Annotated in this window: 55 protein-coding genes (1 of these 55 only partly in view); 20 read left to right on the top strand and 35 right to left on the bottom strand. The window is 38.4% G+C overall.

All coding sequences use genetic code 11. The annotated features are described in order from the left end of the window. Nucleotides 1-44 precede the first annotated feature (44 nt). Nucleotides 45-1433, top strand: coding sequence for an MATE family efflux transporter (locus COCH_RS08885; protein WP_015782815.1), 1389 nt, complete (start codon nt 45-47; stop codon nt 1431-1433). Between the two features lie 95 nt (nt 1434-1528). On the opposite strand, the gene COCH_RS08880 is transcribed toward COCH_RS08885, so the two are convergent. From COCH_RS08880 to dnaN, 15 genes are all read right to left on the bottom strand, one after another. After that, nucleotides 1529-2137: a hypothetical protein gene (locus COCH_RS08880; RefSeq protein WP_015782814.1), complete on the bottom strand. Its 609-nt coding sequence runs from the start codon at nt 2135-2137 to the stop codon at nt 1529-1531. A 140-nt stretch (nt 2138-2277) separates the two neighbouring features. Beyond that, a complete protein-coding gene (locus COCH_RS08875) occupies nt 2278-2646 on the bottom strand; it encodes a hotdog family protein (RefSeq protein ID WP_015782813.1) in 369 nt (122 codons plus the stop codon). A gap of 16 nt (nt 2647-2662) precedes the next feature. Further along, nucleotides 2663-3274: a DUF3261 domain-containing protein gene (locus COCH_RS08870; RefSeq protein ID WP_015782812.1), complete on the bottom strand. Its 612-nt coding sequence runs from the start codon at nt 3272-3274 to the stop codon at nt 2663-2665. After that, the gene (locus COCH_RS08865) at nt 3252-3866 is read right to left on the bottom strand and encodes a LolA family protein (protein ID WP_015782811.1); all 615 of its coding nucleotides are present in this window, start codon (nt 3864-3866) and stop codon (nt 3252-3254) included. Before COCH_RS08865 ends, COCH_RS08870 begins: the two co-directional genes overlap by 23 nt. After that, complete coding sequence (locus tag COCH_RS08860; protein WP_015782810.1) at nt 3863-4594, bottom strand: polysaccharide deacetylase family protein; 732 nt, start codon at nt 4592-4594, stop codon at nt 3863-3865. Before COCH_RS08860 ends, COCH_RS08865 begins: the two co-directional genes overlap by 4 nt. A gap of 365 nt (nt 4595-4959) precedes the next feature. Further along, nucleotides 4960-5922: a beta-ketoacyl synthase chain length factor gene (locus COCH_RS08855; RefSeq protein WP_015782809.1), complete on the bottom strand. Its 963-nt coding sequence runs from the start codon at nt 5920-5922 to the stop codon at nt 4960-4962. A gap of 88 nt (nt 5923-6010) precedes the next feature. Then, nucleotides 6011-8680, bottom strand: coding sequence for a cytochrome c biogenesis protein CcsA (gene ccsA / locus COCH_RS08850; protein WP_015782808.1), 2670 nt, complete (start codon nt 8678-8680; stop codon nt 6011-6013). Between the two features lie 382 nt (nt 8681-9062). Then, nucleotides 9063-9980 carry a UDP-3-O-(3-hydroxymyristoyl)glucosamine N-acyltransferase gene (locus COCH_RS08845; RefSeq protein ID WP_015782807.1) on the bottom strand — a complete coding sequence of 306 codons (918 nt, stop codon included), beginning with the start codon at nt 9978-9980 and terminating at the stop codon, nt 9063-9065. 2 nt (nt 9981-9982) lie between these two features. Further along, a complete protein-coding gene (efp, locus tag COCH_RS08840; protein ID WP_015782806.1) occupies nt 9983-10549 on the bottom strand; it encodes an elongation factor P in 567 nt (188 codons plus the stop codon). A gap of 39 nt (nt 10550-10588) precedes the next feature. Further along, nucleotides 10589-11383, bottom strand: a complete 795-nt coding sequence (gene lpxA, locus COCH_RS08835; protein WP_002671575.1) for an acyl-ACP--UDP-N-acetylglucosamine O-acyltransferase — start codon at nt 11381-11383, stop codon at nt 10589-10591. 6 nt (nt 11384-11389) lie between these two features. Next, on the bottom strand, nt 11390-12778 hold the full coding sequence (locus COCH_RS08830; protein WP_015782805.1) for a bifunctional UDP-3-O-[3-hydroxymyristoyl] N-acetylglucosamine deacetylase/3-hydroxyacyl-ACP dehydratase: 1389 nt from the start codon (nt 12776-12778) through the stop codon (nt 11390-11392). A 7-nt stretch (nt 12779-12785) separates the two neighbouring features. Continuing rightward, nucleotides 12786-13805, bottom strand: a complete 1020-nt coding sequence (lpxD, locus tag COCH_RS08825; protein WP_015782804.1) for a UDP-3-O-(3-hydroxymyristoyl)glucosamine N-acyltransferase — start codon at nt 13803-13805, stop codon at nt 12786-12788. A gap of 158 nt (nt 13806-13963) precedes the next feature. Then, nucleotides 13964-15181, bottom strand: coding sequence for an HD domain-containing protein (locus COCH_RS08820; protein ID WP_015782803.1), 1218 nt, complete (start codon nt 15179-15181; stop codon nt 13964-13966). Continuing rightward, the gene (locus COCH_RS08815) at nt 15165-17255 is read right to left on the bottom strand and encodes an LTA synthase family protein (RefSeq protein ID WP_015782802.1); all 2091 of its coding nucleotides are present in this window, start codon (nt 17253-17255) and stop codon (nt 15165-15167) included. Before COCH_RS08815 ends, COCH_RS08820 begins: the two co-directional genes overlap by 17 nt. 108 nt (nt 17256-17363) lie before the next feature. Further along, on the bottom strand, nt 17364-18488 hold the full coding sequence (gene dnaN / locus COCH_RS08810) for a DNA polymerase III subunit beta (RefSeq protein WP_015782801.1): 1125 nt from the start codon (nt 18486-18488) through the stop codon (nt 17364-17366). Nucleotides 18489-19046: 558 nt separating this feature from the next. On the opposite strand from dnaN, the gene COCH_RS08805 reads away from it, so the two are divergent. Beyond that, a complete protein-coding gene (locus COCH_RS08805; protein WP_015782800.1) occupies nt 19047-19343 on the top strand; it encodes a thioredoxin family protein in 297 nt (98 codons plus the stop codon). A gap of 41 nt (nt 19344-19384) precedes the next feature. On the opposite strand, the gene COCH_RS08800 is transcribed toward COCH_RS08805, so the two are convergent. The 6 genes from COCH_RS08800 to COCH_RS08775 all read right to left on the bottom strand — a co-directional run bounded on the left by COCH_RS08800 (nt 19385) and on the right by COCH_RS08775 (nt 24417). After that, nucleotides 19385-20440 (bottom strand): DUF3810 domain-containing protein, encoded by a 1056-nt coding sequence (locus tag COCH_RS08800; protein ID WP_015782799.1) that lies wholly within the window; start codon nt 20438-20440, stop codon nt 19385-19387. After that, a complete protein-coding gene (locus tag COCH_RS08795; RefSeq protein WP_002671558.1) occupies nt 20440-21051 on the bottom strand; it encodes a DUF2911 domain-containing protein in 612 nt (203 codons plus the stop codon). The genes COCH_RS08800 and COCH_RS08795 overlap by 1 nt, the downstream gene beginning before the upstream one ends. Before the next feature lies 1 nt (nt 21052). Further along, entirely contained in the window at nt 21053-21775 is a 723-nt protein-coding gene (porT, locus tag COCH_RS08790; RefSeq protein ID WP_009411358.1) for a type IX secretion/gliding motility protein PorT/SprT, read from the bottom strand. A gap of 17 nt (nt 21776-21792) precedes the next feature. Then, complete coding sequence (gene ubiE, locus COCH_RS08785; RefSeq protein ID WP_015782798.1) at nt 21793-22527, bottom strand: bifunctional demethylmenaquinone methyltransferase/2-methoxy-6-polyprenyl-1,4-benzoquinol methylase UbiE; 735 nt, start codon at nt 22525-22527, stop codon at nt 21793-21795. A 106-nt stretch (nt 22528-22633) separates the two neighbouring features. After that, nucleotides 22634-23452 (bottom strand): 5'-nucleotidase, lipoprotein e(P4) family, encoded by an 819-nt coding sequence (locus COCH_RS08780; protein WP_015782797.1) that lies wholly within the window; start codon nt 23450-23452, stop codon nt 22634-22636. A 14-nt stretch (nt 23453-23466) separates the two neighbouring features. After that, the gene (locus COCH_RS08775) at nt 23467-24417 is read right to left on the bottom strand and encodes a 2-hydroxyacid dehydrogenase (RefSeq protein ID WP_015782796.1); all 951 of its coding nucleotides are present in this window, start codon (nt 24415-24417) and stop codon (nt 23467-23469) included. 179 nt (nt 24418-24596) lie between these two features. Between COCH_RS08775 and COCH_RS08770 the strand changes: the two genes are divergently transcribed. Beyond that, nucleotides 24597-25715, top strand: coding sequence for a formimidoylglutamase (locus COCH_RS08770; RefSeq protein ID WP_015782795.1), 1119 nt, complete (start codon nt 24597-24599; stop codon nt 25713-25715). Between the two features lie 1224 nt (nt 25716-26939). Continuing rightward, a complete protein-coding gene (gene glmM, locus COCH_RS08765) occupies nt 26940-28334 on the top strand; it encodes a phosphoglucosamine mutase (protein WP_015782793.1) in 1395 nt (464 codons plus the stop codon). Nucleotides 28335-28419: 85 nt separating this feature from the next. On the opposite strand, the gene odhB is transcribed toward glmM, so the two are convergent. From odhB to COCH_RS08745, 4 genes are all read right to left on the bottom strand, one after another. Beyond that, entirely contained in the window at nt 28420-29658 is a 1239-nt protein-coding gene (gene odhB, locus COCH_RS08760) for a 2-oxoglutarate dehydrogenase complex dihydrolipoyllysine-residue succinyltransferase (RefSeq protein ID WP_015782792.1), read from the bottom strand. Between the two features lie 29 nt (nt 29659-29687). Then, complete coding sequence (locus COCH_RS08755; protein WP_015782791.1) at nt 29688-30644, bottom strand: DUF4299 domain-containing protein; 957 nt, start codon at nt 30642-30644, stop codon at nt 29688-29690. Nucleotides 30645-30727: 83 nt separating this feature from the next. Next, entirely contained in the window at nt 30728-31276 is a 549-nt protein-coding gene (locus COCH_RS08750) for a TonB-dependent receptor plug domain-containing protein (protein ID WP_015782790.1), read from the bottom strand. Nucleotides 31277-31301: 25 nt separating this feature from the next. Next, nucleotides 31302-34073 carry a 2-oxoglutarate dehydrogenase E1 component gene (locus COCH_RS08745; protein WP_015782789.1) on the bottom strand — a complete coding sequence of 924 codons (2772 nt, stop codon included), beginning with the start codon at nt 34071-34073 and terminating at the stop codon, nt 31302-31304. A 690-nt stretch (nt 34074-34763) separates the two neighbouring features. On the opposite strand from COCH_RS08745, the gene COCH_RS08740 reads away from it, so the two are divergent. Further along, the gene (locus COCH_RS08740; RefSeq protein WP_009411346.1) at nt 34764-35252 is read left to right on the top strand and encodes a thioredoxin family protein; all 489 of its coding nucleotides are present in this window, start codon (nt 34764-34766) and stop codon (nt 35250-35252) included. 37 nt (nt 35253-35289) lie between these two features. On the opposite strand, the gene COCH_RS08735 is transcribed toward COCH_RS08740, so the two are convergent. Together COCH_RS08735 and COCH_RS08730 are read right to left on the bottom strand one after the other, a co-directional pair. Next, complete coding sequence (locus COCH_RS08735) at nt 35290-36291, bottom strand: Gfo/Idh/MocA family protein (protein ID WP_015782788.1); 1002 nt, start codon at nt 36289-36291, stop codon at nt 35290-35292. 11 nt (nt 36292-36302) lie between these two features. After that, the gene (locus tag COCH_RS08730; protein WP_002671504.1) at nt 36303-36893 is read right to left on the bottom strand and encodes a hypothetical protein; all 591 of its coding nucleotides are present in this window, start codon (nt 36891-36893) and stop codon (nt 36303-36305) included. 137 nt (nt 36894-37030) lie between these two features. Between COCH_RS08730 and COCH_RS08725 the strand changes: the two genes are divergently transcribed. Both COCH_RS08725 and COCH_RS08720 read left to right on the top strand, forming a co-directional pair. Next, nucleotides 37031-37681, top strand: coding sequence for a protein-L-isoaspartate(D-aspartate) O-methyltransferase (locus COCH_RS08725; RefSeq protein WP_002671501.1), 651 nt, complete (start codon nt 37031-37033; stop codon nt 37679-37681). Nucleotides 37682-37728: 47 nt separating this feature from the next. Continuing rightward, a complete protein-coding gene (locus COCH_RS08720; protein ID WP_015782787.1) occupies nt 37729-38289 on the top strand; it encodes a hypothetical protein in 561 nt (186 codons plus the stop codon). Nucleotides 38290-38394: 105 nt separating this feature from the next. Here the strand turns inward: COCH_RS08720 and COCH_RS08715 are convergent, their stop codons facing one another. The 4 genes from COCH_RS08715 to COCH_RS08700 form a co-directional block, all read right to left on the bottom strand. Continuing rightward, the gene (locus tag COCH_RS08715) at nt 38395-38868 is read right to left on the bottom strand and encodes a lipocalin-like domain-containing protein (RefSeq protein WP_015782786.1); all 474 of its coding nucleotides are present in this window, start codon (nt 38866-38868) and stop codon (nt 38395-38397) included. 512 nt (nt 38869-39380) lie between these two features. After that, a complete protein-coding gene (gene metE / locus COCH_RS08710) occupies nt 39381-41681 on the bottom strand; it encodes a 5-methyltetrahydropteroyltriglutamate--homocysteine S-methyltransferase (protein ID WP_015782785.1) in 2301 nt (766 codons plus the stop codon). Nucleotides 41682-41835: 154 nt separating this feature from the next. Beyond that, nucleotides 41836-43029, bottom strand: a complete 1194-nt coding sequence (gene sucC, locus COCH_RS08705) for an ADP-forming succinate--CoA ligase subunit beta (protein WP_015782784.1) — start codon at nt 43027-43029, stop codon at nt 41836-41838. Between the two features lie 88 nt (nt 43030-43117). Then, nucleotides 43118-44296 (bottom strand): C1 family peptidase, encoded by a 1179-nt coding sequence (locus tag COCH_RS08700; RefSeq protein WP_015782783.1) that lies wholly within the window; start codon nt 44294-44296, stop codon nt 43118-43120. A 99-nt stretch (nt 44297-44395) separates the two neighbouring features. On the opposite strand from COCH_RS08700, the gene COCH_RS08695 reads away from it, so the two are divergent. Beyond that, a complete protein-coding gene (locus tag COCH_RS08695; protein ID WP_015782782.1) occupies nt 44396-45040 on the top strand; it encodes a hypothetical protein in 645 nt (214 codons plus the stop codon). Between the two features lie 92 nt (nt 45041-45132). Here the strand turns inward: COCH_RS08695 and COCH_RS08690 are convergent, their stop codons facing one another. Next, nucleotides 45133-45915, bottom strand: coding sequence for a class I SAM-dependent methyltransferase (locus COCH_RS08690; protein ID WP_015782781.1), 783 nt, complete (start codon nt 45913-45915; stop codon nt 45133-45135). A gap of 78 nt (nt 45916-45993) precedes the next feature. Then, complete coding sequence (gene tsaD / locus COCH_RS08685; RefSeq protein WP_015782780.1) at nt 45994-47010, bottom strand: tRNA (adenosine(37)-N6)-threonylcarbamoyltransferase complex transferase subunit TsaD; 1017 nt, start codon at nt 47008-47010, stop codon at nt 45994-45996. 159 nt (nt 47011-47169) lie between these two features. Between tsaD and COCH_RS08680 the strand changes: the two genes are divergently transcribed. From COCH_RS08680 to COCH_RS08670, 3 genes are all read left to right on the top strand, one after another. After that, nucleotides 47170-47877 carry a metal-dependent hydrolase gene (locus tag COCH_RS08680; RefSeq protein ID WP_015782779.1) on the top strand — a complete coding sequence of 236 codons (708 nt, stop codon included), beginning with the start codon at nt 47170-47172 and terminating at the stop codon, nt 47875-47877. A gap of 183 nt (nt 47878-48060) precedes the next feature. Then, entirely contained in the window at nt 48061-49770 is a 1710-nt protein-coding gene (locus COCH_RS08675) for a M23 family metallopeptidase (RefSeq protein ID WP_015782778.1), read from the top strand. Between the two features lie 21 nt (nt 49771-49791). Next, nucleotides 49792-50169, top strand: coding sequence for a RidA family protein (locus tag COCH_RS08670; protein WP_015782777.1), 378 nt, complete (start codon nt 49792-49794; stop codon nt 50167-50169). A gap of 86 nt (nt 50170-50255) precedes the next feature. Here COCH_RS08670 and COCH_RS08665 read toward each other — a convergent pair whose 3' ends face one another. Together COCH_RS08665 and COCH_RS08660 are read right to left on the bottom strand one after the other, a co-directional pair. Next, on the bottom strand, nt 50256-51155 hold the full coding sequence (locus COCH_RS08665) for a hypothetical protein (protein ID WP_015782776.1): 900 nt from the start codon (nt 51153-51155) through the stop codon (nt 50256-50258). A 12-nt stretch (nt 51156-51167) separates the two neighbouring features. Beyond that, nucleotides 51168-51875, bottom strand: coding sequence for a hypothetical protein (locus COCH_RS08660; RefSeq protein ID WP_015782775.1), 708 nt, complete (start codon nt 51873-51875; stop codon nt 51168-51170). Nucleotides 51876-52341: 466 nt separating this feature from the next. Between COCH_RS08660 and COCH_RS12600 the strand changes: the two genes are divergently transcribed. The 9 genes from COCH_RS12600 to COCH_RS08620 all read left to right on the top strand — a co-directional run. Next, nucleotides 52342-52470 carry a hypothetical protein gene (locus COCH_RS12600; RefSeq protein WP_262481552.1) on the top strand — a complete coding sequence of 43 codons (129 nt, stop codon included), beginning with the start codon at nt 52342-52344 and terminating at the stop codon, nt 52468-52470. 158 nt (nt 52471-52628) lie between these two features. Then, nucleotides 52629-53561: a citrulline utilization hydrolase CtlX gene (gene ctlX / locus COCH_RS08655; RefSeq protein ID WP_009411912.1), complete on the top strand. Its 933-nt coding sequence runs from the start codon at nt 52629-52631 to the stop codon at nt 53559-53561. Between the two features lie 15 nt (nt 53562-53576). Then, a complete protein-coding gene (locus tag COCH_RS08650) occupies nt 53577-54095 on the top strand; it encodes an adenine phosphoribosyltransferase (RefSeq protein ID WP_009420067.1) in 519 nt (172 codons plus the stop codon). A gap of 162 nt (nt 54096-54257) precedes the next feature. Then, nucleotides 54258-55325 carry a F0F1 ATP synthase subunit A gene (gene atpB / locus COCH_RS08645; RefSeq protein WP_009420066.1) on the top strand — a complete coding sequence of 356 codons (1068 nt, stop codon included), beginning with the start codon at nt 54258-54260 and terminating at the stop codon, nt 55323-55325. 54 nt (nt 55326-55379) lie between these two features. Further along, a complete protein-coding gene (atpE, locus tag COCH_RS08640) occupies nt 55380-55580 on the top strand; it encodes an ATP synthase F0 subunit C (RefSeq protein ID WP_002671466.1) in 201 nt (66 codons plus the stop codon). Between the two features lie 154 nt (nt 55581-55734). After that, on the top strand, nt 55735-56226 hold the full coding sequence (locus COCH_RS08635) for a F0F1 ATP synthase subunit B (protein ID WP_002671464.1): 492 nt from the start codon (nt 55735-55737) through the stop codon (nt 56224-56226). A 7-nt stretch (nt 56227-56233) separates the two neighbouring features. Then, nucleotides 56234-56782: an ATP synthase F1 subunit delta gene (gene atpH, locus COCH_RS08630; protein WP_015782774.1), complete on the top strand. Its 549-nt coding sequence runs from the start codon at nt 56234-56236 to the stop codon at nt 56780-56782. Between the two features lie 15 nt (nt 56783-56797). Then, nucleotides 56798-57367 (top strand): Uma2 family endonuclease, encoded by a 570-nt coding sequence (locus tag COCH_RS08625; RefSeq protein ID WP_015782773.1) that lies wholly within the window; start codon nt 56798-56800, stop codon nt 57365-57367. 5 nt (nt 57368-57372) lie between these two features. Continuing rightward, nucleotides 57373-57671: the start of a hypothetical protein gene (locus COCH_RS08620; RefSeq protein WP_015782772.1), read on the top strand. The gene runs 577 nt beyond the window's last position; only the first 299 of its 876 coding nucleotides appear in the window; the start codon lies at nt 57373-57375; its stop codon lies beyond the right edge, outside the window.

The raw sequence follows: 57671 nt of genomic DNA, 5'->3' as shown, positions 1-57671 counted from the left end.
GTTAGGAGTTAGCATATAAGCTAATTCCTAACTCCTAAAATAGAATGAGCCTATCAAGTTATACAAAAGAATTCAAATACAACTTTAAAATTGCTTACCCCATCATATTAGGAATGCTCGGGCACACCCTTGTTGGGTTCGTAGATAATGTAATGGTAGGTAAAGTAGGTATTACCGAACTCGGAGCTGCTGCTCTGGGTAATACCGCTATATTCATTGCAATGTCGTTTGCCATTGGTTTTTCTGTTGCTAGTACTTCCTTAGTAGCAATGGCTGATGAAGCAGGTGATAAACCAACTGCTCAGTCTATTCTCAATCACGGAATGGTACTCAATGTAATATTAGGAGTAGTACTCTTCCTTTTATTGTTTTTTGTAGAACCTGTGATGCGCTATACAGGACAAAGCGAGAAAGTAATAGAGTTGGCAGTACCCTACACCCATTTGGTAGCTTTTTCGCTTATTCCATTGGGTGTTTTCACTACCTTCAAGCAGTTTGCCGATGGCTTATCAATGACCAAATATGCTATGTATGTTACTATCTTAGCAAACTTGCTAAACGTCTTTCTAAACTATCTTTTTATTTATGGTAATTGGGGTTGCCCGAAATTAGGAGTGTTAGGCGCTGGTATTGGCACCTTAGTATCACGAATTGTAATGCCTATAATGCTTTTCTTTATGCTGAAAAACTTAGAGAAGTCGCGTGAATATGTTATGAGTATCAGTTTTAAGAATATGCAACAAGCAATGTACAAAAAGATAACTGCTCTCGGACTCCCTACCGCTATGCAAATGATTTTTGAAACAGGTATCTTTACCGCAGCTATTTGGATAAGCGGTATGCTGGGCGAAAATCATTTATCAGCAAACCAAATTGCGCTCAACTTATCGAGTATGACTTTTATGGTTGCTAATGGCTTAGGAATTACCGCTATGATACGTGTAGGAAATCAATTAGGAGCGAGAAACTATGCTAATTTGCGTAGAGTAGCTATTTCGGTATTTCTGTTAGTACTCTGCACACAAGTATTTTTTGCCCTTCTTTTAGCGGTATTTCGCACTTGGTTACCGTCATTGTACTTAGAGATGGATAACATAGAAAAATTAGCTAATAATACTCTAGTAATAGGCGAAGCTACCAATCTCTTGCTCATTGCAGCTATTTTTCAAATATCCGATGGAATGCAAGTAACAGCTCTTGGTGCCTTACGTGGAGTACAAGATGCTAAAGTGCCTATGTACATCACTTTTGTAGCCTATTGGCTGATTGCCTTCCCTATTCTTTATGTGTTAGGCGTTCATACCAATTTAGGTACTATGGGTATTTGGATTGGCTTGCTCACCGGTCTCACAGTCGCTGCTGTTTGTCTTTTGTATAGGTTTAACCGTATCAGCTTACAACTGATAGCCAACAGACACCAATATACTTCTTAAAGTTTTTTGTAATTCATAAATAACAAAGGGCTGTTCAATGTACATTGAACAGCCCTTATATTTTTATTATAATAATATATAAGCTAATTTTAATCTTAATCTTCCTCTTCTCCATCCCAGTATTCCAGAAACTCCTTTATGAGCTTGGCAGGATTGGCTTTCTTTGTCCAAGAAATAGGTGTATCTTCAAAATCTCGCTGGTGAATAATGATAGGAATATTACGCCCAAATACCTTTTCTAACTCTCCGTCGTCCAACAATCGTTTGGCGAGGGCTATCACTTCTTTGATAAAGTCTTTACCAAACTTATCACCTTTTTTGAGAAGCTTATCGTAAAGATCTTCGTCTTCTTCTATGGCGCGGTCGTTTTCCTCATCAGAATAGAAATAAGGAGTTTTGGCGAACCACTGCTTGAGCAATTTGTCTTTTTTACCTCCTACGGTTTCCACTTCTGTTTGTAACCAATAATCAAAATTCCACTTGGCATCTTCTTTCGAAGTGGCGTTGTAACTCTCTTCTTTTACATTTGAAAGGGTATTATAGCCCAGTGTAATTTTAGGAAATCGCAAGTCATCATCGTCACACGTACAACAAAAAGAAAGTACGTAGACTTCTTTTTTATCCTCTTCATTTGCAATTTCTTGAATTGCATTTTTCAACTTCTCGTAACTCTTCTCTGTAAAGTTTTTTAGTTCCTTTTCCACTATAAAATATTGATGTTTTAGTTCTATTTGCTTTTAATGATTTTTTCAAAATGTCTGCAAAAGTAACTATTTTATTTTACATAGCGTAATTTTTGAGCTTTTTTTTTTCACTTCAGATAATGAATAAATAAACGAACTTTTTAAGATACTATTTTATACAAATTCGTAAGTTTTAGTGCTACCGTTTCATCAAAGGAAGTGGTATTTTTCACTTGTATATCGGCATCTTTATGCTGAATGGCGAGTGTAAGTTGCAAAATAGGGTGAGTAATGGGGTTGATAAGCGCCATAAACTTCACATTGGTAGTTTTGGCTAAAAAGAGTTTATGCCCTGTAATTTCCTCGGTAAGGTTCTTGATTATTTGCATCATACACACCCCTGGTGTAATAGGATTACCAGGAAAATGCCCTTTGAAGATAGCGTGTTGAGGGTTGAGGGTAAGAGTGCAGAGATAGTTTTCTGCGTCTTGCTTTTTTAAGCTATTGAGGGTATAAAATTCTTTTAACATCTTTGAGAATAAGCAATTAATGATTTATAATTAAGGGTTCTAAAACTATTTTAATAGTAAAAGAGTGATGTTCTATGGTTATGTTGTTGGTATTATAGGTAAAAGTAGTGTATAACTTCTTACCTTGCATATTGAGCTGTTTGAAGAGGTTGGTTCCTGAAGTAAACAAATAAACAGCATCATTCCCATCTTTGCTCTGTTGCACTTCGATAGTACCATTGGTGTATTTTTGAGTAACCTGCCAATGGGTTTTAAGAAGGTGCTTAAAGTCGGTGGTGAGGGTGCGGATTATTATTTTCTTATTCAAGCTGGGAATTACATAGTTAGTTTTTATCTTTCCTTTTTGGTTTTCAAAATCGAAAAGTGTATTCCCAAAATCAGTTGTAAGGGCTACTCGCCAAGTATTATCTGCTGCAATTTTAGCTGCTAAAAGTCCGCTAAAAGTATGTCCATAAGCGGTAATGGTAGCGCGATAGAGGTACTCCTCCCCTACCCTTATGTGAGGATTTGTAATAATTGTTTTATTTGTAGCAACTAACTGATATTCGGTAGGGAGCTTATAAGAAGGTGAGCAGCTGCTAAGGCTAAGCAATATAGCAAACAAACTACATTTTAAAATTTGCTTCATCAATTTTTGTATTTAGTTTTTTATTGCTGAATAAGATTTCGGCGTAGTCTTTCGAGGGTTCTATGAGTTTTACACGTTCCACGACACTATCAACATCAAAATACAGATGAATTTCACTCACGTATTTCAAAAGCGTCTTATCCTTGGGCAATAGTTTTACCAATATACTTTTGCCCGATTTGGCAAAGGTCATAGCAAATTCTTTCTCGTTGAACATATCGCCACTGATAGAACTCACAATGAGGTTATTTATTTTTTTGAAGACTTTATTATCGGCCTTCATCTGTGAGATATTACCTGCATCGTTTACTGTAATTTTATCTTTCTGAAAAACAATCCGATACTGGTAAGGTTTTGTATATTGCCAATTCAATTTATCTGGTTTAGCGAATGCCATTTTTCCAAAAGTCTCAATATCTTTACTCATAAAATCTAAGTGTTTTTTCTGAATAAAATCCGCTTGCATTGTTTGAATTACCTTGTTTTTAGCAATAGTTTGAGTTTTGAAGTCGCGTATTTGGACTTCGGTAAGGGCTTGGGCACTGATTGTTAAAGGTGCAACAGAAATAAGGAATATTAAGAGTTTTTTCATTCTAAATTGTTTGTAATTGTATAGTTATTTTCTTTGAGGTACTGCAATAAGCGTTCCAAAACGTTGAGGGTATGAGGCAGGCGGTCGTGCATTAAGATGATATTGCCATTGGTGAGCTTGCGAACGATGCGATGAAAGAGCTTATCCTCATTATGTATCACGGTGTCTAATGAACGTATATCCCAGCCTATAGTTTTTTTAGCTGTTGCCCTAATCGCTCTAGCAACCGGCGGTGAGGTGATTCCGTATGGAGGTCGGAAATATGGGGTAACGATATCCAAGTGCGCCAATGCTTCATCGGTATGGCGAATTTCGTTGGCAAAAGCTTTTGCGTGCAGAATATTTTTAGGCTGATGTGTAAAAGTATGGTTTGCCACTAAATGACCTTCTGCCTGCATACGTTTGACGACCTCTGGATACTTTTGTATTTGTTCGCCTACACAAAAAAAGACTGCTTTGGCATTGTATTGCTGCAAAAGGTCTAAGAATTGTGGTGTAAGTTCTGAGGGACCATCATCAAAAGTTAGTGCTATTGTTTTTGCTGGACGCCCCTTTAAGAAGTATTGTGTTTTAACAAAATAAGAGAGGCGGATATCGAATACGCCCCAAGAGGTAATGCCTAAAAACAACACTATTAATAACACATATACCCACCAAGGAGCATTTTGTATAAATGCTGTTACAAGAGTAGCTACAAATATTGCAATTATAAAAAGATGTTTGTTCAATGTTTAAATAATAAAATGTTGATACTTTGTCAAGGAAAATCTCGCACAGATTTCACAGTTTTTTTCTTTTTAATTATTCATTAATAGATATGATGTGGACAGATTAACAACTTCGTTGCTGGATTTACACAGACTGTAATACGAATACAATTGTAAAATAAAATATATTTCATATTGCTTTGAGTTACTTTTAGCGTGGCAAAAATAACATACATTTTACTTTCTTACAAATAATTTGAATTACTTTTTTCTCGAAATGTAAGAATACTGTTTTTATTAAGGGAATCTACTTTACCCAAGATTGTAGCACCAATAACATTTTTCAACTTTAGCAAAATATAGTGCCCCCTAAAAGTCGCTTTTTTTTATTTTTTTAACAGTACAAAACTGAAATCTTTGCCTCTATATGAATTTACTAATAAAATATGTTGTATGGGGGTAGGGAGGGCAAGCTCACAAATGGCGGGAAGGGTTTGCTTTTGTAGTACTTGGCAAGCAAACCAAAGTCCAAAGGCTGAAGCTGTGTAATACTCGCTACTCAGAGTTTTGTAATGCAAGGTAGGGCGTTGCCAAGAACGGTTTTCAACTTCACCAGTAAGTATCAAATCTATATTAGAAAGAGAAAGATGGTGGCGAGAAAGAAAGTCGTTAAGGGCTGTTTGTTGTTGCTCAGAGGTGAGTTCATTGTACAAAGCCACATCCACAAGTTCTCCATAGGTATTAGGAGTAGCCTCTGCTGATAAAGCAAAGAAACTTGCGCCTTCTCCCTTTTGGTCAAGCCCTACTAAATCATATAAATACAAAGTGTGCGGACTGTGTTCATCTACACCTCCTACCAAAGCAGTATTGATAGTATTTTGCTCCATTTGCATTTTAGCATCTAATAAAGCTGATTCAAATGATACAGCCCCATTTACATAGGTAAAGTTTTCTCCTTTGCAGTGTAACAAAAGGGCTATCTGACCGGCAACAGTATTGTGGGTAGATTGTATAAAAGCCGTGGGGGTAAGGTGTTCCTCGTTGTCGTTGATAAGCGCTCTAAGGAATTTTTCAGAATCTTGTAGGCACCCCATACCGGTACCCACCAAAATAGCATCGGGGGTAGTAATATGCGCTTCTTTTAGAGCTTCAGCAGCAGTAGCTATAGCCATTTTTACGCCTTTAGCCATACGACGACTGGCATTAGGGGCAATATATTCTTTATAAGAAGGTTCTTGAGCGTAACTCACTTCCTCTGGAGTAACTTTTAGGGCTTCATTGAGAAAATGAGGAGTTAAGAAAGTAGTTTGAGCCGAGATACAGGCTATTCCGTTGATATAAGACTTCATTCAATTAACAATTTACAATTAATAATTAACAATTTAGGAGTTAGAAATTAGGAATTAGGAATTAGTATTAAACTTTGTTGGTAAAAACTCATGATGTATTTTTCACTCTCAAATACGATACCAATCCTAACAACAGCACTATACCCACAGCATAATACACAAAAGTAGGGGTGATAATTTTATCGCCTGTAGCATAGCTGTGCATACCTGTAAGGTAAAAATTCACACCAAAATAAGTCATTAGGATACTGCCAAAGGCAATGATACTCAAAAAATTGAACGCCCATCGTCCGCGCCAATGGGGTATCAAGCGTAGGTGTATTACTAAGGCATAAACCATAATGCTAATCAATGCCCAAGTTTCTTTTGGATCCCACCCCCAATAACGTCCCCAACTTTCGTTTGCCCACATACCTCCTAAAAAGTTGCCTATAGTTAGCATCACAAGTCCCACTGTAAGAGCTAATTCGTTTACGATAGTGAGTTCTTGTTGTATAAGATTGATTTTATAAGCATTCTTGCGGGTAGTAACTATCATCAGTAGGAGGTTGATAACACCTAAGAGCATTCCTAAGGCAAAAGGTCCATAACTACCTACAATCACGGCAACGTGTAGCATCAGCCAATAGCTATTGAGTACGGGTTGGAGGGTTCCAATAGCAGGATCCATCCAATTCCAGTGAGCGATCATCAGTATCATAGCGGTTACAAAAGCGGTAGCAGCAACCGTGAGGGGGGAACGTCGCGAAAAGAAAAGTCCTACCCCAATAGCCGACCATCCTACATATATCATACTCTCATAAGCATCGCTAAAAGGTGCGTGACCTGAAAGATACCAACGAACAATAAGTCCCACAGTATGCAGGATAAAACAGAGCCACAGCAAGGCTATACCTATTTGGGTAAGTCTTCTAAAAAATTGTTTTGGCATAAAAATATGCCATAATAGTACTATAAATAACACTGTGCCAAGATACAAATATGCTTGAAAGAGTTGTTCAAAAATATTGATGCGATTGTACCACAATTCAGTTTGTACTTTGGCAGGTGAAGGCAATACCTCAGCCGAGTAAAACTCTTGTTGTAGTTTGATATTGTTGAGCACCTTGTCGGCTTTGCTATAATCGCCTGTTTCAGTGGCTTGTTGTAGCAAAATAAGGTAAGCTGGCAGTGCATTTTTTACAAATTGTTTGTAAAGTGGGTCGGTGATTTGTAGGGTGTCGTTTATGTAATCTAAGTGCGAAATCCACTTATAATTAGGGTCATTAGGCACAGGGAAGACCTTAAAGATATCGCCTTGTAACGCTCTGTTGAGCAAGCCAATACGTTGGTCTACTTCCTTAAAATCTTTTTGAAATTGGTTAGGAGTATTTGTGTTGTAAATATCTTTCAATAAAGGGGCGAGCTTGTACTGTCCTTTTGCATCAAAAAAATCTTTAGGCTTTACCCATTTGGTTCCTTCGGGAACTCCCAAAAAACGATGCAAACTGTCATTAGCTTTCTTCACATAGATAATGTCTGACTCATACCACGCTTGCGGACTGAGGAACATAGAAAGCAAGACTTGATCGGAAGTGAGCCCTTTATAAGTATCGTGTTTACTAAGTTTGCGTAAGAGTTCTGAAGAGAAGGTATTCACGGGCTTAAAACGCCCATCATCTTGAATGAGCATTGCACCAAACTTTTCAGCGTGCGCTTTGTTGGGTACTACCATAGGGGTTTGGGCAGTAGCCAAAGATCCAAAACATAATGCCAAAACGATTGCAAACCTTTTGGCTTGTAGGTCTTTAAGTTGCTGATTGAGTTTTCTAAATCGGGATTTGCCTACAAACATAAATGCCAGCAAACTGCCGAAGAGCAGTATATAACCTACGTAAGTGATAAGGGTACCCCAAAAGTCACGATTTACCGAGAGTATAGTACCTTGTTCATCGGGGTGAAAAGAAGATTGGAACAAGCGATAACCTTGATAATTGAGAATATGATTCATCTCAATATCATAAGGAAAGCTCTCCCCTCCCCCACTCACGGTTACTTTGCTTTTAAAGGAAGCGTAACTATTCTCGGTACCAGGGTATTTTTCGGCTATAAAATCGTTGAGGGTAAGACTAAAAGGCAATTTTTCTTCGCGTGCTCCATAGCTTAGGTGAAACTGCAAGCCGTTCAAATCTATAGAGGTAGGAGGGTGCTGTACGCCACGTTTGCCCATTACGATTACTTCCTTGCGCTGATTACCTGAAACAACCTCTAATACTAAGGCATTCATCTCCTTGCCTATGCGTTTAAATGATTTATACGTAATGCTAAAAGGTTTGCCTTTAAAGTCGGACGACCACTTGTAATGATTAGATGTATAAGGCGAGAAAAGCGCCTCTTTTTGTTTCTTTTTACGCAAGAGAGCTCCTTGATAATTGCCATCTACCATTGCAGTGATATAAGTGCGGTCGGAGAGGTAAGTATTTGTAGTTTCTCCTTCGCGTAGAGAAATCATACCTTCATTGCCAAAGTAGCGCGTAACCCCAGCCCCTATGATGATAAACACCCACGAGAGGTGCAACACCAGCACTGCCCAATTCTCTTTTTTGAGCAATCGATAGCGAGGGATATTCCCTATAAAATTTACCACAAAAAGCCCCATTATCGCCTCAAACCACCAAGTGTTATACACCCAAATACGGGCGGTATCGGTATCATAGCTATTTTCTACAAAAGTTCCTACTGCCATAGCTATAGCAAAAGCAATGAAGAGAATTGCCATCAGCTTGGTAGAATAGAAAAAAGAGATGAATCTGCGTAATTTCATAATTGGGGGCAAAGGTAGTGAGTAATTAACAAATTAGCAAATTCTTCAATTAACTAATGAAGAGAGCTGAAAATTCGGAAGAAAACAAAAAGGTTCGGAAGTAATTTTTGAGGTAAAAATAAAAGATAAGGAGTAAAATGGTTATAGTTAGCTTATACAAAGCTTATAGGAAGCTTGAACGAATCTTGGACGATTGGTATACAATAGCTATATAAAAAGTTGAGAATTAGCAGTTAAGAACTAAGAGAAAAAAGAGTTTTGATCGAAGGTAAAGTGATAAAAAACGAAAGGAACTACCTAAAAAAGCAGTTCCTTAATTGTATAACTATAAAATTACTTATTTACAATTGATAAGCTGTTTGAGTGCACTCATTTCTTTATATTTCTCACGAGCTTCACCAGCAGGATAACCAAAGTAAGTTTGTCCACCCTCTAAGGATTTAGAAATACCACTTTGGGCTAAAATTACTGCTTTCTCACCTATGGTGATACCGCTAGTCATCCCTACTTGTCCCCAAATGGTTACTTCATTTTCTATTACCACACAACCAGCAATTCCTGTTTGTGAAGCAATGAGGCACTTCTCTCCTACTACTGTATCATGACCTATATGCACTTGATTGTCTATCTTAGTTCCTTTTTTGATAGTGGTATCACCTGTTACTCCTCTATCAATAGTACAAAGAGCTCCTAAATCGACATTATCCTCAATTACTACACGACCACCGGACTTGAGCTTATCAAAACCTTCGGGACGTTTTTTGTAATAAAAAGCATCTGCTCCGAGCACTGTGCCGGCGTGAATAGTTACGTTATCACCTATCACACAATCGTCGTAGATACTCACATTAGAATGAATCCGGCAGTTGTTACCTATTACTACATTATTACCAACAAAAGCACCTGGCTGCACTACTGTATTTTCACCTATACGTGCTGAAGGAGCTATAAGTGCAGTTGCATTTTGAAAGGGTTTAAAAAAGTCAGTAAGTTTGTTGAAATCGCGAAAAGGGTCATCAGATATTAAAAGGGCCTTCCCTTCAGGGCACTCGACTTCTTTATTAATCAGTACAATAGTAGCCTTAGAATGTAATGCTTTCTCGTAATACTTAGGATGATCCACAAAGACTATATCACCTGCTTGTACCACGTGAATTTCGTTCATTCCAAGTACGGGAAAATCTTCTGCACCTACGTATTTCGCATTGATGATAGTAGCTATTTGTTTAAGGGTATAAGGCTGTGAGAAACGCATAATTAGTCTTTCATTCTTTCGACATAAGTACCTTTTTCAGTTTCTACCTTAATGCGGTCACCTTCGTTGATAAAAAGAGGTACATTCACGGTAGCTCCTGTTTCAACAGTAGCAGGTTTGGTAGCATTAGTAGCTGTATTACCTTTTACTCCTGGTTCTACGTGTGTAACGGTAAGGATGACATTGGCAGGCATTTCTACTGAAAGCGGTGTTTCGTCTTCGGCATTGAAGATCACCATCACGGTTTCTCCTTCTTTAAGCAAATCGGGGTAATCGAGCATATCTTTACGAATATGCACTTGGTTGAAGTCGTCGTTGTTCATAAATACGAACTCATCGCCTTCGGCATACAAATATTGGAAAGAACGAGTTTCGACACGTACATCTTCAATTTTGTGACCAGCAGAGAAAGTGTTGTCAAGAATTTTACCTGTGGTAACACTTTTGAGTTTAGTACGTACAAAAGCAGGCCCTTTACCTGGTTTTACGTGTAGAAATTCAATAATTTTGTAGATATCGTGATTGAAGCGAATGCATAATCCTTTTTTAATGTCTGCGGTTGTTGCCATTTATTCTATTTTAAGTTATTTGTTTTTAGTTTTAAGTTCTTACTCTTTTATTAATTCACCGTGATAGCCTTTCATAATACCGTGCTGTGAGCGACGCACGAATTGCAATATCTCATCGCGTTCTACAGTGGCTTCCATTTCAGCTTCTATATAGTCCAAAGCGTGAGAGGTACTGAGTTTCTTTTGGAAAAGTACACGGTAAATATCTTGTATCTCACGTATTTTCTCAGTAGTAAATCCACGACGATGTAACCCTATAGAATTCACCCCTACATAAGAAAGTGGGTTGCGCGCGGCCTTTACATAAGGGGGAACATCTTTACCTACGAGCGAACCTCCTGTTACAAAAGCATAACTCCCTATAGAACAAAACTGATAAACAGCAGTCATTCCTGCCATCACAGCACAATCACCTACAGTTACGTGTCCTGCAAGAGTAGTACCATTAGAGAAAATACAGTTGTCCCCCACAATACAATCGTGAGCGATATGAGAGTAAGCCATTATCAAGCAATTGTTGCCTACTACAGTTCTCATACGGTCGACAGTACCTTTATTGATGGTTACACACTCTCTGATAGTAGTATTATTGCCTATGTGAGTAGTGGTTTCTTCACCTTTATACTTGAGATCTTGTGGAATAGCTGAAATTACAGCTCCAGGAAAAATTTTGCAGTTCTTCCCTATACGCGCTCCCTCCATAATGGTTACGTTAGGTCCTATCCAAGTGCCCTCACCTATTTCTACATTTTTACTGATAGTAGTAAAAGGCTCTATCACTACATTTTTAGCGATTTTGGCATCGGGGTGGACATAAGCCAAAGGTTGAATCATATACTTTTATTTTACTTTAACAATTTGAGCCATTAGCTCAGCTTCAGTAGCCAACTTTCCGTTCACATAAGCGTAAGCTTGCATATGGCAAATACCACGGCGAATAGGCGTTAGCAATTCTAACTTGAATATAAGGGTATCCCCTGGCACTACTTGTACCTTGAACTTCACATTGTCTATTTTCATAAAATAAGTGAGGTAATTTTCGGGGTCGGGGACGGTACTGAGTATCAATACGCCTCCTGTTTGTGCCATTGCTTCTATTTGGAGTACACCAGGCATTACAGGAGCCCCTGGGAAGTGCCCTACGAAGAAAGGTTCATCCATTGTTACATTCTTTAAACCTACAACGTGTTTATCAGAAAGTTCAAAGATTTTATCTACCAACAAGAATGGTGAACGGTGAGGTAACAACTTCATTATATCGGTAGTGTTGAGCAACGGTGGTTGATTAATATCTATAGAAGGAACGTTGTTACGACGTTCATTTTTTATAATCTTAGAAAGTTTTTTAGCAAATTGGGTATTGGTGAAGTGTCCAGGTTTAGTAGCAATTACTTTACCACGAATGCGTGTACCTACCAATGCCAAATCGCCTATTACATCCAATAGTTTATGGCGAGCAGCTTCGTTAGGGTAATGCAAAGTAAGATTATCAAGCACTCCATTAGGTTTCACTGAAATATTATCTTTGTTGAAAATCTTTTTAAGTTTCTGCATCGTACTATCAGAAATTTCTTTATCTACATATACGATAGCATTATTCAAATCTCCTCCTTTAATCAAACCGTGATCAAGTAAAGCTTCGAGCTCGTGCAAGAAACTAAAAGTACGAGCATCAGCTATTTCGGTTTTAAATTCGGAAAGTTTATTGAGGTAAGCATTTTGAGTGCCCAAAATCTTAGTACCAAAATCTACCATTGTAGTCACTTGGTATTCCTCGGCAGGAATGAGAGTAATCTCACTACCTGTTTCTTCATTTACGTAGGTAATCACTTGTTTTACTATATATTCATCACGCTCTGCATCTTGAGGAGTGATACCCGCTTTTTCAATAGCTTCTACAAAATATTTAGAAGAACCATCCATAATAGGAGGTTCAGAGGAGTTGAGCTCAATAATCACATTATCCAAATCCATACCGACGAGCGCTGCTAAGATGTGCTCACAAGTTTGGATTTTCACCCCTTTTTTTTCTAAGACTGTACCACGTTCAGTACTTGCTACATAGGTAGCATCCGCTTCGACAACGGGGTTTCCTTCTAAATCGGTACGTACAAAGGTAAAACCATTGCCTACTGGTGCAGGTTTGAGCACCATTTTTACTTGTTTACCAGTATGTAACCCAATACCTTCTAAGGTAATTTCTTTGGATAAAGTATTTTGCTTTACCATAGTGTATTTATTTTAATTTTTTTTCTAATTCTTCTAAGCGTTTAAGCAAGTTAGGTAATTTTCTAAAAATGACATAAGCTTTGTTGTATTCGGCGTGCCCCAAAGCGGGAGAGCCTTGTATCGCTTCGTCGTCTTTAAGATTACGACCTACCCCTGTTTGGGCTTGTATTTTCACGCGATTGCCTATTACTAAGTGACCTACGATTCCCACTTGACCCCCTATCATACAATTTTCGCCTACTTTAGTTGAGCCAGCAATACCTGTTTGGGCAGCAATCACTGTATTTTTACCTATTTCTACATTGTGGGCAATATGTATTTGGTTGTCTAACTTTACTCCCTTATGAATGATAGTAGAACCTAAAGTTGCACGATCTATAGCTGTTTCTGCACCTATATCTACAGAATCTTCAATCACGACATTACCTATCTGTGGTACTCTGCTGAACTCTCCTTTTTCATTAGGCTGGAACCCAAATCCGTCAGCCCCTAATACTACTCCACTGTGGAGCATACAATCTTTACCTATGACAGTTTCGGAATATATTTTACAGCCTGCAAAAATAGTAGTCCCCTCACCTACTGATGAGTTATCACCTATGTAAGTGTTAGGATAGATTTTCACATTATCGCTTATCACTACATTTTCGCCAATATACACAAAAGCTCCTATATATACATTTTGTCCTATTTTAGCAGATGAAGCGATAAACGAAGGTTGTTCTATACCTACTTTATTCATTTTCACTTGATTGTAAAATTCTAAGAGTTTAGTAAAAGCGGCATAAGCATCGTCTACTCTCACTAAGGTTGCTGATATTTTATCTTCAGCCTCAAAGTCCTTATTTACAATCACTATAGATGCTTGAGTAGTATAGATAAAATGTTTGTATTTAGGGTTTGCCAAAAAAGATATACTCCCTTCACTTCCCTCTTCAATTTTTGAAAGTTTATAGACTTCAATTTGGGGATTTCCTTCTACTTCACCGCCGAGTACATTGGCTATTTGTAATGCTGTAAATTTCATTTAATTAGTTTATAATCAGAACGATATAAAGCAATATTTATATGTTTTTGTCTTAAAAAAGGTTGTTTTTCGCAACAAAAATATAAAAATTATTTCATATAGCACTCTTTTTGCTATTTTTTTTCTCTATTGGTAATTTTACTCCCTCCTTTTCTACCTTACTTTGGATAGCAAATATAGTATCGTTCAGTTACTTGTGAAAGAGGTTCTAAATTGATAGCTTCAGAGGTTTTAGTAAGATCTACTACTCTTCCATTTTTGGTAAGAATCTTAATTATTTCCTTTCCTGGATTATACGCTCTGTTAGTCATCACTCCTGTAAAGACAAAGTACTTAATATCCTTTTCTTCTACTCCTTTGGCAACTGATAGTTTCTGCAGTCTCTTTATCTTCTGTTCTTCAAAATCGTTTAAGCGGACTTTTATTTTTAGCAAATCGCGGTTGAGCAACATTTTGCTGAGTTTAGAAAGCACTACATCGGGGTGGAACTGCCATTCTTTCATTGCTGAAATAATATCTGTATCGTCTAAACAAGCAAACATCTCAAGTACTTCTTGTGAGAAATTATTTTTGGATATCTTGTTTTTCACAAAGAAAGCTAAAGCGGTGGACATAGTCAGTTCTTGCCCTTGTTGCACCAACTCTTTGGCGCGATTGAGCAACCTGATGAGTATCTGCTCGGCTACTACGCTAGTTTTGTGCAAATACACTTGCCAATACATCAATCGGCGAGCTATTAGGAATTTCTCTACCGAGTATAAGCCTTTTTCTTCGACTACTAATTCGTCGTTGCGTACGTTAAGCATTGAGATAAGGCGTTCAGAATTTATATTCCCCTCAGCGACTCCTGTATAAAAACTATCGCGTTTTAAGTAATCGGCTCTGTCCATATCTAACTGACCAGAGATGAGTTGATGCATAAACTTACGAAGGTAAGTACCTTGAAATATTGCTATAGCGGTATCTAATTTGCCATTAAATACCTTGTTAAGCTCTTGCATAAAGCGCAACGAGATTTCCTCGTGAGAAATACCTTCGACAATGCTGTGTTCCATTGCGTGAGAAAAAGGTCCGTGCCCTATATCGTGCAACAATATGGCAATATAGAGTCCTTCAGCCTCTTTTTCAGAGATTTGTACTCCCTTGAAACGGAGCATCTCTACTGTTTTCTGCATTAAGAACACACACCCCAATACGTGCTCAAAACGAGTGTGTTTAGCCCCTGGAAATACCAAATACGAAAGTCCCATTTGATTGATACGCCTGAGCCGCTGAAAATAGGGGTGCTCAATAATGTCGAACACTAAAGTGCTGGGGATATGGATAAACCCATAAATAGGGTCGTTGATAATTTTTAGCTTATTTCTTGAGCGCATTGAACTGTTTGTTTTTTAACCACTCGGCAGTAGCTTGATAAGTACCAATACAAGCATCGGCTTGTTCCTTATTCACATTATTTTCTTTTATTTGCTCATAAAACAAGGGATACTCTTGTGAGGGTTGTTCTGTTTCTTTGTGCAAACTGTATTGAGTGGTTTTTCTCAAAGGTGATATAATAGTGAGTTTATCAGGGGTTAAGTAACCTAAATCCTGATAAGTAGCAATATAAGCGCGTGGCTGATAACCTTCTTTTAGTACATCTTGCCCTATGAACTTAGAGATATAATTGAAATTTAGCAAACCAAAAACGGTAGGCATCACATCTATTTGTGATACCATTATATCTATTTTCTTAGGAGTGATAAAATCGGCAACAATAAAACAAGGGATACGATAGCCATCTAAGGGTAATTCGGTACTACCTGCACTCGATGCACAGTGATCGGCTACAATCACAAAAATAGTGTTTTTGTACCACTCTTGTTGTTTTGCCATCTCAAAGAATCGTTTGAGAGCATAATCGGTATATTTTACTCCACCTGCACGTCGTTTCTCAGTAGGAGGAATATCAATTTTACCTTCAGGATAAGTAAACGGACGGTGATTGCTCACGGTCATCCAGTGATTAAAGAATGGTTTGCCTGCTTTAGCTTGTTCATTCATCACCTTTATAGCTTTGTTTGCCATATCTTCATCGCAAACGCCCCATATATTGGAAAAAGTTACTTCTTCTGGAGTAAAGCTCTTGCTATCTACAATATCGTAACCATTACCACTGAAGAAATCCTTCATATTATCAAAATAACTATCGCCTCCATAGAGATATTTCACATCATAACCTTTACTTTTGAACACGCTACCCGTGGTAAACTTATCTTTATTGTCTTTGCGCTTCACCACACTTTCCCCTGGAGTAGGCGGAATACAAAGAGTAAGCGCTTCCAGACCACGTACTGTACGGTTACCTGTAGCATACAAATTAGTAAAAAACAAGCTGTTATTAGCTAAGCTATCCAAGAAAGGCGTACGATTATCAGTATTGCCATACATTGTAAGGTATTCCGCCGAAAGACTTTCTATTGAAATGAGTACTACATTACGGTGCACTTCGGTAGTATCGCCTACAATCTGTCGTTCGAGGGCAGGAGCATTTAGTTGTTTGAGCACAATGCTTTCAGCCTCTTTTTCTGGCAAGGTAGGATAAAACTGAAAGAAATCTAACTCACTATGAGTAAAAGCGTAATAAAACTTGTAAACACCATTGCTTTGTATTTCTTGAGCAAAAGTATTTTCGGCAACCATAGCATCAAGCTGGGGTAATCTCCACATTCCTATAAGCACTAACAGCAAATAGGGCACTACTATAACCGTTTTTTCAAAGAGGGTGGGTATTGTTTTTAGCGCACTCTTAGTCTTGAGAAATAAATATATAGTAATTACCAATACTACTACAAAAACCCCTGAAAATAAGGGCACTATGGGGTAACTCTCCATTATATTACCTATCACTTCATTGGTATAAATAAGGTAATCTACTGCAATAAAGTTATAACGAATCCCGAACTCATTCCAAAAGAAATATTCGCTTACTGCATTCATCACTATGGCAAATACATAGATAGCCAACGTAATAAAATACAATGCATTGCGCAGTTGGGCTCTGTACTTAGGTAAAAAGAGCAAAAGAGCAAAACACAACGTTTTAAAGCCGAAGAAAGCTAATGCGATTTCGGGAATCACGCCCCCATATTGTGCAAATATATTGTTAGGATAAAACTGTATATAGAGTAGTATGAGGATAAATGCTCCTAAAATAATGCCTCCGTAAGGTTTTTTGTACTTTACATTGGCAATAAATAGGAAATAAAGCATTAAAATACTACTTGCCAATACTATCACAAAAGCGTCGGATAGTAAGCCTATGAAAAGCATCTTAAACACACTCCACACCGAAAATGTGGTAGCAGTGATAGGGTGCACCATAAAAACGATGCGCATCACAAACGATACGATAAGGTATAAGCTAGCTATATAAGTAAAAGGTTTTATTCTTTCTAAAATGGACTTCATAGATAGTTATTTTTGAATGATAAACATTGTGATTTCTCTCTTAAAAAAAGAAACGCCTTAAAAAGAGACTCATAAGGCGTTTCATTTTAAAAATGAAAAATTCTTTATTTATTGATTTGTGTTAAGCATAATTGGCATTGCCAACATTAGCACTTTCTCTCCCTCATCAAGTCCATCAACAGGCGTGATAAGTCCGGCGCGATTTGGCAACGACATTTCTATCAAGATTTCATCAGAGTCTAAGTTATTAATCATCTCTTTCAAGAACTTAGAGTTGAAGCCTATTTCTAAATCGTCTCCCTGATAGTTGCAAGTGAAACGCTCCTCACCTTTGTTGCTATAATCTACGTCCTCAGCTGAAATTACCAAGCTAGAACCAGCTATTTTCAAGCGCACTTGGTGAGTGGTTTTATTTGAAAACAACGACAAACGGTTAATAGAACTATAGAATTGCGAACGATTTAAGATAAGTTTGTTAGGATTTTCTTTAGGAATTACTGCATCGTAGTTAGGATATTTACCATCTATAAGGCGGCAGATGAATTCCATATCGTCAAAAGAGAATTTTGCATTGCTCTCGTTGTATTCCACAGTTACTTCTGTTTCGCTACCTGCCAAAATACCTTTGAGAATGTTCAACGGTTTTTTAGGCATAATGAAATCAGCCGCTTCATTAGCTTTGATGTCTAAGCGTTCGTATTTCACTAATTTATGAGCATCAGTACCTACAAAGGTAAGTCCGTTTTCACTGAATTGGAATAAAATACCGCTCATTGTAGGACGTAAATCGTCATTTCCTGCTGCGAAGATAGTCTTTTGCACGGCAGTTGCTAATACATCGCCTATCATCGTTACTTTGCTTGCTTCAGGCAAAGCTACAGGGCGAGGAAACTCCTCTCCATCTAAATAAGCTAAGGTATAATTACCGGTAGTAGAGCTAATTTCTATTACATTATTCTCTTTTACCAAAAAGGTAAGGGGTTGTTCTGAAAAGGTTTTAAGAATATCTGTCAATAATTTAGCTGATACTGCTATGCTCCCTTCTGAATCTGATTCTACTTCCAAAGTACCTCTTACAGTAGTTTCCAAATCGGAAGCAGAGATAGTTAAAGAATTGGTAGACAGTTCAAACAAAAAGTTATCGAGTATAGGCATTGTATTGTTGTTATTGATTACACCGCCAAATACTTGTAACTTCTTTAATAAGTAAGAACTTGATACTATAAACTTCATATTTTTATATATTTTAAATGACAAAACTTACCCCTTTGCGGAGTAATAATGGCAAAAGTAGAAAGAATATTTGTTACTACCAAATTTTTTTAGATATTTTTTAATTTTAATATGAGTTCGACATAAGAGATAGTATGACTTACACTACAGAAATTCTTAGCACAACAAGCAATTACAAATAAGTAGTTTCGCTGTTTTTTTTAATCTCCCACGAATTCCAAAAAATAGAAACTTTGCCAACAATAGAAAAACGAATCTATAAACAACAAAGAAAGACAGTTTTTGTTTAAAGCAATCTTATACTTAGCTTATACGAATCTTATAGGAAGAACGAACAATGAGTGGCTCTACAGTGGCTCTACAGTGGGTCTACAGTGGCTCTACAACGAACAATGAACGAACAAAAGACGAACAATGAACAAAGAAATGCTAAAGGAAAGAGGAAAATAAGATAGCGTTAATAGCTTTTTAAAAATAAAAAATAATATATTTTGTTTATTTCTATTTGTAATTAAAAAAAACTTTGTATTTTTGTGCCATTATTTTAAACATAAAATTATGGAGAAATTTGGTGATATCATCAATGTAAATACACCTGTGCTCATTTGTTTTTATTCTGAAGGTATTGAAGTTTCACTACATATGAATGCTGTATTACGCGAAGTAGTTACTATTTTGAGGGATAGAGTAAAGGTTGTGAAAGTAGACATTAACAAGAATAAAGAATTAAGTAAGGCACTGAAGATAAGTGTCTTGCCTACTGTTATTATCTTTAATAATATGAATCTTATTTGGCGCGGAGAAGGCTTTCAAGACAGTGAAGTTTTACTAATGGAACTTAACAAATTTCTGTAATTAATGATTAAAGGTCAATAATTAATGGTTAGTTCTAATTCCTAATTTCCAGCATAATGAGGAATTAGTAATCCCACCACTAAATCATAACTATTGATGCCTTGTGATTGTTTGTTTGCTTTCAAGAACGCATCGTAGCTTGCTTTAAAAACAGGCTCAGCTTTGTTCTCATATTGTTGCCAAAAAAAACGCACTTCTTTATAGTTTTCAAAGATACCTTTGTGAATTTGAGAGTGAAGGCTTTCATATTCAGTAGGGGCTACTTGAGCTACTTCATTGAGAAAATAGCGCAAGGCAAAGAGTTCTGCACTGTATTTAAAATAAGGATTATCAGTTTTTAAAGCTGCCAAATACCCTAAATAATTTGCTTCTTCTTCGGCAGCATACCCCATTTGATGTGCTATCTCGTGGCAAACAGTAATAGGTACACTATAACCTATCATCTTTCTGTTTACTTGGGCTTCATTAGTAAACGGATTCAAATACCCACTATATCCCATATAGGTAAGCAATTTACTGTAAAGAGAAGGTTTGACGCTTTTCATTGCTTTAAAGTCTGTAACACCTTGTTTCTCCAAAGGATAGCCGTTATAAGCAATGCGATATATTTCTTTTTGTGAAAGCCAAAAGTCTACTTTAGTAGTATCATTGGTTGCTAATCGAGAATGGATTGAGTTGGCTCTGTTAATACACATTTGTGTAGCTTTCAACAGTTGAGCTTGGGTATATTCTTTAGAAATGTGTAAAGATTCCGATAAAGGTACCCTAAAATAGTTGAACCCCCAGAGGAAGAAAAAGGCAAAGACAATACGTATTATTTTTGAAAATATTTTATCTAAGATTTTTAAGGGGGTTTGCCATAACTTTTTGAAGTATTTTACTACGACTAAAAATATACCTATAATGAACAACGTGTATAGAATATCACCCATAGAAAAAGGTATCCACCCGAATAAAAAGTGCAACACTTTAGCTATATACGGGTAGATACCTTTACTATAAATATGTTCTGTAACGGTAGGGAAAGTACGAAAAACAAGCCAAATAACTATGTAAATAGCAAAAACACTATATTTCCATACTTGTTTCCTTTCCATTATTTCTTATCGTCTTTACCTTCCAAGTCTCTCTCAAATTGTTTTACTTCTTTGAGTTGCTCTATAATCTTATCAATAGTTTCCTTTTTGTCTATTTCAATAGGGATTTCCACTTTAGTATATTCCCAACGAATTACTAAATTTACTTTTTCATTAGAAATGTTCTCGAATGAGAACTCTAAAGCTTCTTGTAAATCTTTGGTTTGAGTAACAGGCACTGTAAATTCAATAGCATTCTCATTAGGGTCATAGCTATAAGCTCCCCACGCATCGGCATCGTAATTGAGAACTACCGTCCACTGGTGAGCTTCAGGAGTTACAAAAATAGCATAATCGCCCTTCTTTACCGATTTACCACCAAATTTTACAGGCTGAAGAAAACTAATACTCGTAGCTTGATTAGCTCCTAAACGCCAAATCTTCCCATAAGGGACTAATTCGCCAAATATTTTACGACCACGCACACTTGGGCGACCGTAATCTACTGTAATTTGACTCACAGAAAACTGTTGTGTGATTACCTGACGTGGACTTGCCATAGGGTAGCTAAAGTTCTGCGCATAAGACGCAAGACTTATCAAAAAAACTACTATAAGGATTAGTTTCTTCATATTATTCGAAGTTTAGATTTAATAAGAAACCACGGCTCTTTAAACCATTAAGGTTACTTGTCCAAGGGCTATTGGGATTATTATCGGGTATCAACTCATTATTAACTGAAAATAAGGCTCTCAGAGAAGGAGAGACTCTAAAATAAGGAGTGTAGAAGTCAATACCTAAACCTAATTCATAGAAGAAAACATTTCTTGTAGCACGGAAAGTCTTTTCGGAATTATCAACATTTAGATTCGCATTACTACTCAAGTTAAACACCATAGAAGCTCCTGCCGTTACGTAGGGTTTTACGTTATACCAGCGCTTAGCGCTATACTTTAGCAATAACGGAATATAAATATATGTAGAAGGAACATCGCGCATCGAATCTCTCGAATCAGAGAATCCAGGGAAGATAAGAATACGCTTGTTGTACACCAAACCTGGCTCAATTCGCAAATCGAGATGTTTCACTAAGCGCACAGAGCCTGTAAGACCTACGTTAAAACCTAATTTACGGTCAGTTTGTATTTCTCGGAGATTAGCTGTGCGATAATTTAAGTCGCGGTAATCTATTTTGAAATCAAACACATTGGTACCAAAATAGTATCCCCATTGAAAGCGTTTGTCATCAAAATGTTCTAAGTTCATAATAGGCTCTTTGATTTGCCCATACAAATTCAATGCTCCTAAAAATAAGAACAACCCTATAAGACTCTTTTTAAATGTTTTCTTATTCATTTTTTATTGTTAAAGTTCTATTTATTAGCTATGTAAATGGTGACTACTCCACCTAAGGTTTTAGGATAATATTCAGTTTTCTGATAACCTACCTTATCTAATATCTCTTGAAACTTCTTCCCATAAGGAAAATGGATAGCCGAATCAGATAAGTACCGATAAGCCAACCTGTCTTTAGAAAAGAGTTTGCCAATGAGGGGCATCATATAATTTGTATATAGATGATACCCTTGTTTAAAAGGGAACTTTTTAGGTACAGAAGTCTCTAATACTACCAAGCGCCCCTTAGGTTTCAGCACTCTGAGAATTTCACTTAGTCCCTTTTCTAAATCTTCAAAGTTACGTACTCCAAAGCCTACCGTTACAGCATCGAAAGTAGCATCAGCAAAAGGTAGTTGCTCACTGTCTCCGTGTACTAAATTAATGCGGTCGGTAAGTTTTTTTTTAGCTATCTTTTCGCGCCCTACTTCCAACATTCCTTCTGAGATATCTAATCCTGTAATCCTCACATTTGGAATAGTAGTAAGAGCAATTGCTAAATCGGCTGTGCCTGTAGCTACATCAAGCACCGTAGTAGGGTGTATCTCTGCCACTTTTTGTACTACAAATTTACGCCATTTTACATCTGAGCCCCACGAAATCACACGGTTCAAACCATCATAACTATCTGAAATAGTGTTGAACATTTGGGTAACTTGTTCCTTTTTACCCTGTGCTGAATCTTGATAAGGCGTAACAGTGTTCTTAGGCATATAGTGCTTAATTTTTTGCAAAGATAGAAATTAATTTTCAATTGACAATATTTTTGTCTCTTATTCACATACACGCCAACTCCAGAACCCTAGCTTTACCTCTTACCTATTTAAATGCCTTTGTATTATTCTTAATAATCGCTTCTTTCTCGGCTTCTGGAATAGAGTATTTATGACCATAAGCAGCTCCTTCCCAATCGCCGTAAGAATAGTTAGGGAGCACAATAAAACGCTTACCAAACTCTGTTTTATTCTTATGTACTGCCTCTGAACGTTCTTTTGGAGTACCACCATCGAAATCTTTAGAAAAGTCGGAAAGGTTGTCACCCATCAAGAGCACAATGTCGTAATCTTTAGCAATTTGTAATCGACGGTTTTCTTTGCTCTTCTCAGCAGAACGCAAGATAAGTCGATTGTCCGAAGGCAAAGGAAAATTGTACTTGCGCAAGTTCTTGGTCGTACCTTCACGTTCGTTGTCACGACGATTAGTCACATAGAAAATAGCTACTCCCTTGCTATCGGCGTATTTAAAGAACTCTAACGCGCCTGTTAGCGGTTTGGCATCGCCTAAAACTGTCCATTCTTCCCACGCTTTTTGTGAATAACTAATACCCTGTTTCGCACAATAGGCTTCAAAGGGCGAATTGTCCAAAAAGGTTTCATCTATATCGGTAACAATTGCCAGCGGTTTATCGCCCTTTTTAGCAAGGGCTTCGTCCAATCGCAATTGTGCCACGTTGAAGGCTTGCAAACACAAAGCTTCATATTCAGCAGCGTTTTGCTGAAAGTAAGACGACCACAATTTGCCGTTGGCAATGAGGGCACTTTCTTGCGTAGTAGCTTGCGTTGTGGTAATGTTTTTAGTAGCACAGCAACTACCGAGCAGTAAAGCTACTACTCCAATGAGTAAATAATTCTTTTTCATTTCTATTTAATTTGTCAATTTGCTAATTCCCCAAATTTGCTAATTATCTTGTCTACTATTATCTGCGCAAGCTTTTCTTTACTTTCTAAAGTCCAGCCTGCAATATGAGGAGTGAGAATCACATTATCCGCTTCCAATAGATATTTAAACGATTTGGGCATTTGTTCGTCGCTAAAGAAGTCTTCAAACGATGCCTTTTCATATTCTAACACGTCTAAACCTGCTCCTAATACTTTCCCGCTTTGCAAGGCGCGTACCAAATCATCGGTAACTACGCTCTTCCCACGTGCAGTATTTAAGAGCCAAAAACTCTTAGCAAAACTATTGATAAATACTTCATTCACCATACCTATAGTTTGTGGGGTTTGAGGTGTGTGCAAGCTCACTACATCTGCCTGACGAAAAAAATCTACTAAGGTTACTTGTTTGGCATTCTCGTCACTTTTGTTGGGGAGTATATCGTAGCAAATCACACTACAGTCAAAACCGCGCAATTTCTTAGCAAAACTCTTTCCCATATTGCCGTAGCCTATGATACCTACTGTCTTGCCGTCAAGCTCCCAACCTCTGTTCTCCTCGCGCAACCATTTGCCGTTTTTAATTTCGTTATTGGCTTTCTTAAACTTGTTCAGCAATGCCAGAAGCATACCGAGTGCGTGTTCGCCTACTGCATTTCTATTGCCTTCGGGGGCTGCGATGAGCGTTATACCTTTACTTTCGGCATAAGCTACGTCTATATTTTCAAGCCCTGCACCTACTCTGCCTATGAATTTCAATCGAGTCGCCTTGTCTAAAAATGTCCTGTCTATAGTAAAACGACTGCGGATAATAATTCCATCGTAATCAGCTATTTTAGCTTCAATAGACTCTTTAGAGCTTTTATAGTCTTCGTAATTTTCAAAACCCTGTGCTGCGAGTTGTGAAAGCATCAAGGGGTGGTTTCTGTCTATATGTAATATCTTCATTTTAAAGTGAATCCTTTTTTATCTTTAAATATAAAGAGCCTAATAGAGGTCTTAATTTTTTGCAAAAATAATAAATAATTACGAACTACGAATGAAGAACCACAAATAATTTGCTAATCCTTAAATTTGCTAATTTGCTAATTATCCCCTACCTTTGCCGTCTATTAATAAGAAAAATTATGTCACTATCCTATTTACAACCCGTTGATGAAGCTTTCACCTTAGACGATTACAAGCCACAACAAGTGGGTTTCCAACTCCATAAACACCTCCCCTCCCTTGGTTTACCTGACCTTACCGACGTGAAAATTGCCTTTTTTTGTATCGAAACCGAAGGACAGTCATTCTATCGCTTCCGTCAGCATCTGTATTCTCTCTTTATGGGAAATTGGAATTTTGCCATTGCCGATTTGGGTAACTTGCCCTTAGGCGAAACCGACGACGATACTCATTTTGCTATCAAAGAAATTGTAGCCGAGCTCATTAAGCAAGACGTTATCCCTGTGGTGCTGGGGGGTTCGCAAGACTTTACTTATTTCCTCTACCGCGCTTTCGATAGTCTCGAACAAATGGTGAATGTAGTGTGTGTAGATGCTAAGTTCGATTTTGGCGATACCGAAGAACTCTTTGTAGAGAGCTCCTATATGAGCAAACTCATTTCAGAACCTCCCGTGAATTTACTCGATTTTACCAATCTCGGTTATCAGTCTTATTACGTAGCTCAAGAAGAGCTCGATTTGCTCGAAAAAATGTGTTTTGAGGTACACCGCTTGGGCAATATAGTGAATGATTTGAAGATTATCGAGCCCGCAATGCGTGATGCCGATATCGTGAGCGTCGATATGACCTGTGTGCAGGCAAAAGATATGTTAACTGAAGGTAATGTAAACGGCTTCAATAGTAGGGAAATATGTGCTATCACGCGTTATGCAGGTATCAGTAGTAATGTGCAAGTGGCAGGTATTTTCGATATCCCCAATACCGATTTGGCAAGTCAGCTACTCGCCGAAATGCTTTGGTATTTCTACGAAGGATTTAACTTCCGTATCAAAGAACTACCTGTGATAAACGACGAGAATTATACTAAATACATCGTACCCATTGAAGATATCCAAATAGAGTTCTTCAAAAGTACACAAACCGAACGCTGGTGGATGAAACCCGGAGGCGATAAATACTCCGGACCTCAAAACCACATACCCTCCGGACTTATTCCTTGTCTACCTCAAGACTACGAAGAAGCCATTAGTGGCACTATCCCCGAACGTTGGTGGCGCTCCTATCGCAAATCAGTATAAGCAAATATCTTTTCTATAAAGCCATAGAAAATCGCAATTTCATTTACTTTAAATTCGCTTTTTGTTCATTTATTCTTTATCCACCCTTGTGGCTCGCAGCGTTATTTGTTCGTTTTAGGTCTACTTTAGCTTCGCTTTCTCTTCAAATAGGTCTTGTCTTTCAGATTGATAGTCTTCACCAATTTCTCTTTAAGGCTTGTCCCCCTTCGGGGGTTCGGGGGCTTTCGTCATTCGTCATTCATCTTTTCCTTCACTTTTCCTTCACTTTTCCTTCACTTTTCCTTCACTTTTCCTTCACTTTTCCTTCATATTTTCTTCGTTCATTCTTCGTTCATTCTTCGTTCATTGTTCGTTCATTGTTCGTCTTTTGTTCGTCTTTTGTTCGTCATTTGCTCGTCATTTGTTCGTCATTTGTTCGTCATTTGTTCGTCATTTGTTCGTCTTTTCTTCGTCTTTTGTTTATCTGCCCGTGCGGCTCGCACCGTCTTTCCTATAAGCTCTCCATATCTACATTATTTCATTCTCTCGCCCCCATTTGCTAATTCTCAAATTTGCTAATTTGCTAATAACACCTGCCCGTGCAGGTCGCACCGTCTTTACGTCACTACCCTCCCTTTTCCAGTATGGACTTTGCCAAAGTTTCAGACTTTGGCAAAGTTGAAAGCTCCCAATAGTCTCTTTCTTACCTCCATTATTTCCTTATTTTGAATTTGTCTTTTGTTCATTCATCAAGCATTCTTAAACTATTATAGACCCACTGTAGAGCCACTATAGAGCCACTGTAGAGCCACTGTAGACCCACTGTAGACCCACTGTAGACCCACTGTAGACCCACTGTAGACCCACTGTAGACCCACTGTAGACCCACTGTAGACCCACTGTAGACCCACTGTAGACCCACTGTAGACCCACTGTAGACCCACTGTAGACCCACTGTAGACCCACTGTAGACCCACTGTAGACCCACTGTAGACCCACTGTAGACCCACTATAGAGCCACTATAGAGCCACTGTAGACCCACTGTAGACCCATTCTTTCTTCGCTTGTTGTTCGTTTATCCCATAAGCCTCCTTTAATTTAACCATTAATCATTAATCACTAACCATTAATCTTTATGATTTCAAATTTTTATATATCATTTTTTTATCCTATTTTTGTCGCGAAAAAACACTCTCTCTTCTATGTTATTATTATCTTTTGAAGAGAGTATAATCACTTAAATTATGTCATTAATCAAATCAATCTCAGGTATTCGTGGTACTATTGGAGGTGTACCCGATGAAAATCTAACCCCTATCGATGCCGTAAAATTCGCTGCCGCTTATGGTACGTGGCTCAAAGAAACCCTCAACAAAGCAAATATAAAGGTAGTTGTAGGAAGAGACGCACGTATTTCGGGCGAAATGATACAGAACTTAGTACAATACACCCTTGTAGGATTAGGCATTAATGTAGTGGATATCGGGCTAAGTACAACTCCTACCGTCGAAGTAGCTGTTACAATGGAAAAAGCCGATGGGGGCATTATTCTCACTGCAAGTCATAATCCTAAACAGTGGAACGCCCTAAAACTTCTCAATAATAAGGGAGAGTTCCTCAGTGCTAAAGAAGGTGAAAGAATTCTAACCATTGCTCAAGAGAATAAGGTGGTTTTTGCTGACGTAGAAGCTTTAGGAAGCATTTCTCACGATAATACCTATATTCAAAAACATATTGAGGCAGTGTTAGGGTTGCTAACATCCTCCACTATCGAAGCCATACGCAATTGTAAATTCAAAGTGGTTGTTGATGCGGTGAACTCCACAGGAGGCATTGCAATTCCAAAGTTATTAGAACGTTTTGGCGTAGAAGTAGTTCGTTTGTATTGTGAACCAAACGGACATTTTCCTCATAACCCCGAACCTTTAAAAGAACATTTGGGAGACATCTGCAAAAAAGTACTTGAAGAAAAAGCCGATTTTGGTATCGTAGTAGACCCCGATGTAGATAGATTAGCTTTTATTACGGAAGAAGGTGAAATGTTCGGCGAAGAATATACTTTGGTTGCTTGCGCCGATTATATTTTAGGAAAAACCAAAGGAAATGTAGTCTCTAACCTCTCTTCTTCTCGTGCATTGAGAGATATAGCCGAAAAGCACGGAGTACAGTATGCTGCAGGAGCTGTAGGTGAAGTAAACGTAGTTGCTAAAATGAAGGAAGTGCACGCAATCATAGGTGGTGAAGGCAATGGAGGTATTATCTATCCTGAACTACACTATGGTCGTGACGCTTTGGTAGGTGTAGCGTTATTCCTTTCCTTACTTGCTGAAAGAAAATGCAGTGTAAAGACCTTGCGCAATAGTTATCCTGCTTATTATATGAGCAAGAACAAAATACAACTTACCAAAGACATTAACCCCGATAATATCCTACGTGAAATGCAAAAGAAGTACGCACACGAGCAAATCAATACTATCGATGGCTTAAAGATTGATTTTCCTCAAAGCTGGGTACACTTGCGAAAATCTAATACTGAACCTATTATTCGCATTTACACTGAAGCTAAAAGTCAAGTAGAAGCCGATAAACTCGCTCTGCGTTTCATTGAAGAAATGAAAGCTGTTGCTTTTGCAAAGTAACTGATTCATAATGCACTAATTATTAAAACTCCCTATAAAGCTGTTAGCTTTATAGGGAGTTTTCTATATTCTTATTTCTACTTTTTTAAAGCTCAAGGGCTTGTTTAGGGTTGCCATTCATCAAGATATCTATAGGATTTTCGAGAGCTTCTTTTACAGCTACTAAAAATCCTACTGATTCACGCCCATCGATGATACGGTGGTCGTATGAAAGAGCTACATACATCACAGGAGCAATCACTATCTGTCCGTTGCGCACGATAGGACGCTCTACAATGTTGTGCATACCCAAAATCCCTGATTGTGGCGGATTGATGATAGGAGTAGAAAGCATAGAGCCAAACACGCCCCCATTAGTAATCGTAAAAGTACCACCAGTCATTTCATCTACCGTAATTTGTCCATCGCGAGCGCGAGTGGCTAAGCGTTTTACTTCGGCTTCCACACCTCTAAACGAAAGGTTCTCGGCATTGCGAATCACGGGAACCATCAAGCCTTTAGGTCCTGAAACGGCTATAGAGATGTCGCAGAAATCGTAAGTTACCTTGTCTTGTCCGTCAATCATCGAATTGACATCGGGGAAGAGTTTAAGGGCACGCACGACGGCTAAAGTAAAGAACGACATAAAGCCGAGGCTCACATTATGGTGCTCTTTGAAAGCGTCCTTATATTTGGCACGCAAATCGTAAATAGCCGTCATATCCACCTCATTGAAGGTAGTGAGCATAGCGGTTTCATTCTTAGCACTCACCAAGCGTTCGGCTACTTTTCGGCGCAACATACTCATCTTAGTACGCACTTCTTTGCGCACGCCACCCGTAGGAGTCCCCATCGAAGGTTTGGAGGCTTTAAGTGCATCTTCTTTGGTAATGCGACCTCCTTTGCCTGTACCCACTACTGCTGATGCAGGAATCTCGCGTTCTGCTAATATTTTACGAGCTGCAGGACTTGGAACTTGCTTTGCAGAAGAGGCAGGTGCTATAGGAGCTGTGGAAGGTGCTGGAGCTGTAGTTTTGGGTGCCACAGGAGCTTCCTTTTTGACTGGTTGTGATGGTGAAGTACCTGCTGATGAAGCTCCTGCTGGCGCTTTTGCTTTAGTATCAATCAAGCATACCACTTGTCCTACTTTTACAGCTTCGCCTTCTTCGGCTTGCAGTGTAATAACTCCACTGGCTTCAGCGGGAAGTTCGAGGGTTGCCTTATCGGAATCCACTTCGGCAACAGCTTGGTCTTTGGTTACATAATCACCTGTTTTTACAAGCCAACGGGCTATTTCTACTTCGGTGATAGATTCCCCAGGTGAAGGGACTTTCATTTCCAACATATCGTTTAGTTTTAGGTGTTAGGTATTAGTTATTTCGTCGTTAAAAAGTTTTTCAATTTTGCTAAGAATCCTTTGCGTTCTTGCCTATCGTTTTGTAAAAGAGCTTCAAGTTCTTTGTGGTTGAGTTCTACTAACATATAATGTCCATCGAGTTTTTGTATTTTCTCTTGAGGCAATCGCTCTAAAAAGGTTTGGTAATTGAGCCCATCGAGTACCCCATAAGCATTAGGGTCGTTTTCATCGCCGTTGATAACTACCAAACTAATGCGCCACAACTTTACATCGTCTTGACTGAGGTTTACTTGGGTGAAATCTACAAAAGGCGGATATTCATATGGCAAGATAGTAGGGACACCCTCTGTAAGAGCATAAGCTCCCATCACCTCTCCTCTGTCATTTCTAAAAAACTGCTGACGTGCGATATATGCATCAGGGTGCTCATATAGTTGTTTTTCTATGAGCTGACTAAAGGCTTTTACCTTATCTTCGGCGGCTAATAACCCGTTTATCATTTCGTCTGACAAACATATAGGGCGGTAGACACCGAACAGATAAGATCCTCCTTTTTCACCTTCATAACATTTGATGCCAAATTTAATATCGTTTCTATAATCGTACGTAATGGCATTGGGCTCATAAACCTCTCCTTCTTCATCAACTACTTTGCTACCCAATGCAGTGGCTACTTTGCCAATAAACTCATACGCACCTAACCAATCGGCTTCGGTACTGGGAGTAAAGACGCGCACACCGTAATCTTGGGTTTCGGTGTCGTAAGAGACCTCAAAACCGCGACCGCTGATGCCTTCTTGTCCCATTAGCATATAGCCCCAATCACTGAGCGGTGCGTTCATCACTTGGGAGTAATGCTCGTCGTTATCATCAATAGAGTATTGTACAAATCCCTCACGCTGGAGGTCGAGCAATTGTTGAGGAGTCATTTCCTTAGGTGCTTGTGTATTTTTAATGTAAAAAGTTCGACTCATTTTTTTAGGTGTTATGTGTTAGAAAGCTCCATTCCCCATAGGGGTTGAACTTTGCCAAAGTTTGCGACGAATTGCTCGTCGTACTAAGACTTAGGTTCATAAGGTGGTATATCTAACTTTTCAGGTTTTCCTTTTAGAGTAACTAAAATCACTCCGTATTTAGCTTTCTCACCATATTTTTCAGTAGCTTTTTTGTCTTTCAGCATTACGATACTCTCTATTTTTTTAGGGTTGATATTGTTCATAAAAAGCTTTCCTACTTCAGAATCTGAAAACTCTACATCATTGACAACAATCAGAGGAAAATCTTTGTTAGAAATTTCTATTCCTGGTAGATTATCTTTCTTAGAAGTATCTTTACTTTTCTTCAACGTAATAATAACCACTCCTTTTTCGCCTTTACTACCATATAAAGCAGTGGCAGAAGGATCTTTAAGTACCTTGATATTCTCAATATCATTAGGCTCAATTGCGTTTAAAAAGATACTACTTACCTTGTTATCGTCTATCAGAACGCCATTCACTACATACAAGGGTGAATTCTGTTCTCGTGACACAATTTTGGTAACTGTTTTTTGCGCTGGTAGCGCATAAGTGGTTATCAGTAATAGTAATGTAATAATTCGTTTCATATTAAATTGGTATTTTTAGTTTTTATTATTCAAATACAGCTGCGATAGCTTTGCTGTGGCGTTCGCGGTCACGGGTATGGCTACCAGAGGCAGGGGCTGCATAAGCAGGAGTACCTACATAACGCCATTTTACCAAATCAAAATTCATTAACATATAACCATAAGCGCCCATATTTTTAGGTTCTTCTTGCGCCCAAATAAAGTCGGTGGCGTGTTTGTACTTCGCTATAATGGTTTTGAGCTGTGTTAGCGGTAGCGGGAACAACTGCTCGATGCGCACTAAGGCTATATCGTCTCTGCCAAGTTTTTCGCGTTCAGCATAGAGGTCGTAGTAATAGCGCCCAGAGCAAAATACTACGCGTTTTACTTTTTGAGCTTTAGCGATAGGGTCATCTAATACCTCTTGGAACTGTCCGCCAGCTAAGTCTTCCACAGTTGAAATCACTTGGGGGTGGCGCAATAAGCTTTTAGGAGTGAATATTACTAACGGCTTACGGAAGGTAGTCTTCATTTGGCGACGTAGTAGGTGGAAAAAGTTAGCGGGGGTAGTACAATTGGCTACATACATATTGTTCTCAGCACAGAGTTGCAAATAGCGTTCTATGCGTGCTGAAGAGTGCTCAGCTCCTTGTCCTTCATAACCGTGAGGGAGTAACATTACCAATCCGTCTTGCACTTTCCATTTGTCTTCACCACAACAGATATACTGGTCAATCATTATTTGCGCGCCATTGGAGAAGTCGCCGAACTGTGCTTCCCATATGGTGAGTGTGCGCGGACTTGCCATCGCATAGCCGTACTCATAGCCCAAGACTCCATATTCGGATAACAGCGAATTGTAGATATGGAAAGTACCTGTTGCCAATTGTTTGGCTTTGAGGTCTTGCAAGAAGCATATTTCTTCTTCGGTATCTTCTGTTTTGAGCACAGCGTGACGGTGCGAGAATGTACCGCGTTGCACATCTTCACCCGTGATACGTACATCGTAACCCTCAGTAAGGAGTGAACCATACGCTAAGAGCTCTGCCATTCCCCAATCGATATGGTTGTGTGCATATGCCTCTTTACGGTCGGCTACAATCTTTTTCACCTTACTGATAAAGGGTTTATCGGCAGGCAATTCAGTAAGTGCCTTGGCTATTGTGTCGAGTTTTCCTTTACTAATAGTCGTATCTACCTTTTGTAACATTTGTTTTGGCGATGCTATTTCAAAGCCTTGCCATTCGGTTTGCATAAAAGGCTTTAATATCGTAAGCGGTTCGCGACGAGATGCCTCGAGGTCGGCATCAAGAGTAGCTTTATAAGCGTTCTCTATCTCGGCAACATAACTTTGCTGTATGAGCCCTTCTTCGATTAGCTTCTGTGCGTAAATATTGCGGGGATTGTCGTGCTTACTTATAATTTTGTACAAAAGAGGTTGTGTAAAACGTGGTTCATCGCCTTCATTATGACCGTATTTACGATAGCCAAAGAGATTGATATACACGTCTTTGCCAAAGGCTTGGCGGTAATCTATTGCCAAGAGAAAAGTGTACACTACGGCTTCGGCATCGTCGGCATTTACGTGAAGCACAGGCGAATCGTTCATCTTTGCAATATCGGTACAGTACAACGACGAACGCGAGTCGGCAAAATTAGCAGTGAAACCTACTTGGTTGTTTATCACTATATGCACGGTACCCGCATTGGTGAAGCCTCTCAATCCACACATCTGCACCGTTTCGTAGACGATACCCTGCCCTGACACAGCAGCATCACCGTGAATGATGATAGGCAAGGCTTGCCGGAAATTCTCTTGACAATAGTGGTCTTGTTTCGCACGAGTAATACCTCCTACAACGGCATCTACAGATTCAAGATGCGAAGGATTAGGTACCAAATTCATATCTACGGTTTTTCCGGCACGAGTAGTGCGTTGGGTAGTGATACCCAAGTGGTATTTCACATCACCGTCGAACCAATCGTCCATTTCGTAATCCTTACCGTCGAACTCGGAAAAGATATCCTTTGGATTCTTGCCGAACACATTGGCTAATACATTTAATCGCCCACGGTGCGCCATACCGAGTACTACGTGTTTTACGCCTTGCTCGGCAGCAGCTTCCACCATAAAGTCGAGACCTGCGATGAGCGCATCGTTGCCTTCAAGCGAAAAGCGTTTTTGACCTACATACTTAGTATGAAGGAAGTTCTCAAAAGAAGTGGCTTCATTAAGTTTGTTAAGGATTTGCAGTTTTTCTTCTTTAGAAAACTGAGGTTTATTGTGATTTTGCTGTAATCGTTTGGTGAACCAATCGCGTTCTTGGGGATTGTGAATATACTGATATTCTACCCCTATCGACTTACAATAAGTAGTATTCAATGCCTCAATAATTGCACTTAAAGGCGAGGGAGCTAAGCCTATTTCACGGGCAGCATCGAAAGTAGTATTGAGGTCAGCCGTCGTAAGCCCGTAGTTTTCGATAGCCAAAGTAGGTGTATATGGCTCACGAGGACGTAGCGGATTAATTTGTGCGAATAAGTGACCGTAAGTGCGATACCCATTGATGAGGCTAAGCACGGCAAACTCTTTCTTGACAGTTTCGGAAAGCGCAGGGTTTTCGTTACCCACCACTTGTTGTACCATTACGGGTACCGCTTCTTCTACCGGAGTGCTGTATTGCTCTTGAGCAAAATCGAAGCCTTGAAAGAAAGCACGCCAACTGGGTTCTACCGCATCGGGGTTTTCGAGATATTTATCGTATAAATCACCAAAATAAGCCGTACTTGCGGCATTCAAAAAAGAATACTTATCCATAAAAAGCAATTGTTTCGTTTATTTTTCATTAATGATAGGCAAAGGTAATGTTTTGTTTTGGAATAACCATACTTTTTATGAAATATTTTTAAGATAATGTATTAGTAATTTGGGAATTAGCCAATTAGAAAATTAGCAAATGAGAATTCAGAATAAAAAAGGAATATCTAACCTTATGGAAATCTTAAAAATCAATAAAAAATGAAACTATAAAATAGTTATGATATTTAAAAAATATCAACTCATTAAGCGGATAGTTTTCTCTATATAGATATTATCTATGAGAAATGAGGAAAAAAGAGCCATTTTAGAGGGAGTTTGACCGAAGCTAAAGCGAACCTAAGACGAAGCTAAGACGAACAAAAGACGAACAAAAGACGAAGGAACGCTATTAATAACCTATATATTAGATGCTTATAAGAGCCATTTATGATAGATAAAATCTATTGAAAAGAGGAAATTTAGTAATGTTTATTGTGAAGGCAATTTGCCAATCGCCTCTACAATATGACTAAAAGAAATTGATTATCAAGGTAATCAACTTTGCCAAAGGAGTGAGCCACACAGGCAACTTTAGCAAAGTGTAGCGACGCAAATGCAATTTAAGACTTTTAAAACAGCCTCGATGTAGCTCTTGAAATATCTTGGCACTTTTTTTGTAATTGTATATTTTCAAAAGATTTGGTTTTTATGAAGAAATACTTTTTTATAGCACTCCTCTGCTGGGGAGGTACTGCTCTTTGGTCTCAAAACAGCGAGGAAATAAGTAAAGAACGCGCTGGTTATGAACAACCTTATCACCCTGAGGAAGACGGTGATGCACGTATTACACAACTGCTAAAACAAGCTAAAAAAGAACACAAAAAAGTGTTGGTGCAAATAGGTGGCAATTGGTGTGTGTGGTGCTTGCGCTTTAACCATTTGGTGACTACTACGCCTGAACTGAAAAGTATTTTGGATAAGAAATATATTTTCTATCACCTAAACTTCTCACCTGAAAACAAGAATGAAAAGGCTTTTAAAAAGTACGGAAACCCTGGCGCACAATATGGTTATCCCTCTTTTTTGATTCTCAATGAAAAAGGAGATGTGCTTTTCACTCAAAAAAGTGAAGATTTAGAATCGGGGAAGGGGTATGATGTGAAGAAAGTAAAGAAATTCTTGCAAGGAAGGTTATAATTTGCAAATTAGAAAATTAGAGAATTAGCAGATTGTGTTATTGGCTAAATTGACTAATAATTTTGATAATTTCAACGGCTTGAGTGGCAGGTACGGGATTGGTACCTTTGCCTGTTAAAGCTTGGTAAAGGTCGTTATAAAAAAGCCAATAGTTACCGTGTTGGGCGGTAGTAAACAAACGCTTTTCAATTGTATGGAGAATGCCATTAGGTTCGGTAACAGAAGGTAGCCACTGAGAGGCTGAAGGGATAGTACCCGCTACTAAGGCATTTTCTTGTCCGTCGAACCGCTGTTGAAGGAAGGAACCCTTAGTGCCGTGCAAGGTGTACTCCCATTGGCGTTCCAAAGCATAGGTAGTGGATTTAAGGCGGACACGTAGTTCGTTTTCGTAAAAGAGAATCAGTTCAAAATAGTCGTCGGTTTGAGTACCTTTACGAAGGTAACCCAAATCGGCATATACGTTTTTAGGAGTACCGAATAGCTGGAGCGCTTGGTCTATGAGATGTGCTCCTAAATCGTAGAGAGCCCCTCCCCCACGTTCGGGAGTTTCCTTATGAGCCTTGGCACTAATTTCACTTCGGAAACGGTCGAAGCGCATTTCTACTTCTTTAAGTTCGCCCAGTACACCACTGTTTACTATTTCTTTTACCTTTAAATAATCGCCATCATAACGCCTATTTTGGTAAACGGAAAGCAGCTTGCCTTGTTTTGTAGCTAATGTATTGAGTTCTTCAGCCTGCTCGACAGTAACGGTAAAAGGCTTTTCTACCAATACATTCTTATTTGCTAATAACGCTTCTTTGGCATACTCATAATGGGTTTGCACGGGGGTATTGACCACTACCAAATCTACCACAGGGTCTTGTAGCATTTCGTTTACTGAGCGATAAAGTTTAGCACCAGGATATAGAGCGTGCGAATCGGAACGATGGCGTTCTACTATCGCATAGAGGTGATACTGTGGGTGTTGTGCTACGAAAGGAGCGTGAAATACCCGTCCACTCATACCAAAACTGGCAAGGGCTACATTAATAGTCATTAGATAAGTATTTATAATTCTTTTAGGGAATTGATAATGTCCTTCATCTGCTGGTAATTCTTTTCTTTTTTGCTAGCTAACGTCCAGGTAAAAACTTGGTAGTAGGTCTTTTTAGTTTCGACAATAGCCACCACGTAAAAGACTCCGATACCATTGACGGTTTCGGTAGTTTCAACTACTACAGCAGGATATTTATTGATGGTAGTTTCGGTAATTTGTTTATCAGTAGGGCGCATCATCTTGGCTTCTGCCCAACCTTTTTTGCAGATGCTAAAATAGTCCTTTAATCCGAAAGATTTAACAAAGGCTTTTTTGTTTTTAATATGCAAAGAGTCCTTTAACACTTGGTAAAGTACCTCATTAAGCTCCTTGCGGTCTTCATCGATTACTGCAACAAAAAGCTCAGACTTACCGTTGCCATATTGCAGAGAGGCTTCTTCATAAAGATTATTTTGGCTGGTAAGAGAGTTAGGTAGTGTCATTTCATATCTATCTTCAACTTTCACTACTTGAGTGGCTTCAGAGGAGGTATCGCTCACTCTGCAAGCCGTAGCTAAAAGGAAGACAAAGATGAAATGCAAGTTACGTTTTAAACGCTTCATCTCTTTCCTAATTTAGTTTTTTCCGCCACAAAAGTATAAATAATTTTTAAACTAATCAACTTTTTAGCAAAAAAATAACACAAATACTTTTTTAGTTGAAAAAAAAGGTTGAATTTTGTACCCGAAAATACAAGAAGATGCTACCGCTGAAAGACACATTAAAACACAAAGGATTACGGAATCAATTAGCTGATTTATTGAGAGAAAAAGGCATAAAGGACAAGCGTGTATTGGAGGCTATTCGCACGATACCACGCCACTTGTTTATGGACAGCAGTTTTGAAGACCACGCTTACCAAGATAAGGCTTTCCCGATAGAGGAAGGGCAAACTATCTCTCAACCCTATACCGTAGCTTTCCAAACGGAATTGCTACAAGTATCACCTCGACAAAAAGTATTGGAGATAGGTACGGGCAGTGGCTATCAAGCTAGTGTACTGCTATATTTAGGGGTACAGCTTTACACTATTGAGCGACAACAGAAACTCTTTAAGCAAACACAAAAACTACTCCCCAAACTAATGAATCGTACTGTGCATATGTACTTTGGCGACGGTTATAAAGGGATTCCTAACGAAGCGCCTTTTGACCGTATTTTGGTAACGGCAGGCGCTCCTTATGTGCCGAAAGCGTTGCTTGCACAATTGGCGGTAGGAGGACGTTTAGTAATTCCGATAGGAGAAGAAACTCAAACAATGACGCTTTACGAGCGCATATCGGAAAAAGAATTTCACAAGACTACGCACGGGACTTTTCAGTTTGTACCGATGCTAAAAGAGAGGAACTGATGATTAATGGTGAGTGATTAGTGGTGAATGATTAATAATAATTTTATATGAGAACCATTGCTTTTGTTTTACTATCGTTATTGCTGTTTTCGTGTAAAACAGTGCAACGCCCTAAAATGACAGCTCCTATGGATGAAGCTGCTATTAAGACCCTTAATGAAGGGACGTATTATGTATATTCTGAGCCTATGGAAAAGCAAGCTCCCTTGTTCTTTCCACTACTGCCCAAAGAATACCAAGAAACAGCGCTTCCTTTAAGTAGGTTTAAACTGCAAGTAAAAGCAGATTCGCTGTACGTGAGTTACCAAAAAGTGAAGGATAGCACGACTACTGTGAGAATGGTAGCTGGCTTTAAAGGCAAACAGAAGAAGAACTTTTGGCAACGGTATAATAGGTTTAGAATCTATCCGTTTATTCCTATTTTTTTAGGAGTAGATATTGATAGAATACGCATAGCTCCTGATAAAGATGGGGATTTGTTAGTAGAAGTATACAAAGACCGACAAGGTGCGGTTATGTTTGTACAGTTTTTCAATACTTATTATGACACTTTTGTATTTAAACGAGAAGAACATAATGAATTACCTGAAAAAACTACAACAGAGTAGGTTGAAGATTTTTTGGAGTGACAGATAAAAAAGAGCAAAGCGCGTTAAAGCGCTTTGCTCTTTTTGTTTCTTAAATAAGTTTCTAAGGGCAATGATATGGGAGATTTATTGCTTGACAAAAGTCATAGTAGAAGTATGTTTATTTCCTTTATCATCTTCTACTGGAGAAGTAAAGGTAAGTTTATTCCCTGATATGGTAAAATTTGAAGAACCACCTTCTTGATTATCAATAAGTACTATTGTATTTTTTGAAACAGTGTATTTTCCAATTGTTTTTTTGAGTTCACAAGAACCATCATAAGAATAAGACACATATTCTTTGTCAGAAAAAACAAAATAAGGAAGCTTCTTACATTTTCCACAGAATAAATACTCAGGATATACTTCACAAGCATTCTTTCCATCAATAGTCATACTTTCTAACTTCCAAGTGCCAATTAAGTTCTTGTTGTCTGTACTTCCTCCGCTGTCGCTTTTACTACAAGCGATAAGGGTTACTAAAATTACTGCCATAATGGCTACTAACTGTGTAGCAGTGCGAAAGGTCGCCCACGCTACGTTTTTGTTTTTGTTTTTCATTGCTATTGTTACATAAAATTAAGTTTATACCTACTCTGTTCAGGCTTTTCGGTTACCGCCTTTTAGGTAGGTTTCACTATAACAGAGCAATAAAAAAACGTGGAAACATTCCTTATTGCTCAATTTCTGAAGCCCGACCAAAGGCTGATGTAAATAAGCAAAAGGAATGCCCACGTAACCGCAGGCATTTCCACTTTTACTTTCCTATTTACATCTAAAAAAATTGGTCGTTTTCAGAAATTAGGAAACTGTAAAGCGAAACGCTATATGTTATTTTATAATACTATTTTAAAAACTATACGAGTTAGTACCTCTTATAATAGTTATTCTGGTTTGATGAGGCAAATGTACAAAAAAAATATCATTCCTGCAAAATAAAAGAGTATTTTTGATAAAAATATTGTGTCATCAACTTTTCCAAAGCTTGAAACTTTGGCAAAGTATGTGAAACAACAAAAAAGCAATGTGCAAGAAAATGCACATTGCTTTTTTTATTTATTACTTCTTATTTCTTATTTGTAGAGATTGCGAAGTTCTTTGGCGGTATCAACCATTGCGTGGAGAGCTGCCTTGGTTTCTGGCCAGTGACGCGTTTTGAGTCCGCAGTCGGGGTTTACCCACAATTGTTCTTTTGGCACTACCGAAATGGCTTTCTTCATCAAGTTGGTCATTTCTTCTTGTGAAGGTACGCGTGGTGAGTGAATATCGTATACCCCAGGGCCTATTTCGTTAGGATATTTAAAGTCACCAAATACATCGAGGAGTTCCATTTGTGAGCGTGAACACTCTATGGTAATCACATCGGCGTCCATATCGGCGATAGCTTCAATCATATCGTTGAACTCAGAATAGCACATATGGGTGTGGATTTGAGTTTCGTCTTTTACGCCTGAAGCTGAAATACGGAACGCTTTGATAGCCCAATCGAAGTAGGCTTTCCACTCGCTCTTGCGCAATGGCAATCCTTCACGGATAGCTGGTTCGTCAATCTGAATGACTTTGATGCCAGCTTTTTCGAGGTCTACTACTTCATCGCGGATTGCTAAAGCTATCTGCAAACAAGTTTCAGAACGCGGTTGGTCATCGCGTACAAACGACCATTGCAAGATAGTTACAGGGCCTGTAAGCATACCTTTTACGGGCAATTTAGTAAGCGATTGTGCGTATTTACTCCAACGTACAGTCATCGGTTCTGGACGAGAAATATCACCAAAGATAATCGGTGGTTTTACGCAACGTGAACCGTAGCTTTGTACCCAACCGAATTTAGTGAAGGTGTAACCTTTGAGCAATTCGCCAAAGTATTCCACCATATCGTTACGCTCAAATTCGCCGTGTACGAGTACATCGATATTGGTATCTTCTTGGAAACGGATAGACTCTTCAATTTCTTTTTCCAATAGCTTGTCGTATTCGGCTTGAGTGAGTTCTCCTTTTTTGAAGCGAGCACGCCAGCTGCGTACCTCGTCGGTTTGAGGGAATGACCCAATAGTAGTTGTAGGAAAAAGAGGTAAGTTTAACGCTTTGTGTTGTGCTACTTTACGCTCGTTGAACGGACTGTGGCGCACATCGTCTTTGGCTGTGATGTTATTCACACGCTCTTTCACTTTGTTGTCGTGGATAAGCGGTGAAGTTTTACGTGTTTCAGCTGCTTTTTTGTTTTCTTCAAAGGCTACTTTTACCTCAGGAGTTATGTGACCTGTAGCAAGAGCTTGCAAAGTAGTTACTTCTTTTACTTTTTGTTTAGCAAAAGCCAACCATTGTTTGATTTCAGGAGTAAGCACTTTCTCGTTGTTTTCGAGTTCGAGGTTGCAAGGAGAGTGCAATAAAGAGCAAGAAGTAGCTATCAATAGGCGGTCAGCACCGATAGCTTCTTTGGCTTTCTCAATCAATGCTAATGAATGCTCGAAGTTATTTTTCCAAATATTGCGTCCATCTACTACTCCAAGTGATAGTTTTTTATCGGCAGGAAGTGCTTTGAGCACTTTGTCAAGCTGAGCCGCTGCGCGCACTAAATCGATGTGCAATACGTTGAAAGGCAATGAAACAGCTAATTCGGTATTGTTATCCAAAGCTCCGAAGTAGGTAGTGAGGATAAATTCGGTAGTAGGGAATTTGCTTCTTAGTTCGGTATATACTTTTTTGTATACATCGGCAGCGCCTTCAGGAAGATCGAGAGCTAAGTAAGGCTCATCTATTTGAATAGTTTTAGCACCTGCATCTACTAAACTTCGTACGATTTGTACATACACAGGCAATAGACGCTCAGCCAAGTCTAAGCGGTGGAATCCTTGTTCTTTTTCTTTACCGAGAAGCAAATAAGTTACCAAGCCGATAAGTACAGGTTTAGTGTCGAAACCGTGTTTTTTAGCCAAGTTGAACTCTTGCAAAGGTTTGTTTACAAGAATTTTGAAAGATTGGTCTTTAGTAAACTCGGGTACGATATAGTGGTAATTGGTATCAAACCATTTGGTCATTTCCATTGCAGTAATATCGATACCATTTTTTTGATAGCCACGTGCCAAAGCGTAATAACGTTCTAAATCACGCAAATGTTTAATTGGTGTAAAACGCTCAGGAATAGCACTTACTGTAAACGAAAAGTCAAGCATTTGGTCATAAAGAGAGAAGTCGTTAGAAGGAATCAAATCTACTCCTGCTTCTTTTTGTAGTGTCCAGTTGTGAACACGAATATTTTCAGCCACTGCTAAGAGTTCTTCTTCTGATATTTTACCAGCCCAGAAAGACTCATTGGCTTTTTTAAGTTCTCGTTTTTCACCGATACGAGGATAACCTAATACGTTTGATTTCATATATTTTTATTGAAATTTTAATTGGGCGCAAAGATATGAAAAATAATATCGGTACACAAATTTTTAATAATAAAAATTGTGTACCGATATGAATTTAGAATATTTTCCTAAGAATAAACTTCAAAACAGAAAAGCTAAAAATATTATCTGTTGTTTATTGTAATACTTCTTTTACTTTATCGGCGGCTTCTTGGAAGAGGATTGCTGAGTGAACCGCTAAGCCTGAATTGTCTAATATTTCTTTAGCAAGCTCGGCATTCGTACCCTGCAAGCGCACTATGATAGGCACTTTGATAGCATCGCCCATATTTTGGTAGGCATCTACTACCCCTTGTGCTACACGGTCGCAACGCACAATACCACCAAAGATATTGATAAGGATAGCCTTTACATTAGGGTCTTTGAGGATAATACGGAAAGCAGCTTCTACGCGTTTGGCATCGGCGGTACCTCCTACATCAAGGAAGTTAGCAGGTGAACCCCCCGCTTGTTTAATCAAGTCCATCGTAGCCATTGCGAGTCCGGCACCGTTTACCATACAGCCCACGTTACCATCGAGAGCAACATAGTTGAGCCCAACGGCTTTAGCTTCTACTTCTACTGGGTTTTCCTCTCGTGTATCGCGATAAGCCGCATACTCAGGGTGACGGAAAAGTGCATTGTCATCAAGAGTTACTTTGGCATCTACTGCCATTATTTTATTATCAGAAGTTTTTAGAACAGGGTTGATTTCAAACAAGCTAGCATCAGAAGACACATAAGCATTGTAGAGTGCTGTTACGAACTTCACCATTTCTTTTTGAGCCTCACCCGTAACGCCTAAGTTGAAAGCAATCTGGCGAGCTTGGAAAGGTAAGAGCCCTACGGCAGGGTCGATTTCTTCGGTGAAGATAAGGTGTGGCGTTTTTTCGGCAACTGCCTCAATATCCATTCCTCCTTCGGTAGAATACATAATCATATTTTTACCTTTGGCACGATTCAATAGTACCGACATATAGAACTCTTTAGGCTCGCTTTCTCCAGGATAATATACATCTTCGGCGATGAGCACTTGATGTACTTTTTTCCCTGAGGGGGGCGTTTGAGGGGTAACGAGTTGCATACCTATAATTTGAGAAGCTATAGGCTCTACTTGGTCTAAACCTTTAGCTAACTTAATGCCACCGCCTTTTCCACGCCCTCCGGCGTGTACTTGTGCTTTTACCACGTACCACTGAGTATTAGTGGCTTCGGTGAGTTGTTTGGCTGCCTCTACGGCTTCGGTGGGGGTGTGAGCAACGATACCACGTTGTACGCGCACCCCAAAACTCGAAAGGATTTCCTTTCCTTGGTATTCGTGTAAGTTCATACGAGAATGATTTGGTAACTATTTGGCAAAGATACAAAACAATTTATTAATTAGCAATAAATAATGAACAATTTTTAGTGTTAACTTCTTATCTCTTACCTGAAAGTACCTCTTTCGGCACTCCTCCTTTGTGAAGCATAATGGCAGTTGTTTTAAACTCTACAAAGGCTTTAGTTACATATAAGTAGCCCTCATAGTCGTTGCGCAATCCCCAAGAGTTTTTCACGATGTAGTACTCACGTCCGTTTTGGTCTTTGGCAAGCCCTACGATGTGCATTGCGTGGTCATCGGTAGTTTGATAATTGTCAAAATCACGCTGACGCATCTCGGGGGTGATGGTTCTTTCGGCAGTAGGAGGATTAGAAAAAAGATACAAGGCTTCCTCGTTACTCATCTCACTCACTTCTTTTTCAGGCACAAAAGCCACTCCGTTTTTCCAACTGAAATAACGCTCACTCACATCGGCTGCCCACGCTACTGTATAACCTTTTTTAAGCGCATTGTCAATGGTTTTAGTGAGGTCAGTCATTGCAATATTGTAAGCATAATCAAAGCTCCAGTTATCGGGTACTGCCATAAATACGTTTTTGTAGAGAGGCTGATCGGCATACGATACCATTTCTATATAGTCGGCAGGATTGATACCTACGCGCTCTTTAGCAAAGCTCTGAGGAGTGTACTTTTTACCTTCGTACATAAAACTTTCGGGCACTGCACCTAAATAGGCATCGATAGTAGCTGTGAAAGCAGGTAGCCAGTTAGAGGTGAGTTTTTTCTTCTTTTCACCATTTCTTATCATTCCTTTTAAAAAGCCTTGTAGGATAGCGTGCAGTTCACCAAAATCATTGCGAGTAGTACCATAGTGCAAGCCTGTATAAACATTTTGAGGTACAGCACCATATTTGGCGTACATATTGATTACATCGTGGAGTTCACCTCCTTGTCCGTAATCCAAATTGCCGTGCATACGCACATATTGTTTAGCTTTTTCGATATAGCAGTTGCGAGCAGTGTAGATTTCAGCAAGGTCAATAGGCTTTTTACCCATACGCTTCATCTCACTTTCTATAAACGAAGCCCCTGCATAGCTCCAGCAAGTTCCACTGCTACCTTGGTCTTTCACGTCGGTGCGTTCGAGGTTAATAATGGTAGTAAACTGAAATCCAGCATTAGCCGATTGATTTCCTGCTACCGATCTGATTAGGTCGTCTTGTGCTGTTGCTACAAAAGAAGCACACAGCGCTACAAATAATGCAATGTTTTTCATAAAAAAATATTTTATAATGAAGTGCAAAGGTATAAAACAATTGGCAAAATAGCAAATTTGGCATAGTTATCGCTATAAAAAAGTAAATGCTCAAACAATATGAAACATTTATGTCTATACATATTACTTTTATTAGGGGGATTAGTAGCTCAAGCTCAACCTTTTGAAACACGTAAAAAAGATGAGAAGGTAGTCATTCCGTTAGAAAAATCACCTGAGATAGAGTACAAGGGTAGTCCCATCAATCTGCGGGTAGCTCCTAAAAAAGAGAATAATCCCTGGATGAAGATGCCTGAAAAGAGCATTGATTTTACGGGAAAGAGTAATTTGGTACAGCGTAAAATAGAGTTCAAACCTAATTATGAGGTACTCAACGACCATAAACGGGAAGATTACGAAGCCCCAAAAGGCGACCAATTCTTTGGCGACTTCACCAATAATGGAAAGTTTGTAAATGTATATTGTCGCGACTTCGCAGCTATTGATGGCGATCGAGTGAGTTTATATGTGAATGGAGTAGAAGAAGTTCGCGATATTTTTCTTCTTGGAGAGTTCAGAGGTTTTAAAGTAGAATTGAAACCAGGTTTCAACAAAGTAGAGTTTTTAGCGCTCAACCAAGGTGAATCAGGGCCTAATACCGCCGAGTTTATGGTGCTGGACGACAAAGGTAACACCATTATACGCAATCGTTGGGATTTAGCAACAGGTTCAAAAGCACAACTCGTAATTGTAAAAGACCATTAAAGCGAAGAAAATTATTTTTATTTGTTACTTTTTTTAGCTCATATTTTTATAGGAGAATTCCTATAAAGATATGAGCTTTTTTGTAAAATCGTTTAAAGGGGTTTTTGAACAACAAGAGCAATAGCGTCTAAGTTCTTTTGGTGTTTTCTAAACGTTTTCTTCATATTCATCACGCGTTTGCGCAAATCGGGGTGGGTGAAGAGATTAAAGAAGAATTTAAGCGTGCGGAATATCCCTTCATCTTGCCATACACGCTTGTTTTCAAGTAGGAGCATTGCGTTGTGCTGTTCTTTCACCACCTTAAAACCTTGCTCTTCAAAAAGAGCTTTCCACTCACTGGGGGTCATAGGACGTGCGTGTACACGTATATTAGCACTTAGTTCTTTAAAAACATCGTTTTTCACCTCGTCGCTCACATTGTCTGGCTGTAAGCCTAATTCGTGAATAGCGTAATAACCTCCTGGTTTGAGTATCCTAAAAGCCTCTGCAATAATAGCTTTTTTGTGTTCAAGAGGTTGCATAGTGAGCATTGCCTCACCATACACTTTATTAGCAAAAGCAGCGGGAAGTGTAGAAGCTGCGGCATCAGCTACAATCACGCGTGCATTTTCATAGTGAATATTCTTTTTAGCCAAAGCAGCGGCTGCCTCATTCATATCTACTCCCGTATAGCTGAAAGGCTTGTAAGAACAGGCTATATTAGCCGTAAATCCTAAGCCTGGGGCAAACTCTACAATATCATCTTTGGAGGTAATCTCTAAGTTTTTCACTAACCATTCGCTGAGTACTCTTCCTCCTGGGCGTAACACTTTCTTGCCGAGCTTGGCGAGAATCCAGTGTCCTTGTTTTTCATTTAATGATGTTTCTGTCTTCATCTTTTCAATGGTTTTTATAATTTAGGAGACAAAAGTACGAATTTATTTTGAATGTTTCAAAATAAATTAAGAAATCTGCTAATCAAAAGAAAGTCGCGCTTGAGCAGTTACTTCTTGTGCTACAAAATTTCCTTCTAAAAACTTGTGATACCCTACGATGCCTATCATTGCTGCATTATCGGTACAATACTGAAATTTAGGCACAAAGGTTTGCCAACCGTACTGCTGTCCTAAAGCTGTGAGGGCATTGCGAATACCCGAATTAGCCGATACCCCTCCCCCAATAGCCACTTGCTTGATACCTGTTTCTTTTACAGCTTTTTTGAGTTTGCTCATCAGTATTTCCACAATAGTATGTTGTACCGAGGCACAGATGTCGGCTAAATGTTCAGTTATGAAATTAGGATTTTCTTCAATGTTTTTCTGTACAAAATAGAGAATACCTGTTTTAAGTCCCGAAAAACTGAAGTTGAGACCAGATATTTTAGGTTTAGAAAAACTGAAGGCTTTAGGGTTACCCTCTTGGGCGTATTTATCGATGAGAGGCCCTCCAGGGTAAGGAAGTCCTAATATTTTAGCGGTTTTGTCGAACGCCTCCCCTACTGCATCATCAAGGGTTTCGCCCAACACTTCCATATCAAAAAAGCTGTTTACCTTCACAATCTGGGTATGCCCCCCGCTGATGGTCATTGCGAGAAAAGGGAACTCGGGTTTCGGCTGACCTTCATCTATAAAATGTGCCAAAATATGTGCCTGCATGTGGTTCACTTCAATGAGCGGGATATTCAGTCCCATTGCCATCGATTTAGCAAATGAAGTCCCCACGAGCAACGACCCCATTAATCCTGGTCCTCTTGTAAAAGCAATAGCCGAAAGTTCTTCTTTGGTTATTCCTGCTTTTTTGAGCGCTTGAGCCACTACGGGCACTATATTTTGCAAGTGAGCGCGTGAAGCCAATTCGGGCACTACCCCGCCGTATTGTTTATGCACCTCTTGATTTGCCACCTCATTAGAAAGCACTTTATCATTGCAAAGCACTGAAGCAGAAGTGTCATCGCAAGAAGATTCTATAGCTAATATATAGGTATTTTTCATTCTTTTTCAGTTTAGAGCGCAAAAGTAAGGATTATTTGCTAATTTAAAAAATTGTACTTGGTTGTGGAAGTGGCATTAAAATAAAAACTGAAAATTATTTGCTTTATTCATTTTTTATCTCTACATTTGTAGCCTTAAACAACAAATAAATAAAACACTATGAAAGTAACTTACTTAGGTCACGCTTGCGTGAATATAGACATCAATGGGACTCACTTTCTCGTAGACCCTTTTATTAGCCCAAACCCTTTGGCTTCACACATTGATATAAACTCTATCAAAGCGGATTACATTCTCATTACCCACGCCCACGGCGACCATATTGCCGATGTAGGAGCTATTGCCAAACGTACAGGCGCTCAACTGATTACCAATCCTGAAATTCTCGCTCATTTTGAAAAATTAGGGCTTAGTGGTCACGCAATGAACCTCGGAGGCTCTCACCGCTTCGTAGATGGCAAGGTAAAAATAAAGATGATTAAGGCAGAACACTCATCTTCCTTCCCCGATGGCTCTTATGGAGGCAATCCTGCTGGTTTCTTGATTGATTACAACGATAATACTATCTACATTTCAGGAGATACCGCCTTACATTACGATATGAAAATTATTCCTCACCAATACAAGGTGAATTTAGCAATTTTTCCTATCGGCAACAACTATACAATGGGCGTACGCGATGCTCTTACAGCGGCTCGTTTTGTAGAGGTAGGCAATGTGTTAGGTGTGCATTACGACACCTTCCCTGTAATTAAAATTGATAAAGAAGCGGCTAAACGCAAATTCAAAGACGACCACCGTCGCTTACACCTCTTAGAAATAGGTGCTACTCTTGATTTGGAAGATTTGAACATCAGCACGCTTTAAGAAATCTTATCACACGAACTTTGCCAAAGCCATAGAACTTTGGCAAAGTTTTTTTTTTCATACCTAAAATATCTAACCACTAACAAAAATTTACTAATTTACTAATCTACAAATTGGCTAATTGACAAATTATTCTTACTTTTGCGCCGTTTTTACAAAAGCAAAATATTTTAAACGGAAACAATGAAAAAACTTATCGCCTGCTTATTATCCAATCTTTTACTTTTTACCTCTTACCTCTTACCTCTTACCTTAGAAGCTCAGTCTTTCCAGGTCGCAATGCCTCTCAACACCAAACCTTTGCTCGCAGGTAATTTTGCTGAATTGCGTCCCAACCACTTTCACGGTGGCATCGACCTGAAAACCGAAGGTCGTGAAGGACTGCAGGTGTTTGCTGCCGAAGATGGCTATGTGTCTCGTATCAAAGTAAGTCCTTACAGTTATGGCAAAATGTTGTTTATTACTCATCCCAATGGTTATGTAACTACTTATGGGCATTTACAAAAGTACGCCCCTGAAATAGAAGCTTACGTAAAGCAAAAACAATACGAAAAGCAAAGCTATGATATCGATATACTTCTTCCCGAAAAACAATTTGTCGTAAAAAAAGGCGATTGGATAGCTCTCAGTGGTAATACAGGCGGAAGTAGAGGACCACACTTGCATTTTGAGGTACGCGATATTCACAATAACGGTTGGAATCCTCTGCTTTTTGGTTTTCAAGAAATACAAGACACCACTCCTCCTGATGTATTGCTTGTATATGCTTATTCGCTAAGTGATGACGCACAAATAGATAACACTCAGTTACCACGTCAGCTCAATAAAAATAAACAGATAGACGGCACTTACCTCACCGAGAAAGTTAATGCGATTGGCACCATAGGTTTTGGTATTTTGGGCTATGACCGTCAAGATGAAACAATGCATCGCAATGGTATTTATAAGGTGAGTTTACTTCTCAACGGAGAGACCCAGTTAGAAACTGTCTTTGATAAAGTAAACTATGACGAAACACGTTACCTTAATGCACTTATAGACTACGAACGATATGCACAACACAAAGGGTTTGTACAGCTTTTGTACAAATTGCCTAACAACAAACTCGAATCAGTATATCCTACCTTAAAACCTAATAAAGGTTATCTTACTATTGAAGAAGGTAAACAATACACTGTATCTATTATTGCAGAAGATTTTAAAGGGAATACTACTAAAATCAATATTCCCATAGAAGGCAAACGAGAGCCTTTAAAAACAGCTCGACCAGAACCTAAAGGCAATAAGCAAGTAATTGCTACTCGTGATAATTATTACGAAATGGAATACGGAAGTGTATACTTCCCCGAAGATACTTTTTATAAAGACTATTTGATGAATATTACTAGCACTAAAGATACTTTAACCGTGGGTAGTTCGTTCATTCCTGCTCAAAAGTTCTTTACTGTAACTATCAAAAGTGATACTTATGCCAATGAAGATACTTCTAAGGTATTTATAGCTCGTTCGAACGGGGGCTATGAACCAACGGTCTATAAAGATGGTGTGTTTACAGCCAAATCGCGTAACTTAGGAAAGTTTTATTTACGTAAGGATACTATTCCGCCCACTCTTAAAGCAGTGAATTTTAGGAACGGTGGCATTGTGAAAGGTAATACTCTCAAGATTTTAGTAAGCGATAATCTTACGGGATTTGAATCTTGTTCCGCCACCCTAAATGGACAGTGGATTCTTTTTGAATATGAACCTAAAAACCGATGCCTCACCTTTCATTTCAGCGATATTGATACTACCCAAACCAATAGATACGAACTCATTGTAAACGCCAAAGACAGAGTAGGCAACGTAGGAACTCTGAAAGCCAACTTTACAAAACTAACGACAAACAATTAACGACTAATAACTAATAGCTATATGAAACATATCATTTTTACAGAAAAAGCGCCAGCACCTATTGGTCCTTACACACAAGCCGTGAAAGCTGGCAACACACTCTACGTATCAGGACAAATACCAGTAAATCCTGCAACGGGAGAAGTAGTGAAAGGCATAGAAGCCGCTACCAAACAAGTAATGGAAAACCTCAAAGCTATCCTTACCGAAGCAGGAGCTACTTTTGAGAATGTAGTAAAAACCACTATTTTCTTAGCTGATATGGGGCAATTTGCGCAAGTAAATGGCGTATATGCACGCTATTTCAACGAGGCAACAGCACCTGCACGCGAAACCGTACAAGTAGCACAATTACCTAAATCCGTAGAAGTAGAGATTTCTTGCATTGCTGTATTGTAGTAATGCTGTGTAGAGACAAAAAATCCCCGCAAGACTTGCAATAAGTTTTGCGGGGATTTTGTGTAATTTTACTATTAGATGATTTATTACTTCCAATCTATTACGAGGTCTGAGAGTTCAAGATATGTCACTTCACGATCCCAACCATCAGTAGGACCAAACTTTGTTAATATAGAAGCAAATTTCAAACCTTTAACACTTGGTAATATTTGTTTAAAAGTTACAAAAGCTTTTACAGGCACTTCAGTAGGAACTGTATTACAAGCATAATAAGAGTTTCTGTCACTTCCAATACCTACTTCTTTAGATAGATATGTATTACCTTCAAAATCGTATGCTTTAGCATTATACCAAAGATGGCTAGAATCTTCATTAAAGCATACCTTTTGATGCACTAATTTATGAGAAATCAAGAGATTTACAGTTACGGTTTGAGCCTTTTTGTCTCCTACTACTGAAAGGATCTTTACATCAAACTTAGGTGAAAAACTCTTTACAGTACCATTGCCATCACCTTTACCTCTTGTAGCATTAGCAAAGATTTTATCAGCGGTAGTTTGAAAGTCTTGGGCTTGTGATTTAATTTCACCGTTTTGTAAAGCCTTATCAAAGAAAGCCCTTATCTCTTTCTTATCATCTAATTTTAGAACTACCAACTTATTATTCTCTATACCATTGGCAAAATATTTAATAGTAGCCTTATTACCTAAAGCTGAAAGTTGTTCTTTAGTAGCATTGTCCGAACTTTTCTTTTCAACAGAACCTCCCGTGAACATAGAAATATAGTCACCAGTGGTTATAATATCATTGATAAAGATATTTTCGTACTGAGTACCTTTTGCTGGCACACCGAAAGCTAATGTTTCCCCTTTTTTATAGGTGTGGTTATCTACAGCGGTATACTCTTTCCTCGAGTTTTTAGCTTGAGCTACTGCAAAACCGAGATTCAACATTAAAAATACAGTTAAAATGATTTTTCTTTTCATTATATTTGGATTTTATGGTTTTAAATTAATTATAGTAGGTTCACAACCTTCTCTTACTTCAAAGTTTATAGTTTTCACAAGTCGAATAGTATCATTTGGTGAATCATAAAGCATTAAAGTATGTTTATAATAGCTATCCAATGAAGAGATTTGATTATTGTCATAAACTTTGGGTTTAATTGTTATTTGTCTACTACTATTTGAGAACCACATATTTTGGGCATCAATACCTTCGTATTCAGGCTTGTCAATTGTATAATAAACTTCTTTCCCTAAGAAGTTATTAACAATAATATTTGATTCCTGATAGAATTCAACATTATATACTAAACCATTATGATATGGTTCTATTTTTACTTTATTTTTCTCCTTAGTATTTCTTAGGCAACTATTATTTTTAGTTATTATTATGTATGTATACCCAACTTTTAAATTCGAAAAAAGTATATAGCTACCAGTGTTGTCAGTAATATTTTGTCCCCTTATTGATTTTGTACCATCAATAGTACCTTCTTTATCTTGTTCCAATAGAGTAACTGCTATCTTTTTAGGGTCAATAAAAGCATATATCTTCCTCCCCACTAAAGGATTATCATATTCTCCATAAGTAAGATAAACTTTAAGTGTTTTCCCTTCTTCTCCTTTGTTTTCATCTTTCTTACAAGCTGTGATTGCAAGAAACCCAGCTATGAAAGCTACTAAAAATAATTTGTGTTTCATTTTTTTTTGAATAGTTTAAATTTTTCCTACTCTATTACAGGCTTTTCGGATTCTGCCTTTGTCGTTCATATAAGCGCATAAAAAAACGCGGGCACATTCCTTATACTTTTATAGAAGCCCGACCAAAGGCAGTAACTAAAGCAAAAGGAATGCCCACGCTTATAACGTAGGCATTTCCACTTCTACTTCCCTTTAGTTACTTTAATAAAAATGGTCGTTTTCTATAAAAAGGAAATTATAAAGCGAAACGCTAATTTATGTCTTTATGTAAGTGTTTTTTCTGTTTCTTTTAAATAGTGTTTAAATGGTTTTTAAATTCGCTACAAATGTACAACTAATTTTTAATTGTACAATTTTTTGGTGCATATTTTTTAGGTACGAGCTACAAACTCACACTAGCAAAGAGATTAATGGTTAATGGTGAAATTAGGGGTAACTTATACAGAGCTTAAATGATAAACGAACAATGAGTGGCTCTACAGTGGCTCTACAGTGGGTCTACAGTGGCTCTACAGTGGCTCTACAACGAACAAAAGGCGAACAAAAGACGAACAAAAGACGAACAATGAACGAAGATAAGGTGAAGATAAGGTGAAGATAAGAGGAAGATAAAATAGAGGCAAGGTGAAATTAAAATGGAGCTTGATAAAATCGGAATTGTAGCGTTTTTGAAAAAATAATTTTTCTTGCTTCATTGTTAATTACTGATTATTTTGTACTTTTGTCGCTTTGAGTGCTAACCATTGTTTACTGATGAAAAAACAAATTACCAATACTGTACTAATGGTGCGCCCTGTGCGCTTCCGTATGAACGAAGAAACCGTTGTGAACAACTATTTCCAGGAGGAAATGGATTTGAAGAACGAGGAAATCAATCGCCAAGCGCAACAAGAGTTTGATGCCTTTGTGCATAAACTACGTGAGGTAGGAGTAAAAGTGATTGGCGTAGACGATATTTACGAGCAAAACACTCCTGATTCGGTATTTCCGAATAATTGGATTACCTTTCACCAAAATGGCAACGTAGCAATTTACCCTATGTTTGCTGAAAATCGGCGTCGTGAGCGTCGTGAGGATATTTTGGACAAGGTAGAGGAAGAAGGTTTTCTCATCGAAAATGTGTATGACTATACTGATGCTGAGCAAGAAAACATCTTCTTGGAAGGTACGGGGGCTATGGTGCTCGACCGCGTGCATCGCAAGGCTTATTGTGCGCTCTCGCCCCGCGCTGATGAGGAACTATTTATTGAGTTCTGTGAAGATTTTGAGTATACGCCTGTAATTTTCAAGGCTTACCAAAAGGTAGATGGTAAGCAAGTACCTATTTATCATACCAATGTAATGATGGCTTTAGGTGAAAATTTTGCGGTGGTGTGCTTAGATACTATCACCGACAAGAGTGAGCGCAAGAACCTTTTGCATCACCTAAAAGAAGACAAGAAAGAGATTATCAGCATCACCCCTGAGCAGATGTGTCAGTACGCAGGCAATATGCTACAAGTGCAGGGTAAGGACAGTACTTATTTGGTGATGAGTGATACCGCTTATAACGCCCTTACCCCTCAACAGATACAGACAATTGAGAAATATACCCAGATACTCCACAGCAATTTAGAGACCATTGAGACTTGTGGAGGAGGCAGTGCGAGGTGTATGCTAGCAGAAGTGTTTAATCCACGTAATTAGGTAACAAGTAAAAAAATGGACAAAAAAGAATATATCAAAAGTAAAATTAGAGATATTAAAGATTTTCCTAAAGAGGGAATTATCTTCAAAGATATTACACCATTGCTAATGGATGTGAAAGCAGGGCAATATGTAATCGACTTGCTCGTGGAGAACCTGCACGGACAGAAAATAGACAAAGTAGTGGGTATGGAAAGTAGAGGTTTTTTCTTTGGGATGTTGCTTGCACAACGATTGGGGGCTGGCTTTGTACCGGTGCGCAAAAAAGGTAAATTACCTTACAAAACCCTCTCACAAACCTACGATTTGGAGTACGGACAAGACGTATTGGAAATTCACGCAGACGCTATTGTGAAAGGTGAAAAAATCCTTATTCACGACGATATCCTCGCTACTGGTGGTACTGCTGAAGCGGTAGTAAAACTTGTAGAACGCCTCGGTGGCGATATTGTACAACTAGATTTCTTGATGGAACTCCACTTTCTGAACGGCAGAGAGAAACTCAAAGGACACCCTGTGTATAGCATTTTATAAGAATTAGAAGTTAATAATTAGAGCGAAACCTAAATCTCAACTGCTAAAATATAACTTCTGTATTTCAGTAGGTTATATTATATTAAGTAAAAAAATGTGTTAAATAATTTCGTCACTTAAATAAAAACTCCTACATTTGCACGAATAAAAACAAAACAAGTAATGAAAATAAAGAATTACATTCTATATATCACTTTATTTGTAACCTCACTCATTCCTCTACAAGGTTTTGCAACTGAAAATGAGGAAGGAGAGCCTTTTCAAATCAACGATTTGATTGATGAACACATCAACGATTCACACGATTTTCACTTGTTTGATTATAAAGGGCACACTTATTCGTTACCCTTGCCTATCATTCTTTATACCGATAAAGGATTAGTGACTTTCCTATCGAGTGCCTTCCATCACGACAACAAAGGTACAGTAGTAGTAGATAAAGACGGACAGCGATTTGTGCGCTACAAAGAAGATATTTACTACGCAAATGCTGATACACCTCTCTCTTTCAACGAGAAAGGAGAAGTAACCAATACACGTCCGTTAAACTTTTCTATTACTAAGAACGTGTTTTCATTACTTTTAGTATCGGTATTGATGGTGCTTATCTTCACCTCTATGGCACGTTCTTACAAGAAGAACCCCAAAGCTCCTAAAGGCTTAACAGGAGTTTTAGAACCCATAGTGCTCTTTGTGCGCGATGAGATAGCGATTCCTAACATAGGCGAAAAGTACTACAATAGGTATATGCCTTATTTGCTTACTGTGTTTTTCTTGATTTGGATAGGAAACCTCTTCGGATTAATTCCGTTTTTCCCCTTTGCTGGTACGGTAACTAACAATATTCTTTTCACAGGTATGTTGGCTATCTTTACCCTTATTCTCACTTTATTTAGCAGTAACAAACACTATTGGAAGCATATTTTTGCTCCCCCAGGAGTTCCTACCTGGATATTACCAATTATGATACCTATTGAAATGTTGAGTGTTTTTACTAAGCCTTTTGCCTTGATGATACGTTTATTTGCCAATATGACGGCAGGGCACATCATTGTACTGAGCTTGATTTCACTCATCTTCATCTTTGGAACGGTGTATATATCGCCTGTGTCGATAGTTTTTACCTTGTTTATCTGTATCTTGGAGCTATTGGTAGCTGTTTTGCAAGCCTATGTTTTTACACTGTTATCAGCTTTGTTTATAGGACAGGCAGTGGAAGAAGAACACTAATCAATTGATAATTAACAATTGATAATTAACAAGTAACTAATTAATTTTATATATATGGTTTTAGCAGGAATTGGGGCTGGATTAGCAGCCATTGGAGCCGGAATCGGTATTGGTAAAATTGGTGCTTCTGCTGTTGAAGGAGTAGCACGCCAACCCGAAGTGTCTTCAAAAATTCAAACTGTGATGATTATTGCAGCAGCACTTATTGAAGGGGTAGCCCTTTTTGCTGTGGTAGTAGCACTCATCGCAAAATAGGACGACAAAACCGTTGTGCAACGGTTGGTTACACAACGGTTTTATAAATTAGGGCGTATGCCACTAATGGTGAATTGCCTTTTATCCCTATATAAAGGAACACAAAAGAGAATAAAATAATCATATTATTAAAGACTAAATAACAACTAAAGAAATGAATTTAGCACACCCCGAAAGTTTACTATTCTGGAATACTCTCATATTTCTGATATTGCTTTTCCTCTTAGCAAAATACGCTTGGAAGCCCATAATGAATGCGGTAAAGCAACGCGAAGACTCTATCAATAAGGCTTTGGAAGCTGCTGAAGAAGCTCAAAAACAAATGGCAAATCTCAAAGCCGATAATGAACGTCTTTTAGCTGAAGCACGTGCCGAGAGAGATGTAATCTTGAAAGAGGCAAGAGATGTTAAGGATAAAATCGTAACAGAAGCCAAAGAAGAAGCACAACGCGAAGGCGAAAAGCTTATCAAACAAGCGCAACAAGCGATTGACAGTGAGAAGAAAGTAGCGTTGGCACAACTGAAAGACCAAGTGGCAGCTCTTTCTGTTGAAATGGCTCAGAAAGTGATGATGAGCGAACTCTCAGACGAGAAGAAACAAACTGCCCTCATCAACGATTATCTAAAAGGTGTTACGTTAAACTAAATAGGTTATGTACGGATTGAGAGTAGCAAATAGATATGCCAAGGCACTCTTGGAATACGCTCTTCTACAAAATGCATTAGAAGGGGTTTTCGCTGATATGACCTTGATAGATAAAACAATAAAAATGAATAAGGACTTGGAGCGTATGCTCATTTCGCCTATTGTGAAAACAACGGTAAAGAAGAATGTCCTTACTGAAATATTTACAATGGTTACTCCTGAAACGCAACGTTTGTTCGATTTGCTTATTCAGAACCGACGCTTGCCAATACTCGGAGCAGTAGCCGAGAAGTTTGTTGTATTGTACAACGATTATAAGCATAACAAAACAGCAGTAGTAACTACGGCAAGTCCGCTTAATGAAGCTACCCGCAAAGAGATACTCGAAAAGGTAATGATGCTTACTAAAAATAAAAATGTTACTCTTGAAAACAAGGTAGATAAAAACATTATAGGGGGCTTTATCCTCCGTGTAGGTGATGTCCAATACAACGCTAGTGTAGCGCACAAACTCAACCGATTACAACAAGAGTTTCAAGAAAAATTGTTTTTGTAGATAAAAGCTAAAACTATGGTAACAAGTATAGACCAGTTAGACTTGAACAGAACGTACACTTATGCCGATTATTTGCTATGGCAACTAAAGGAAAAAATACAATTGTTCAAAGGAAAGATATTTGCAATGAGCCCTGCCCCTAAGCGGATTCATCAAGATATTTCACGCCGATTGGTACGTACTATGTTAGGAGTATTTGATGAAGAATGTGGTTGCAAACTCTATTATGCACCTTTTGATGTGCGCCTTAGTGAAAATACAGTCGTACAACCTGATGTATGTGTAATATGCGATACCTCAAAATTAGACGAACGCGGTTGTAAAGGTGCTCCCGATTTGGTAGTAGAAATACTCTCACCTACAAATACTGAAAACGATACGAAACAAAAATTTGAATTATACCAAGAAAGTGGCGTACGTGAATATTGGGTAGTCTATCCTTTCGCCGATTACAAAGCTATACATATCTATTGCTTAGAGAATGGAAAGTATATCGCACAACCTCCTATAATAGAAGGTGATACTGTAACCTCAATAGCGTTTCCAAGTTTAAGCTTTTCAACAAAGGAATTATTTAAAGATTGAATAAGATGAAAAAAATACTATTTTTGCTAATGACACTTATATTCATATCTTGTACTAAAGATAAAGAAAATACAATAGTTGAGGAAGAGAAGCCTATTACTATGAATGTAAAAAGTGTAGAGTATGCCTACAAAGGAGGAAAAATACCTTTAAGTCATTATGACCCTCATTATTACACTTATAAAAACAATAAAATAGTGAATGTCTTAAACTATGGTTTTAACACAATTGTTAAGTACATAGGAGAAAATCAAATAGAAACAGAAAGTATATCCCGTAATATTATTGATGGAGAAATCAAAAT

The organism is Capnocytophaga ochracea DSM 7271 (assembly GCF_000023285.1).
Classification (GTDB): domain Bacteria; phylum Bacteroidota; class Bacteroidia; order Flavobacteriales; family Flavobacteriaceae; genus Capnocytophaga; species Capnocytophaga ochracea.
Note: the sequence above shows the minus strand (reverse complement) of the source record. Positions and strands in the feature narration are given on the sequence as shown.

Excerpts from the sequence above, each read along its gene's own strand:
- COCH_RS08720 (WP_015782787.1), top strand. The coding sequence starts at position 37,729 with ATGAGAACCATTGCTTTTGTTTTACTATCGTTATTGCTGTTTTCGTGT.
- tsaD (WP_015782780.1), bottom strand. The coding sequence starts at position 47,010 with ATGAAAAATACCTATATATTAGCTATAGAATCTTCTTGCGATGACACT.
- COCH_RS08875 (WP_015782813.1), bottom strand. The coding sequence starts at position 2,646 with ATGTTAAAAGAATTTTATACCCTCAATAGCTTAAAAAAGCAAGACGCA.
- COCH_RS08670 (WP_015782777.1), top strand. The coding sequence starts at position 49,792 with ATGAAACATATCATTTTTACAGAAAAAGCGCCAGCACCTATTGGTCCT.
- lpxD (WP_015782804.1), bottom strand. The coding sequence starts at position 13,805 with ATGAAATTTACAGCATTACAAATAGCCAATGTACTCGGCGGTGAAGTA.
- dnaN (WP_015782801.1), bottom strand. The coding sequence starts at position 18,488 with ATGAAGTTTATAGTATCAAGTTCTTACTTATTAAAGAAGTTACAAGTA.
- sucC (WP_015782784.1), bottom strand. The coding sequence starts at position 43,029 with ATGAACTTACACGAATACCAAGGAAAGGAAATCCTTTCGAGTTTTGGG.
- COCH_RS08635 (WP_002671464.1), top strand. The coding sequence starts at position 55,735 with ATGAATTTAGCACACCCCGAAAGTTTACTATTCTGGAATACTCTCATA.
- metE (WP_015782785.1), bottom strand. The coding sequence starts at position 41,681 with ATGAAATCAAACGTATTAGGTTATCCTCGTATCGGTGAAAAACGAGAA.
- COCH_RS08665 (WP_015782776.1), bottom strand. The coding sequence starts at position 51,155 with ATGAAAAGAAAAATCATTTTAACTGTATTTTTAATGTTGAATCTCGGT.
- COCH_RS08660 (WP_015782775.1), bottom strand. The coding sequence starts at position 51,875 with ATGAAACACAAATTATTTTTAGTAGCTTTCATAGCTGGGTTTCTTGCA.
- COCH_RS08715 (WP_015782786.1), bottom strand. The coding sequence starts at position 38,868 with ATGAAAAACAAAAACAAAAACGTAGCGTGGGCGACCTTTCGCACTGCT.
- COCH_RS08885 (WP_015782815.1), top strand. The coding sequence starts at position 45 with ATGAGCCTATCAAGTTATACAAAAGAATTCAAATACAACTTTAAAATT.
- COCH_RS08805 (WP_015782800.1), top strand. The coding sequence starts at position 19,047 with ATGGAGAAATTTGGTGATATCATCAATGTAAATACACCTGTGCTCATT.
- COCH_RS08800 (WP_015782799.1), bottom strand. The coding sequence starts at position 20,440 with ATGGAAAGGAAACAAGTATGGAAATATAGTGTTTTTGCTATTTACATA.
- COCH_RS08845 (WP_015782807.1), bottom strand. The coding sequence starts at position 9,980 with ATGCGTTTCTCACAGCCTTATACCCTTAAACAAATAGCTACTATCATC.
- atpB (WP_009420066.1), top strand. The coding sequence starts at position 54,258 with ATGAAAATAAAGAATTACATTCTATATATCACTTTATTTGTAACCTCA.
- ubiE (WP_015782798.1), bottom strand. The coding sequence starts at position 22,527 with ATGCCTAAGAACACTGTTACGCCTTATCAAGATTCAGCACAGGGTAAA.
- porT (WP_009411358.1), bottom strand. The coding sequence starts at position 21,775 with ATGAATAAGAAAACATTTAAAAAGAGTCTTATAGGGTTGTTCTTATTT.
- glmM (WP_015782793.1), top strand. The coding sequence starts at position 26,940 with ATGTCATTAATCAAATCAATCTCAGGTATTCGTGGTACTATTGGAGGT.
- COCH_RS08865 (WP_015782811.1), bottom strand. The coding sequence starts at position 3,866 with ATGAAAAAACTCTTAATATTCCTTATTTCTGTTGCACCTTTAACAATC.
- ccsA (WP_015782808.1), bottom strand. The coding sequence starts at position 8,680 with ATGGCAATTCTCTTCATTGCTTTTGCTATAGCTATGGCAGTAGGAACT.
- COCH_RS08675 (WP_015782778.1), top strand. The coding sequence starts at position 48,061 with ATGAAAAAACTTATCGCCTGCTTATTATCCAATCTTTTACTTTTTACC.
- COCH_RS08725 (WP_002671501.1), top strand. The coding sequence starts at position 37,031 with ATGCTACCGCTGAAAGACACATTAAAACACAAAGGATTACGGAATCAA.
- COCH_RS08750 (WP_015782790.1), bottom strand. The coding sequence starts at position 31,276 with ATGAAACGAATTATTACATTACTATTACTGATAACCACTTATGCGCTA.
- COCH_RS08820 (WP_015782803.1), bottom strand. The coding sequence starts at position 15,181 with ATGCGCTCAAGAAATAAGCTAAAAATTATCAACGACCCTATTTATGGG.
- COCH_RS08830 (WP_015782805.1), bottom strand. The coding sequence starts at position 12,778 with ATGGTAAAGCAAAATACTTTATCCAAAGAAATTACCTTAGAAGGTATT.
- COCH_RS08855 (WP_015782809.1), bottom strand. The coding sequence starts at position 5,922 with ATGAAGTCTTATATCAACGGAATAGCCTGTATCTCGGCTCAAACTACT.
- odhB (WP_015782792.1), bottom strand. The coding sequence starts at position 29,658 with ATGTTGGAAATGAAAGTCCCTTCACCTGGGGAATCTATCACCGAAGTA.
- COCH_RS08695 (WP_015782782.1), top strand. The coding sequence starts at position 44,396 with ATGAAACATTTATGTCTATACATATTACTTTTATTAGGGGGATTAGTA.
- COCH_RS08730 (WP_002671504.1), bottom strand. The coding sequence starts at position 36,893 with ATGAAGCGTTTAAAACGTAACTTGCATTTCATCTTTGTCTTCCTTTTA.
- COCH_RS08625 (WP_015782773.1), top strand. The coding sequence starts at position 56,798 with ATGGTAACAAGTATAGACCAGTTAGACTTGAACAGAACGTACACTTAT.
- COCH_RS08870 (WP_015782812.1), bottom strand. The coding sequence starts at position 3,274 with ATGAAGCAAATTTTAAAATGTAGTTTGTTTGCTATATTGCTTAGCCTT.
- COCH_RS08815 (WP_015782802.1), bottom strand. The coding sequence starts at position 17,255 with ATGAAGTCCATTTTAGAAAGAATAAAACCTTTTACTTATATAGCTAGC.
- COCH_RS08780 (WP_015782797.1), bottom strand. The coding sequence starts at position 23,452 with ATGAAAAAGAATTATTTACTCATTGGAGTAGTAGCTTTACTGCTCGGT.
- lpxA (WP_002671575.1), bottom strand. The coding sequence starts at position 11,383 with ATGATTCAACCTTTGGCTTATGTCCACCCCGATGCCAAAATCGCTAAA.
- ctlX (WP_009411912.1), top strand. The coding sequence starts at position 52,629 with ATGAAAAAACAAATTACCAATACTGTACTAATGGTGCGCCCTGTGCGC.
- COCH_RS08795 (WP_002671558.1), bottom strand. The coding sequence starts at position 21,051 with ATGAAGAAACTAATCCTTATAGTAGTTTTTTTGATAAGTCTTGCGTCT.
- efp (WP_015782806.1), bottom strand. The coding sequence starts at position 10,549 with ATGGCAACAACCGCAGACATTAAAAAAGGATTATGCATTCGCTTCAAT.
- COCH_RS12600 (WP_262481552.1), top strand. The coding sequence starts at position 52,342 with ATGAGTGGCTCTACAGTGGCTCTACAGTGGGTCTACAGTGGCTCTACA.
- COCH_RS08650 (WP_009420067.1), top strand. The coding sequence starts at position 53,577 with ATGGACAAAAAAGAATATATCAAAAGTAAAATTAGAGATATTAAAGAT.
- COCH_RS08755 (WP_015782791.1), bottom strand. The coding sequence starts at position 30,644 with ATGAGTCGAACTTTTTACATTAAAAATACACAAGCACCTAAGGAAATG.
- COCH_RS08775 (WP_015782796.1), bottom strand. The coding sequence starts at position 24,417 with ATGAAGATATTACATATAGACAGAAACCACCCCTTGATGCTTTCACAA.
- COCH_RS08700 (WP_015782783.1), bottom strand. The coding sequence starts at position 44,296 with ATGAAAAACATTGCATTATTTGTAGCGCTGTGTGCTTCTTTTGTAGCA.
- COCH_RS08680 (WP_015782779.1), top strand. The coding sequence starts at position 47,170 with ATGAAAGTAACTTACTTAGGTCACGCTTGCGTGAATATAGACATCAAT.
- COCH_RS08740 (WP_009411346.1), top strand. The coding sequence starts at position 34,764 with ATGAAGAAATACTTTTTTATAGCACTCCTCTGCTGGGGAGGTACTGCT.
- COCH_RS08690 (WP_015782781.1), bottom strand. The coding sequence starts at position 45,915 with ATGAAGACAGAAACATCATTAAATGAAAAACAAGGACACTGGATTCTC.
- COCH_RS08745 (WP_015782789.1), bottom strand. The coding sequence starts at position 34,073 with ATGGATAAGTATTCTTTTTTGAATGCCGCAAGTACGGCTTATTTTGGT.
- atpE (WP_002671466.1), top strand. The coding sequence starts at position 55,380 with ATGGTTTTAGCAGGAATTGGGGCTGGATTAGCAGCCATTGGAGCCGGA.
- atpH (WP_015782774.1), top strand. The coding sequence starts at position 56,234 with ATGTACGGATTGAGAGTAGCAAATAGATATGCCAAGGCACTCTTGGAA.
- COCH_RS08735 (WP_015782788.1), bottom strand. The coding sequence starts at position 36,291 with ATGACTATTAATGTAGCCCTTGCCAGTTTTGGTATGAGTGGACGGGTA.
- COCH_RS08770 (WP_015782795.1), top strand. The coding sequence starts at position 24,597 with ATGTCACTATCCTATTTACAACCCGTTGATGAAGCTTTCACCTTAGAC.